This window comes from Blautia sp. RTP21359st1_E11_RTP21359_211015, assembly GCF_040910705.1.
In the GTDB taxonomy this organism is placed as follows: Bacteria; Bacillota; Clostridia; order Lachnospirales; family Lachnospiraceae; genus Blautia_A; species Blautia_A fusiformis.
Map to the genome: position 1 here is coordinate 1 of NZ_JBDGAB010000008.1, position 55,726 is coordinate 55,726.

Consider the following 55,726-nt stretch of genomic DNA (forward strand, 5'->3'; position numbering starts at 1 on the left):
CGAGGTAGATAGGGCAGAGGTGGAAGTGTGGTAACACATGGAGCTGACTGTTACTAATCGGGTGAGGGCTTGACCAACAAGCCGAGGAAGCGGGCAGGATGTAACAGAAATGGGGCGGAACAAGCTTGCTTGTGGAGAACCATTTATGGTACAGACTGAACATTTGCGAAGCAAATGACATCGAACGACGGAGTCGTGAGATGACCACCGCTGGAGTATCGGTACGCAGGTTAGAATTGATTCAAAGAGTTTGATTAACGATCAACAAGCATGTATGTAGTTTTTAAGGTACAAACCTTAATTAAATATTTAAGTAATCCTCCTTAGCTCAGTCGGTAGAGCATGCGGCTGTTAACCGCAGTGTCGTTGGTTCGAGTCCAACAGGGGGAGTTTTTTTATGCCTGTAAACAAGGAATTGTTTACAGGCACTTTTTATATGTTTGTATAAATATCCGTTATATATATCGTAATATTTGACCGAATCAAGTAATCCCCTATAGAATGTTTTCTGATAACAGACTGGAAACTATTTCGAAATCATGCTAGAATGAAATCGGTTTGGTTAAGAAAGAATAATTTATGAGAAAGAAGCAGAAAAATGGAATTATTTGATATCATAGATGAAAACGGAAATCCCACTGGAAAGATCGTAGAACGGAGTATTGCTCACGCAGAAGGAATCCCTCATCGTACTGCTCATATCTGGATCATCCGTCGGAGGAATGAAAAAACAGAGATCCTTCTTCAGAAAAGATCCAGAAACAAGGACTCCTTTCCTGGAAAATTTGATACTTCATCTGCAGGTCACATACAGGCGGGAGATGAACCAATGGAATCGGCATTACGGGAACTGGAAGAAGAACTGGGAATCCATGCAGAATCAGCTGATCTGCAGTTTGCAGGAAAATTCCCCATATCTTTTGCCAGAGAATTTCATGGAAAAATATTCCGGGATGAAGAAATCGCTTTTGTTTATATTTACGATCACCCGGTAGAGATCGATCATCTTACACTTCAAAAGGAAGAAGTAGAAGAGGTACAGTGGTTTGATCTGGAAGAAACGTATCAGCAATGTAGTCAGCACAGAGATAAATTCTGTGTTCCGCTGGGAGGTCTGCAGCTTGTACGTCAATTTATAAAAAGTAACGGCAATACAATAAAGGAGTGAAAGATCATGAGAAAAGATTTCGGAGCAAAGCCTTACACTTATCCACAGCCGGTATTAATGATCGCTACATATGGTGAGGATGGAAAACCGGATGTTATGAATGCAGCCTGGGGAGGAATCAGCGATGATAAGGAAATTTCCATCTGTGTCAGTGAAAATCATAAAACAACTGAAAACATCCTGAAAAAAGGCGCTTTTACAGTAAGTATGGCAGATGTGGAGCATATGACAGCCTGCGACTATGTAGGAATTGTTTCCGGAAACAAAGAGCCGGATAAATTTGTAAAAGCCGGATTTACAGCAGAAAAATCTGAAAAAGTAGATGCACCTATTATCAAAGAGCTTCCAATCTGTATAGAATGTAAGCTGAAAAGCTATGATAAAGACACCTGCCGGCTGATCGGTGAGATCGTAAATGTCAGCGTGGATGAGAGCGTTCTGGATGAAAATGGAAACGTAGATGTTGCAAAAGTAGCACCGATCACTTTTGATCCGTTCAACAATGCATATATCCGTCTTGGCGAAAAAGTCGGCGATGCTTTTAAAGCCGGAACGGCACTGAAATAAATAATATCTACTGAAATACAGAAAGTCTCTTTCACAGGTACAGATAAAAAATTATCTTCTGGAAGAGACTTTCTATTTGTTATAAATATTCTTTAATTCAGAACTCCCAATTCTTTAAAGGCCTGAAAAATCCCGTCCTGATCATTACTCTTTGTTACAAAAGAGAAATGTTTTTGCAGCTCAGAAGGTGCATTTCCCATCAAAACTCCACATCCTACTGCCTCCAGCATTTCCAGATCATTATAATTATCTCCGAATGCAATAGTACTGGTAAGAGGGATTTTTCGAAGATCACAAAGATATTTTACAGCTTCCGCTTTGTTTATGCCGCCAGCCATGATCTCCAGAAGAGAATCGGAAGATCTTGCAATAGATAATTCCGGAAAATATTTGCGAAGAAGTGTTTCTGACGGTGACATATATTCAGAATCGCACATACACAGGATTTTATCTACCATAAGCGTATCTGAGAGAGACTGAAGGGATCCCTCTATAGAGGTAGTTTCCACAACCGTTTCTTCATGGATCACATGAGGGTCTGTCCGGTCTTTTACGATCCAGTCTTCTGAGGTAAAAACATTCCAGGTCACGTGAGGACATTTTTTTTCGATCACATCAATGATTTTGGAAGCGTCGGAAATGCTTATTCCTTTTTCGTAAAGGATATTTTGATCTTCATCCAGGATTAGTGCACCACTGAATGCAATGGTACAACAATGGAAATCATTTTTTTTAATAATAGGACGGATGCCGGAAGGGCTTCGTGCTGAAGAAATAGTAAACAGAACGCCCTGATCTGTCAAAGTATGAATGGCGGAACTAGTCAGCGGAGATACCACATGTTCTGAGGTTAGTAAAGTGCCGTCAATATCGCTGAAAACAGCCTGTGGCTTAAATGAAGATAATGGTTTCATATTCGAGATCCTTTCTGTAAAAGATGAGTATAGGTGTTTCTGTATATAAAATAGCACATAAATAACAAAATAAAAATATATCCAGATTTCATTATGACAAAGCTTTTTTTGGAGCCAGTGCAGTAGATGCCTCTTTTGGAGCATCGGCCACTAGAGAGATCGAAGCAGCTGTGAAACGCTGCGTGTATGCCAATGCAGAGGAAAGCTATCTTCTGGCGGACCATACCAAGTTTGGCAAAAAAAATCTCATAAAATATAATGATGTCAGTGAGTACCAGTTGATCTTTACCGATGAAGAATTGGAAACAGAGCAGAAAAATAAAGTGATCCGACAGGGTGGAAGATTTTGTGAATAGCAAAAATACAGAAATCTGTTGACAGAAGATAAATCTGCAGATTATATATAAATATAACAGATTCACGAAAAAGCCTCGGATTATTCAGAAAATTCATGCTTGTAGGTGAATATAGGATATGATAACATAAAAAATATCATTTTTGTAAAAACGCAAAAAAAGGAGGTGCTGACATGCGCTCAATGAGAAAAAATGCATACAGGAGAGCTATATCTTCCTAATGATGATGAGATCATCCAGGATCAGATCAAAAAGCTGGATCGACTTTATGATTTCAATATGACACGTCCCACACAGTTGGATAAAAGAAATGCTGAAAGAGATACTACACTATGATATAAGAGTGGAAGGAATGTCCGGCTTTTGAAAAATCAAAAAGAAGCAGGTTGATAGGAACAGGAATGGATGAGGACCTGTCTGATGCTGAAAGAAAAGAGGATAAATTATGGGAATGAATGAAACACCGTCAGCAGACCGTGTACATATCGGTTTTTTTGGCAGAAGAAATGCAGGAAAATCCAGTATCGTAAATAAGGTGACAGGCCAGGAGCTGGCTGTGGTATCCGATGTAAAGGGAACTACTACAGATCCGGTAAGTAAGGCCATGGAACTACTTCCTATGGGCCCGGTGGTAATCATAGATACACCAGGTATTGATGATGAAGGACATCTTGGAGAACTTCGCGTCCGCAAGGCGAAACAGGTGCTGAACAGAGTGGATGTAGCAGTTCTTGTAGTAGATGCCACTGTGGGAAAAACCAGTGTGGATGAAGAATTGATCCATATTTTTAAAGAAAAGGAGATTCCATATCTGGTTGTTTATAACAAGGCAGATCTGCTGAAAACAAAAGATGGGAACCGGCTTTCTTCAGATAATAACTTAAACCAGAATACCCATGCGGGTGCGGTCAAAGAGAGCAGTGTCAGCCAGAAACAGGATCATGAAAACCAGAACACAGAGCAATCTATTTATGCCAGCGCCGCCACCGGTCAGAATATCTACGAATTGAAAGAAAAGATCGCTTCGCTGGCAGTAACGGATGAACTGAAATTGCGTCTGGTAGGGGATCTCCTTGAACCATCAGATTTTGCGATTCTTGTAGTTCCCATAGATAAAGCTGCACCAAAAGGGCGTCTGATCCTTCCGCAGCAGCAGACGATCCGTGATGTGCTGGAAGCCGGAGCAGTAGCCATCGTGATCAAAGAGGATGAGCTTTCCAATACACTGGAAACCCTGGGGAAAAAACCAAAGCTTGTGATCACAGACAGCCAGGTCTTTGCCAGAGTCAGTGAAGAAACTCCAGAAGACATCTGGCTTACTTCATTCTCTATTCTGTTTGCCAGATTTAAAGGAAATCTAAAGACAGCGGCAGCTGGGGCAGCAGCACTGGACCGGCTGAAAGACGGTGACAAGATCCTGATCTCAGAGGGATGTACCCACCACAGGCAGTGTGATGATATCGGAACAGTCAAGCTTCCACGCTGGATCCGTAATTATACGGGGAAAGAGCTGGAATTTGAGTATTCTTCCGGAAGAGATTTCCCGGAGGATGTGACGAAGTACAGTCTGATCGTGCATTGTGGCGGATGTATGCTTAATGAGAGAGAAATGCGTTACCGTCAGAAATGTGCATTGGATCAGGAGATTCCTATCACCAATTACGGAATTGCCATTGCGTACATGCAGGGAATCCTGAAACGTTGTGTGGAAATGTTCCCGGATGTGAGGAAAGAACTGGAACAGTAATTTTTTTCAGGTGTTTACATTTTTTCCGAAAAATGATATAGTAGCGATTGTTCATTTTATAAATTTGCAAAAGGTGACGATAAGGAGTTGCAGATACAATGATCGATCAGACACTTTCACAGGCCCTGCAGAAAGAAATTCCAATACTTACAGCTCAGATCCGAAGTCTCTATGCAGAATTCGATAAAAAATTTCATCTTAACGGAGCAAAGATCCCTATAACTTTTGGCATGGAGCCGGATCTGCTGGGATCTTATACAAGAGGCAGCTGCCACGAAAAAGAGCATTTCCATTTTTCTCTGCTGTTTATCGGCTATGCGGTAAAAAATCCTCTGAAAAAAGAAGACCGACTGGATCTTTACAAACATGAATATGCCCACTATATGCAATATAATTTTCACATTCCCTCAGAGTATCAGTGGCAGCACGGAACCCACGGAAGCGCCTGGAAATACTGCTGTTCCCTGACTGGTGCGGCACCAACGCCATATTATAAGGCAGGGGAAGCTCTGATGAAACACAACTATGAGAAAAAACTTCGAAGCCCGATCCATGACCGTACTGTAACGGTGCGGGATACTTACAGAAGAGAGCAGCAGCACAGGAATACTCAGAACAGTATTGTACGCTATGAGATCGGAGAGGATGTCAGTCATCCGAAATTCGGAACCGGAAATATTGAGCATGTAGAGCAGCTTCCGGGTTCTGTAAGGCTTCACATCCGTTTTGGAGAAGAGCTGAAAGTGATCGATCAGAAATGGCTTCTTCGGACAAAATATAAAAAGAGCTGAATATAGTTTTATAAAAATAGACATCATCCTGGATATCAAAATAGATATCATATGGAGATGTTTATTTTTTTTATATCATTGATACAGTATAAAAAAATTCTCCGGTACAGAAAATCTGTGTTCCGGAGAATTTTAAGTCAGGCGGATATTTGCGATCCGCATTTAGCCAGTTGCCTGATTCGGTTAAAATCAGCTTATATTACTCAGAAACCTTCACAAACTGGCTGTTATAAAGATTCTGATAGAATCCGCCTTTTGCCATAAGCTCTTCATGGCTTCCCTGTTCGATGATGCTTCCGTCTTTCATGACAAGAATCTCATCTGCATTGCGGATGGTAGAAAGACGGTGTGCAACGATAAAGCTTGTTCGTCCCTGCATCATCCGGTCAAAGGCCTCCTGGATCAGCATTTCTGTTCGGGTATCAATACTGGAGGTTGCCTCGTCAAGGATCAGCATCGGTGGCAGACACAGCATGACACGGGTGATGCAGAGAAGCTGCTTTTGTCCTTGACTTAAGCTGTCTTCATAAAGAATGGTATCCAGGCCATTTGGAAGACGGCGGATAAATTCCCAGCTGTGGGACATTTTAGCTGCCTGGATCACGTCCTCATCAGAAGAATCCGGCTTTCCGATACAGATGTTGTCACGGACAGTTCCATGCTTGATCCAGGTATCCTGGAGAACCATGCCATAGCTTCCGCGGAGGGCATGTCTGGAAACATCGGTGATGGGGGTTCCGTCCACGGAAATACTTCCACCGGTGACGTCATAGAACCGCATCAGCAAGTTGATAAAAGTTGTCTTGCCACAACCGGTAGGGCCTACGATGGCAATACGTCTGCCTGGTTCTGTATGAAGATTAAAGTTTTTAATGAGAGGTTTGTCCGCTTCGTAGCGGAAGGAAACATTCCGGATATCCACTGCACCTTTTACATCGACAAGAGTTCCGGATGGATCCGGGCTTTCCGGCTCTTCCTCCAGAAGATCAAAGATCCTGGTAGCGCAGGCCAGAGCGTTCTGAAGCTCTGTGATCACGGAGCTGATATCGTTGAAGGGCTTCATATACTGGTTTGCATAAGCCAGCAGTACGGAAAGTCCACCGACAGTCAGATGACCGCCCGGGATCAGAAAGGCACCTGCAAGAGCTACACCTGCGTAAATGATGTTGTTGACACATCGTGTGGACGGGTTGGTGAGGCTGCTGTAAAAAACAGCCTTCTGGCTGGCATCACGGAGTTCTTCATTGATCGCAGCAAAACGTTCGGAAGAACGATTTTCGTAACCAAAGGCCTGAACTACTTTTTGATTTCCGATCATTTCCTCGATCAGTGCAGTCTGACGTCCACGGGCATCACTCTGCGCACGGAACATCTGGAAGGAATGGGAGGAGATGAATTTCGCCACAAAAAAGCTTACAGGTGTCAGGACAATGATCATCAGAGTAATCCACACATTTTTGGAGAACATGAAGAGCAGGGTTCCGATGATGGTGATGACACCGGAAAACAGCTGTGTAAATCCAAGGAGCATACCATCGGAAAGAATATCCGTATCTGCGATGACACGGCTGATGATATCACCGGTGCTGTGTCCGTCCAGGTAGGACAGAGGAAGCTTCTGGATATGGCGGATGGATCTTGCACGGATATCCTGTACTGTGCGGTAGGTCATACGGTTGTTGATGACACTCATGATCCAGGTGGCAATGCCGGAAAATACGATCATGACAAGAATACGGGAAAGATAGAATCCCATTCTTGTAAAATCAACTTCGTGGGCAGCAACGACCTCATCAATGGCATAACCAAAAAGTACGGGGACATACAGCTGCAAAATTACAGTGACTGCTGCCAGGATCACACTTAATACGAGAAGAAAACGGTATTTTCCAATGAAACGTAGTACCTTGAAAAAGGTTGCCATGCTGTTTTTGCTTTTGGCGGTTGTATCTGTTTTACTCATGCCAGGACCTCCTTTCCAGTCGCTTTTTCATATTTGGTACGCTCTTCCGGGAACTGTGAGAAAAAGATCTCACGGTAGGTTTTACAAGTAGAGATCAGCTCCTGATGGGTTCCTTTTCCGGAAAGCTGACCGTCATCCAGTACCAGGATCAGATCGGCCTGGCGGATGCTGGCGGCTCTCTGGGATACCAGGAAGGTGGTTGTTTTTCCACCAAGCTGGTGAAGGGATTTCCGAAGTGCCGCATCTGTGGCAAAGTCAAGAGCACTGGCACTGTCATCCAAGATCAGGATTTCTGGCTTTTTCACAAGGGCGCGGGCAATGGTAAGTCTCTGACGCTGGCCACCGGAAAGATTCCGGCCGTTCTGTTCCAGACGGAAATCCAGCTGACCGTCCTTTTTCTCTACGATTTCACGAGCCTGAGCGGTGGTAAGTGCTTCCCACATTTCTTCGTCCGTGGCATCTTCACGTCCCCAGCTTAAGTTATCGCGGATGGTTCCCTGGAAAAGTGCTGCTTTTTGAGGAACTACGCCGATTTTTTCCCTGAGTTCCTGCCTGGAATAGGTCTGTACATTCTGACCGTTGAGGGTAATGACTCCGGAGGTTGCGTCGTAGAAACGGGCGATCAGATCCACAAGAGTGGATTTACCGCTTCCGGTACCGCCGATGATTCCGATCGTAGAGCCTTTTTTTGCGGAAAAAGTGATATCAGAAAGGCTAGGTGCGCCGGTTCCTGCATAGGAGAAACTCACATGGTCAAAAGCAACTGCATAGTCACTGCTTTCCAAAGTCGGTAAGGAAGCTTTGTCCGGGTAAGTCATGGTGGAATCGACCTTCAGGATTCCGGCAACGCGATCCGCACAGGCCATGGATTTGTTCAGGGTGATGATCAGGGACGCAAGCTTGATCAGTTCTACGATCATCTGTGCCATATAGTTGTAAAGAGCAACTATTTCACCCTGCTGCATGTTTCCGAGGTTTACCTGTACACCTGCAGTCTGGATCAGGATTACTGTTGCGATATTGATCAGTACATAAGTTGCAGGATTTAAAAGTGCAGAGATTTTTCCGACAAATTCGTTCAGTCTGGTAAGTGCAAGATTGCTTTCGTCAAACTCCGCAACGGCATCAGCTTCACGGCAAAATGCACGGATTACACGGACACCGGTCAGGTTTTCTCTGGTAAGACGGGTGACGGAATCCAGACGTCCCTGTACTTTTTTGAAAAGCGGGATACTTAAAAACATGATCACAAAGACAACCAGGAACAGTACCGGAATGGCAACTGCGAAGATCAGTGCACAGCGCACATTGATGGTAAAAGCCATTACCATAGAGCCTAGAACAATAAACGGGCTTCGAAGAAGAAGACGGAGTCCCATGTTTACTCCGTTCTGTACCTGATTGACATCGTCTGTAAGACGGGTGATCAGCGTGTCAGTGCCAAGGGTGTCCAGCTCCGTATAGGAAAGCTTCTGGATATGGTCAAATACAGCCTGACGCACTTCTGTGGCAAAGCCTACGCTGGCTTTTGCAGCAAAAAACTGTGCAGTAATGCTGACTGCAAGTCCTGCAGCAGCCATCAGTATCAGGATAAAAAACTTCTGAACGATATAGCCGTGGTCATTATTTGCAATTCCCACATCGATGATCTGGGCGATGACGACAGGCACCAGCAGATCAAATACAACTTCCAGAAACTTGAAAAAAGGAGCCAGAACGCTTTCTTTTTTGTAGTTTTGAAGATATTTTGCAAGTGTTCGCATTTCTTTTTCTTCCTCCGTTTCCTTATTTTTCTATAATAAACCTCTGTTATTATACTCCTATGGAGATAATACGTATAATATTGTTTTTAATGTATGATAATATAATTTTGCTATTGCCTGGGACGGAAATCTGTGGGATGATAGAAGTATGGTTTTTCGGATAATTGCGTGGGAAAGATATTCATAGTATTTACAAAGTATTGCAGATATAGTATTTCTTAACCGAATTAAGAAAGTACTTTGTGGGATAGCGAAAAGCAATAAGCAGTAGATGGGTTTTGCCTGTGTTATATACCAGATAAAGAAAGAAGGATTTATATATGGAAATCAGACAGCTGGAATATTTTCATGAGATCGCAGCAACAGGAAGCATCAATGAAGCCGCAAGGAGACTGAACATGTCCCAGCCGCCGCTGAGCTATCAGATCAAGCAGCTGGAAGCAGAGCTGAAGGTGAAGCTTTTTGAGCGGACCAGGGCAGGCGTGACACTGACAGAAGCCGGAAAGCTTCTTTATGACAGGACAGAGAACATTTTGAGCTACGTTCGTTCCACAGAACTGGAAGTATCCAAAGCAGGGAAAAAACAGGTTTTACGTATCGGGATCACGCCAACCACAGTGACCACCATTATGCCTTATATTTCCAGATTTTCCAGGGAAAATTGTGATGTAAACTTTGAGGTAAGGGATGCGATCACCTTTACACTTCTGAATTATCTGATGGATGGGATCATTGATGTTTCGGTAGTGCGTACACCTATCAAGCTGGAAGGTTTAAATTATCTGGAACTGGATGAGGAACCCATGATCGCGGTCCTTCCTCCGGAGATCCCGGAAAATGAGACAAAAAAAGAGGGCATCAGCCTTAAAGAGCTGACTGGATGCCCTCTCATTATTTACCGGCGGTACGAAGAATTTCTGATGAAAGCCTTTGGAGAAAAAAATCTCCAGCCGGATATTTTCTGTGTCTGCGATGATCCCAGAGACGCCATGCTCTGGGTGCAGGAAGGTCTTGCAACCGCCGTTTTTCCAAGATCCATGGAAGATCTCTGTACAGATCTTCCAATCCGCATCATTGAAGAAGAGAAGCTGAAGACCAGGATCCTTCTTGCCTGGAAAAAGGATCGCAGGCCTTCTGCCGTGATGCAGGATTTTATCAATATCTGTGAGAAATATGCAGGAAACCCTGCAATCTGATCATGGACCTGGAAAGGGGATGTATGCAGAAATCAGTCTTTGAGATGCTCTTCCTTCCAGTGCTTCCATTTCTGAACAGCTTCCGGATTCTGCTTTTCCAGCCGTTCTTCCAGCTTTTTCCGGCGCTGTTCCAGCCGTTCTAGGACTTCCGGATGCTCGGCAAGGATTTTTTCTTTCAGCTTGCCACGGCGCTTTTCTAGAAGATGAAGGATCAGTTTCCGGTCGGAAGTTAATTCCTCAGGCAGCTCATCCATATGTAATTCAATTCTTCGAAGCAGTTCATCCTCATCCAGAACACCCAGCCCATGCCAGTTATCCAGAAGCTCTTCCAGACCTTCTTCAGAGAGACGTTGGATATCCGGGATCTGATGCAGCTGTTCAATAATGTGATGGACAGATTCTTCGATCTCTTTTACTGCATCATCACCAAAAGCCCAGGCGAACTCTTCCAGGGTATTTTCTTCCTCTGCCGGAAGAAAAGCGATACTGCGGCGCAGAAGCTTTGTCTCGTCTTCCTTTGGAACATCCAGTTCATAAGGGGCTTCGATCCCTGCGTCATGCAGAGCAGCAAGAATGGTACGGCGGACCATACCGTCCTTGATCATATGACCGATGCCGAACTGACGCAGCTGGTCATTGATCTGGGTGGAATGCTCTGTGAGGTAAAAACGGATCCCACGTTTTTTCAGGCTTGCGGAGATGGCATCCAGACGGTCTGCTGCTGTGACATCAATGCTGTTGATAGCACTGGCATCTACGATCACTACCCTGGTGTCTTTTCGGATGCTGTTCTCAATATCTTCCTGAAAAATCTTTATATTTGCAAAAAACAGGTTTTCACTGAAACGGTAGATCACAACGCCCTTAATAGGGTAGGCGAAACGGTTTTTGGACAGATCAAAATAAGCATCTCTTCCAGGGATCATACCACGGAAGGAGCGCGGCGGGTTGGTGGCCTTCAGGATCACAGCTACGAAAGAGAGCAGGATACCAATGATAACCCCATAAATGGTTCCAAGACAGAGCACACTGAAACCGGCAGCCATGAAGATGTAGAATTCTGTACGGCTTACTTTGAAAAGACGTACAGCCAGATGGGTTTCCACCACATCCATCAGAGCAGAGATCACAATGGCTGTCAGTACAGGAACCGGAAGATATCCGATAAAACCGGTGCCGAAAAGAAGGATCAGAGCCATGGTGATCCCGGCAGTGATGGAAACCGCCTGAGATTTTCCACCGTACTGTTCATTGAGGGAGGTGCGGGAGATACTGCCGTTTACCGGGCAGCAGCCTACTGCGGCGGCAGCAATATTTCCGGCGGCACAGGCCAGGATTTCCTGACGGTCGTTCAGCTTATAATCATTGCGGAACGCAAAGGTATTCTCTGCAAGAAGAGTTTCTGCCATAATGACAACAGCAACCATAAGACCACGGCCTGCCGCCTGGGTCAGATCAACATTTCCGAAATCCGGGATCACCAGGGAGGGAAGCCCACGTTCTACAGACTGCAGGAGGACTACGCCTTTTTCGTCTACATGAAAAACAATGGTGGAAAGAACACCTAGAGCCATAATAACGATAGCCATGGGGAATCTCGGTGCCAGCTTTTTAAATGTGCGGATCAGCACCAGAGCACCAAGCCCCATGAAGAGGGAAAGCCAGCTGATATTTTTGGCAGCAGCAAAGATATGCTCTGCCAGTTCCAGGAGCTCTCCGGATCCTGCAGGACTTCCCATAAGTTTCGGGATCTGCATCAGGATGATGGTAACTGCGATACCGCTGATAAAACCGCCCATAACAGGTGTGGAGATAAAGTCCACGATCTTATCTGCGTGAAGCAGAAAGAAGATAAACAGCCACAGACCTGCAAAAAGTGCGATGGCAGGAACATAATCCATGGCAGCTTCTGACTCTGCAGCAATGCCAAGAGTAGACAGTGCACCACCTACAATGGCAGCAGGTGCCGCATCAACTCCGAAGATAAACTGTCTTGAAGTGGAAAATAGAGCAAACAAAAGGATCGGCAGAACAGAACCGTACAGTCCGTATACCGCCGGAATCCCGGAAATCTGGGCATATCCCATGGAGATAGGGATGGAAACAGCTGCTATGATGATGCCGGAGAAAATATCTTTGGGAAGGTATTCCTTCCGATATCCTCGCAGCGTGGAAAACAGGGAAAGCTTCATATAGTCACATCCTTTTCTGAAAAATATTTTCTATTATATACCAAAGAGAGCCTGCAGGAAAGAAGCAAAGCAAAGGTTCCGGGTGAAAAATCGTGGACAAAGAATAACTGCCATATTATAATAAATGCGAAATTGCAGTAACTGTAAGAGAATACAGGCTGCAAAGCTGAGAAATCATCAATCATCAGGAAAGGTTAAGATATAAATGAAAAAAGCGATCATAGCAATGAGCGGCGGTGTGGACAGCTCCGTAGCAGCTCTTTTGACAAAGGAATCCGGTGACGAGTGCATCGGTGCAACCATGAAACTTTATAACAACGAGGATATCGGTGTCCACAGGGAAAAGACCTGTTGTTCCCTGGACGATGTGGAGGATGCCAGAAGCGTGGCTTATCAGATGGATATGCCTTACTACGTATTTAATTTTACCGCAGATTTCCATACAGAGGTTATGGACAGGTTTGTAGATGCCTACGAAAACGGCTGCACCCCTAATCCATGTATCGACTGTAACCGATATCTGAAATTTGATAAAATGTTTCACCGCATGCAGGAGATCGGCTACGATTATATTGTAACCGGACATTATGCAAGAGTGGAGTACGATGAGAAACGGGACCGCTACCTTCTGAAAAAAGCAGTGGACGATACAAAGGATCAGTCATACGTTCTCTATATGCTGACCCAGGAACAGCTGGCACATGTAAAGCTTCCGCTTGGAGGTCTCCGGAAGGACCAGGTTCGTGTCATTGCCGAAAAACATGGCTTTATCAATGCCAGAAAGCATGACAGTCAGGATATCTGCTTTGTGCCGGACGGCGACTATGCGAAATTTATTGAGAAGTACACAGGCAAAAAAACACCGGAGGGTGATTTTGTAGATAAAGAGGGAAACTATATCGGACGCCATAAGGGAATCATCCATTACACGATCGGCCAGCGCCGCGGCCTTGGCATTCCGGCGGCCAGCCGTCTTTATGTCTGTGAGATCTCTCCGAAGACCAATACGGTAGTTCTCGGGGACAACGCAGATCTTTTCAGCAGTGAACTGGAGGCAGACAATGTAAATCTGATCTCTGTGGACAGCTTAGCTGAGCCGAAAAGAGTGACTGCCAAGATCCGTTACCGTCACAAAGAGCAGCCTGCCACTGCATGGCAGACACCGGATGGCATCCTTCATGTGAAATTTGATGAACCGCAGAGAGCTATCACAAAAGGCCAGGCTGTAGTGATGTATGACGGAGATGTGGTTGTAGGCGGTGGCGTTATAAATAAAATCTATAGCCAGTCATAAATAAAGGTGAGAACCTAAATAGATAAACCCCATTGACATACTAGGAAAAGGGTGATATGATTGCATCATCAAAAAACGGAGCACACAAAACAAGGTGAGCAACGTGATGATCAGGAGGAAATCATGAAGGTTTTACAGAAGTCAACAAGGGTGTTTATTGAAGAAAAGCGAATGTGTTGTTGTCGCTGATAAGCAGATGATCATAAGATAAGCAATTACTATTTTACCGAATATAAGAATAAAAGAAAAGAGGACAAACACATGAGCAAAATTACAAGGGATCAGAGAAAATTCAAATTTGAGACATTACAGCTTCACGTAGGACAGGAACAGCCGGATCCGGTTACAGATGCAAGAGCAGTACCAATCTACCAGACATCTTCCTATGTATTCCGCAACTGCGATCATGCAGCAGCACGTTTCGGACTTGCAGATGCCGGTAACATTTACGGACGTCTTACAAATCCGACAGAGGACGTATTCGAGAAGAGGATCGCAGCACTTGAGGGTGGTTCTGCAGCACTTGCAGTAGCATCCGGTGCAGCAGCTATCACATACACGATCGAGAATCTTGCACAGCAGGGAGATCACATTGTAGCAGCCAAAAATATTTACGGCGGTACAACAAACCTTCTGGAGCATACGCTTCCGGCATACGGAATCACAACAACATTTGTTGATGTATTCAATCTCGAGGAAGTGGAGAATGCGATCCAGGAGAACACAAAAGCTGTTTATATTGAGACTCTTGGAAACCCAAATTCTGATGTTGTAGATATTGAGGCTCTTGCAAAAATCGCTCACAAACATAAAATTCCGCTTGTTGTAGATAATACATTTGCAACACCATACCTCGTAAGACCAATTGAGTACGGCGCAGATATCGTTGTTCATTCCGCAACAAAATTCATCGGTGGCCACGGAACTACTATCGGTGGTGTGATCGTAGAGAGTGGTAAGTTTGACTGGGAGGCATCTGGCAAATTTGCATCTCTTACAGAGCCAAACCCAAGCTATCATGGCGTAAGCTTCACAAAAGCATGCGGACCGGCTGCATTTGTTACAAAGATCCGTGCGATCCTTCTTCGTGACACAGGAGCAACAATTTCTCCGGTGAGCTCCTTTATCTTCCTTCAGGGACTTGAGACACTGTCTCTCCGTGTAGAGCGTCATGTTGAGAACGCACTGAAGGTTGTACAGTATCTGAATGATCATCCGCAGGTAGAGAAGGTTCATCATCCGTCTGTATCCACAGATCCAAGCCAGCAGGAGCTTTATAAGAAATATTTCCCTAACGGCGGCGGTTCCATCTTTACATTTGAGATCAAGGGAGATGCACAGAAGGCAAAGGATTTCATTGATAACCTTGAGCTGTTCTCACTTCTTGCAAACGTTGCAGATGTGAAATCCCTTGTTATCCATCCGGCTACTACAACACATAGCCAGTGCACAGAGGAAGAGCTTCTTGATCAGGGAATCAAGCCAAACACGATCCGTCTTTCTATCGGAACTGAGAATATCGATGATATCATCCAGGATCTTGATGAGGCATTCAAGGCTGTCCAGTAAATAAGACAATTAAATAAGAAGAACACCTTCTGAAATCAATAGCACAGAAAAATCTGCTCCGGAACATATGAGAACATAGTCCCGGGGCAGATTTTTTGTGTGCTTATCTGGAGAATCCAAAAAGCGGGAAGAACCGTGTTGATGGCACTGAGGATGCATGGATCATGTGCGATTTTTTTCAGGCGGATCCCGATGCCACAAGTTCTTCTAATGTTCCGAAGGTATATCCCATCTCTTCCCATTTTGTCAGCAGCTCATCCAGAATGGAAGCATTGGTGGAAGAGGTGCTGTGCAACAGCACGATGGCACCCGGATGGATCCGTCCCAGAAGCTTTTCAAAAGCTTCTTCTTTCGAAGGCTGCTTATCCTGATACCAGTCCACATAAGCCAGACTCCAGAAAAAGGTGTGGTATCCCATCTCTTTTGCCATCTCTAAATTTTCCACGCTGTAAATGCCCTGGGGCGGGCGATAAAATTTTGTCATTTCTTTTCCGGTGGCTTCCTTATAAAGAACCTCCACATCCTCAAGCTGCTTCTGAAAGGCTTCCTTTGTGGAGATGCCGGACATATCCGGGTGTGTCATGGTGTGGTTGCCTATGGTATGGCCTGCATCTACGATCTCACGGATCAGTTCCGGTTTTTCACGGATCAGAGTCCCCACAACAAAAAATGTGGCATGTACCTGATGCTTATGTAAGGCGTTCAGAAGAGCAGGCATATTTCCATTGTCATAGCCTGCGTCAAAGGTAAGATAGATTTTTTTTTCATCGGTATCGGCTGCATACCAGGCATTGTAATTTTTTAATTCTTCCATAGAAGCATTTCCTGTGGGCCGTTTGCCTTCTTCCTGAAAACCGAGCCCCCAGTTTTCATTTTGGAATGTCATAGAAGCAGAAGAGGTCTGGCTGTTTTTGGCAGAATTCGGATCGGATCGTGGGTCGGAAGTAAAATGAGAATAGATCTTTCCTACAAGACTGCCAAGAGCAAAAGCCATGACAAAGAAAAAAATAAGACGGTAGATGTGTTTTTGTTTCATGGGAACCTCAGAGAAAGTGGAGTTATTAATATGTTTATGAACACAGAGAAGAAGATATGAAAGCAGAAGATCATGAGGCTATGTTTGTAAGAGAGGGATAAAAATAAGCAAAAAATAAGAGTCATCAGCGATTGATTTCTTCTGCCGATGACTCTTTTAATTTTCATTATCCAATGGAATATACCTCTCATTTCTTAGATTTAAAACTTATACGGAATTAAAATTTACGTTCTCGGTGGTCCGTACCTCCTTGTTTTAATTATGATGGAAAATCTTTAAATCTTCTGGTGGACTATACCTCTCTTTCTTAGATTATGGGAAGTAAGTTATGTTTTCGGTGGGTTCACGCTCCTTTTTGATTTAATTTTTTGTTTTCCGTTTGTTTTATTTGATGGTTAAACTATAACAGATAAAATGGAAAATGTCAACACTAAATTTTAAAAATAATAAAAATATATTTAAAAAGAAAAATAACAAAAATAAAACAACAAAAAAATCAGATAATATCGAAACCAGATAAAAGGTATAGACCCAACCCTTTTCGGACAAGCTACCCTCATAAACATAAGAAGAAAATCAGAAAGTGCAGGAGATCATAAACAGTATTATTATTTTCAAGGAGGGAAAAACTTATGCTACGTTATCTGCCTGTTCGAAAAGTTCATGCAAGACAGGTCCTTGATTCCAGGGGGAATCCTACAGTGGAAGCGGAAGTGACGGTAGGTGAAGGAATTGTGGGGATTAATGGATACACAGGAAGAGCCATGGTGCCGTCCGGAGCATCCACAGGTAAATTTGAGGCTGTGGAGCTGCGGGACGGAAACCGGGAGGAATATCTGGGACAGAGTGTGAAAAAAGCAGTGGAAAATATCAATACACGTCTAGCAGATGCCATTATCGGAGAGAATGCCCTGAACCAGGCATGGATCGATCATCTTCTGATCGAAACCGACGGAACGGAGAACAAAAGCAGCGCAGGAGCCAATGCCACGCTGGCAGTATCTCTGGCAGCAGCCCGTGCAGCAGCCGGGGCCCTTCGGCTTCCTCTTTATCAGTATCTGGGCGGCTGTCATACCCTGCAGCTCCCTGTGCCGATGATGAATATTTTAAACGGGGGAAAGCATGCGGACAATACGGTAGATCTTCAGGAGTTTATGATCATGCCAACAGGAGCTTGCTGTCTGGAAAAGGGTATCCGCATGTGTGCGGAAGTCTACCAGCACTTAAAGCTTCTTCTCCGGGAAAAAGGACTCTCCACAGCGGTTGGAGATGAAGGCGGCTTTGCTCCGGATCTTTCTGATTCGGAGGAAGTGCTTACCCTGATCGTTCATGCCATAGAAAAAGCAGGATATAAGCCAGGAGAGGAGATCACTATTGCCATTGATGCAGCCTCCAGCGAGCTTTATGATGAGGAAAAGGGTGTGTATTTTTTCCCTGGGGAGAGCCGCATGAAAGGAGAAAAGATCTACCGGGATGCCGGTGAGATGACAGAGTATTATGAAAAACTGGTGGAAAAATTTCCCATTGTTTCCATTGAAGACGGTCTCTGGGAGGATGACTGGGAAGGCTGGAAATATCTGACGGAACACCTGGGAAAAAAGATCCAGCTGGTAGGCGACGATCTGTTTGTCACCAATATCAAACGGCTGCACTGTGGCATCGGACTTGATGTTGCCAATGCTATCCTTATTAAAGTAAACCAGATCGGAACTCTCACGGAAACTCTGGATGCGGTGGAGATGGCTCAGCATGCCGGGTATCGTGCAGTGATCTCTCACAGATCCGGGGAAACAGAGGATTCCTTTATCGCAGATCTGGCAGTTGCCTGTGGGGCAGGACAGATCAAAACAGGCGCACCCTGCCGTTCGGACCGGAACGCCAAGTATAACCAGCTTCTGCGGATCCACGAACAGCTCGGAGCTCTTGGAAGATATAAAGATCCTTTTGCAAAAAAATCTCAGAAAAAGCCCTGCATAAAATAAACGGAAAATGGTTGAAATCCCGGTTTAGCTATGGTAAAATAACCTCTAGTTGATTAGGAGGTGTAACCGCGTGAACATTTTGAAGATTATTCTGACTGTAATTTATGCAATAGATTGTATCGCTCTGACTGTTGTCGTACTGATGCAGGAGGGCAAGCAGCAGGGTCTTGGCTCTATCGCCGGAGTAGCTGATACTTACTGGGGTAAGAATAAGGGCCGTTCCATGGAAGGTGGTCTTGTAAGAGGTACCATTATCATGGGAGTTATTTTCTTTGTACTGTCAATCGTACTGAACATTATCTGATCTGCCAGGGGCAGAACAGAAGTTGGTAACACTCTTGCTGCGTTAGCATGCAGAAGAAACTCGGATGGGGACTTCTTTTGTTAATCAGCAGGAGTGTTTTTGCGTTGATACAGGGGCACGGGTGAGCCTTCCTCCGGAATGATAACAGGGTAAAAATGAAATATAAATATGAAACAGGAGAAAATGTGAAAAGATCGAAAAATTTTGAAAAAAGAAAAAAGTTTATAATGGAGCTTCTGGGAGATCCGCTGTATAAGCCCATGCGCCTGCGTGAGATCGCATCTCTTCTTCAGCTGGATAAGAGTGAGAAAAAAGAGCTTTTTGACGTGCTGGACGAGCTTTGCGCCCAGGGCAAGGCTGAAGTAGATAATAAAGGAAGATACAGCAAGGTTTCCGGCAAGCGCAGAGACAGACGAAAGAATAAAGAAGCTCTGAAGGCAGAAAAGCCGGAGCGTGGCCGTAAGGGAAGAGAATGCAGAGAGAAGAATCATGAGGAATATCGTTTCTCCGAGAAGGACGGAACCATCATGGAGGGAACTTTTATTGGCCATTACAAGGGCTTTGGCTTTGTGGAAGTGGAGGGTCAGGAACAGGATATTTTTATTCCGGAAAATGACACGGGAAGCGCCATGCATCAGGATAAGGTGCAGATCCTTGTACGGAACGGACATAAAGAGGGAAAACGTCAGGAAGGCGTTGTGCTGAAGGTTCTGGAAAGGGGAATGCCTTCGATCGTGGGAACATACCAGAGCAGCCGTGATTATGGCTTTGTGATCAGTGATAACCCCAAATTTTCCAAAGATATCTTTATTTCCAGAAAAAACTCCATGGGAGCAAAGGACGGAGACAAGGTAGTTGCAGAGATCACAGATTACGGCTCCAGAAACCGGAAGCCGGAAGGAAAGATCACGGAGGTGCTGGGAAACTTACGTTCACCTGGAACAGATATCCTTGCTATTGTGAAGAGCTTTAACATACCAAGTGTATTTCCTGACAAAGTACTTCGTCAGGCTGACCGTGTGCCGGATCATGTACAGGAAGCGGATCTGGATGGAAGACTGGATCTCAGAAATCTTGTTACAGTTACCATTGACGGTGAGGATGCAAAGGATCTGGATGATGCCATTTCCCTGACAAAGGAGGATGGAATCTACCATCTGGGTGTGCACATCGCAGACGTGAGCAACTATGTTCAGGGCGGCAGTGCCCTTGACAGAGAGGCACTGAAGCGCGGAACCTCCGTCTATCTTGCAGACCGTGTCATTCCCATGCTCCCGGAGCGGCTTTCCAACGGTATCTGTTCTCTGAACCAGGGACAGGACCGTCTGACCTTAAGCTGTCTGATGGATGTTAATGAAAAAGGAAAGGTGATTTCCCATAAGATTGCAGAAACCGTGATCCGTGTAGATGAGCGTATGTGTTACACAGATGTGAAAAATATTCTGGAGGATACCGACGAGGTGGCGAAGAAACGCTATGAAGCTCTGATCCCCATGTTTTTCCTGATGAAAGAGCTTTCCGGGATCCTGCGCAGCCGCCGTCATACAAGAGGTTCCATTGATTTTGATTTTCCGGAGAGTAAGATCATCCTGAATGCGGCAGGAAGAGCTATTGATGTGCAGCCCTATGAGGCCAATGTGGCAACCAGGATCATTGAGGATTTTATGCTTCTTGCCAATGAAACTGTGGCACAGGAATACTGCACCGGAGATTATCCCTTTGTATACAGAACGCATGAAAATCCAGATCCGGAAAAGATTGAAAGTCTTCTGATGCTTCTTCATAATGAAGGAGTCAACATACAGAAATCCGGACAGGAGATCACGCCTGGTGAGATCCAGGAGATCCTGGAAAGTATTGAGGGAATGCCCAATGAGGCACAGATCAGCCGCCTGACCTTGCGTACCATGAAACAGGCAAAATATACTACGGAATGCAGCGGACATTTCGGACTTGCAGCGAAGTATTACTGCCACTTTACTTCTCCGATCCGAAGATATCCGGATCTTCAGATCCACAGGATCATCCATGACCGTCTGAGAGGCAGACTGGTAAGGGAAGGACGTACCGAGCATTACAAGGAGATCCTGGATGAAGTAGCACGCCAGTCCAGTGTGTGCGAACGGCGTGCAGACGAAGCAGAAAGAGAATCCGATAAGCTGAAGAAAGCAGAGTATATGTCCTATCATCTCGGAGAGGAGTATGAGGGGATCATCTCCGGCGTTACAGGATGGGGACTTTATGTGGAGCTTCCGAATACCGTGGAAGGACTGATCCATATCAATACATTACGAGATGACTATTATGTATTTGACCAGGATGCATATGAACTGCGGGGAGACATGACAGGAAAGATCTTCCGTCTTGGGCAGAAGGTCCGTGTCCGTGTGGCAGATGCGGATAAAATGCTGAAAACCGTGGATTTTGTCCTGGCTGAGGAAGACTGAGGGAGCGCGAAATGGCAAAAAAAACAGGAATGAAACTGATCGCAAATAATAAAAAGGCTTTTCATGATTATTTTATCGAGGATACTTATGAGGCCGGGATCGCACTTGCAGGAACCGAGGTGAAATCCTTACGTTCCGGTAAATGCAGCATCAAGGAGGCCTTTGTCCGTGTGGAAAACGGAGAAGTTTATGTATATGGAATGCATATCACTCCTTATGAGAAAGGAAACATTTTTAACAAAGATCCTCTTCGTGTGCGTAAGCTTTTGCTGCATCGCTACGAGATCAATAAGATCGAAGCTAAATTAAAGGAAAAAGGATTGACTTTGGTACCACTGAAGGTTTATTTCAAGGACAGCCTGGTAAAAATAGAGATTGGCATGGCACGTGGTAAAAAGCTTTATGACAAGCGCCAGGATATTGCAAAGAAGGATCAGAGAAGAGAAGCGGAGCGAGACTTTAAAGTAAAAAATCTTTATTGATCGGCTGGTTTCAACTGAAAAAGTAAAAGTATGATAAAATGCGGGGAATGAGAAATGACAGAGGTACAGGAAAGACGTAAAAAAACGGTAGAAGCATCGATGACGGAGCAGGTTCATCTGATCATGCAGCAGCATCTGAACGGAGGCGGAAGACTTTTTGGCGGAGCACTGATGCAGTGGCTGGATGAGGTTGCCGGAGTGGTAGCTATGCGTCATGCGGAGACATATCGGGTGGTAACTGCGGCAGTGGACAATCTTCAGTTCAAGCATGCGATCTATGAGGGAGAGATCGTAGTACTTAAGGGATATGTGACTTATGTGGGAAGAACTTCCATGGAGGTCGAGATCGATACGTATGTGGAACAGCCGGATGGCATGCGTCATACTGTAAACCGGGCATTTTTTGTGATGGTGGCTGTAGATGAAGACCAGAAACCGATCCAGGTGCCGGAACTGATCATTACCACAGAAGCGGAAAAAGCCCGGAATGAAGCTGCGAAAATGCGCCGTGATATGCGCAGACAGCGAAGGGAAAACGGGTTCTGACCTCAGCTGTTCCAATTTTTGACATAGTTTAAAATATCTAAAGATTCTGTGAAATTCAGAACGGTCAGGTTGACAAGAAAGTGATACTCTGTAATAATAGAAAAGGAAAACCTGACAGCGAATAGGACCATTTTATATGGAGGAGATATAATGAAAAAACGTTATTTGATTCTTGCCGGAATTCTTGCAGCGAGCATGCTTGCAGCCGGTTGCGGAAAGAAGAACTCTGTGGCACCGGAGCAGAAGGTGGAGGCAACGGCAACCCCGACGGTAACGGAAGCTGCGAAAACGGATGTGGTGGAGATGCAGACCTCTACGGATGAAACAGCAAATATCAAGAACGTAATGGGAACCAAGAGTGAGACCACTACCAGTATTGTATTTACCAATAAGATGAATTCCACGATTTCTGCAATTTATGTCCGTCCTACCAGAGATGATGGCGATGACAGTGATGAGACCTGGGGAAGCGATCTTGTAAATGGTAAATTCACACTGGCTTCCAACGACAAGGCTGTTTATTATATGGAGAAGAGCCAGAAGGACGATAACGGAGATACAGCAACAAGCTTTGATGTAAGGATCACATTTTCTGACGAAGAGCAGAATGAATGTTTCTTCCGCCAGCTGCCGCTTCTGACGATCTCACAGCTGAGTCTTTGTATGGATGGTGAGGGTGAAGACGGAATCCCATATGCTACATATCTGGCGAGCGGAAGCACCAAGGAGGTGTCTACCCTGAAGGATGTAAAGGCAAGGCTTGGCATTGAGGATGACAGTGAAAGTGACAGTGACAGTACAGATTCTTCAGACAGTACGGCTGTGACTCCGACTCCGGAGAGTTCTGATGATAATGGAGACAGTACAGACAGCAGTTCGTCCGGCAGTTCGGACTCCACATCCACACCGGATCCAACATCTGCACCAGCTTCCTCTGATTCTTCCGATGCGGATCCTACGGAAGCACCATCCGGCGAGGATGATCCGGCATCTGTAGCAGCAAGATATATCGGTCAGTCCATGTCTGAGCTTGAGAATGCATGCGGCAGCCCAAATGGCAGTGATTATGAGGACGAGCCGGAGTCCGGTAAGACAGGTTATTATTATTATGATACGTTTACGGTATCCACAACTTTTGACAATGACGGCAATGAAGTTGTATCCGGCGTATGGTAAAGGAGAATAAACATATGAAAAGAGTGTTACTGAAATTAAGCGGAGAGGCTCTTGCAGGAGAGCAGAAGAGAGGCTTTGATGAAGCAACTGTTACAGAGGTTGCCAAACAGATCAAGACGATCGTGGATGAAGGACTTCAGGTTGGTATCGTGATCGGAGGTGGAAACTTCTGGAGAGGACGTACCAGCGGAGCCATGGACAGAAGCAAGGCGGATCAGATCGGCATGCTTGCTACTATCATGAACTGTATCTATGTGTCTGACATCTGCAGATATGTGGGACTTAAGACAGAGGTGTTTACCCCGTTTGTATGTGGTGCATTTACCACACTTTATTCCAAGGATGCTGTAGAAGAGAGCTTCGCAGAAGGAAAGGTTGTATTCTTTGCAGGTGGTACCGGCCATCCGTATTTCTCTACAGATACAGCTACTGTACTTCGTGCTGTTGAGATCGGCGCAGATGCCATTCTTCTTGCCAAGGCTGTTGATGGAATCTATGACAGTGATCCGAAGGTAAATCCGGATGCCAAGAAGTATGATGAGATTTCCATCGATGAAGTAGTTGCAAAGAAGCTGGCAGCTATGGATCTTACCGCTTCCATCATGTGTATGGAGCAGAAGATGCCGATGCTGGTATTCGGTCTTGATGAAAAGGACAGCATCGTCAATACCGTACATGGCAAGTTCTCCGGAACAAAGGTGACCGTGTGATCAAAAGGGAATAATAAAAAAAACCATACAGGGAGATATGTGAAATGGATGAGAGAATTCAGGTATACGAAACAAAAATGGGAAAAACACTGAATGCTTTGGAGAGTGAGCTGACAACCATCAGAGCCGGCCGTGCAAACCCGCATATTCTTGACAAACTTACCGTAGATTATTATGGAGCACCGACTCCGCTCCAGCAGGTTGCAAACATTTCTGTACCGGAGGCACGTATGATCCAGATCCAGCCGTGGGAATCCAGCATGATCAAAGCGATCGAGAAAGCGATCCTTTGCTCTGATCTGGGATTAAACCCGAGCAACGATGGAAAAATGATCCGTCTTGTTTTCCCGGAGCTTACCGAGGAGCGTCGTAAAGAGCTGGTGAAGGACGTTAAGAAAAAAGGCGAGGGTGCCAAGGTTGCAGTAAGAAATATCCGTCGTGATGCCAACGATGCATTTAAGAAACTTGCAAAACAGGATGTTTCTGAGGATGAGATCAAAGAGCTTGAGGATCAGATCCAGAAACTTACAGATAAGTACATCAAGGAAGTTGACAAGGCGATCGAGAACAAGTCTAAAGAGATTCTGACTGTATAATTGTAAGAAATACGAGGATAGAGAGGGCTTCTTTGAAGAAGCTCTCTTTCTGTATGGAGGAGATTTATGAACGTACCAAATCATATCGCGATCATTCTGGACGGAAACGGACGTTGGGCAAAGGAACGAGGAATGCCGAGAACCTACGGACATGTAAAGGGATGCGCCAATCTTGAAAACATTTGTTATGATATCAAAGACCTTGGGGTGAAATATCTTACGGTTTACGCTTTTTCCACAGAAAACTGGAAACGATCCAGAGAAGAAGTGGAAGCACTGATGAAACTGTTCCGCGGTTATCTTAAGAAATGTATCAAGATTTCCAAGAAAAATAATATGAAGATGAAAGTCATCGGAGATGTTACTGCCTTTGCACCGGATATCCAGCAGAGTGTCCGGGAACTGGAGGAATATTCCAAAGATTTTGACGGTATTTATTTTCAGCTGGCATTAAATTACGGAAGCCGTGATGAGATCCGCCGTGGAATGCAGAAGATGGCACAGGATGTAAAAGACGGAAAAGTTGAGCCGGATGGCATTACAGAAGATACGATTGAGAGCTATCTGGATACTGCAGGTGTACCGGATCCGGATCTTTTGATCCGCACAAGCGGTGAGCAGCGGCTTTCCAATTTCCTGCTTTGGCAGCTTGCCTATTCCGAGTTTTATTTTACACCGGTTGCATGGCCGGATTTCAATAAAGAAGAGCTGATCAAAGCCATCGAGAAATACAATCAGAGAGACAGACGCTACGGTGGCGTCAAGGAGGAGTAGATCATGTTTAAGACAAGACTGATAAGTGGTATCGTCCTTGTCATTATTGCCCTGGCAACTATCATTTCCGGAAGCTGGATCTTATTTTTTACACTTCTGGCTGTTTCACTGATCGGAATGAGAGAGCTTTACAAGGTAATGAAGGTAAGCGATGAGCATGTTACTGTGCTGGAACTTGTAGGATATCTTGGAGCAGTGCTTTATTATATTGCCATGAAAGCTGATTTTGGAAATTACGGAACAATGGCGATCATCATCAGTATGATCCTGATCCTGTTTGTTTATGTATTCGGTTATCCGAAATACCATGCAGAACAGGTGATGGCAGCATTTTTTGGAGTTGTATATGTTGCTGTGATGCTTTCCTTTATCTATCTTACCAGAAGCCTTCCGGACGGAAAATTCCTGGTATGGCTGATATTCCTGTGCTCCTGGGGATGTGACACCTGTGCTTACTGTGTGGGAATGCTTATCGGAAAGCATAAAATGGCGCCGGTTTTAAGCCCGAAGAAATCCATCGAGGGAGCTGTAGGAGGCGTTGCGGGAGCGGCGCTTCTTGGAGTGATTTATGCAGCAGCAACACAGGGAAAAATGGCTGAGTATGCCTTGATCTGCGCAGTTGGAGCTCTGATCTCCATGGTGGGTGATCTGGCTGCATCTGCGATCAAAAGAAACCAGAACATCAAGGACTATGGAAAGCTGATCCCGGGCCATGGAGGAATCCTGGACCGTTTTGACAGTGTGATCATCACAGCCCCTGTTATTTACTATCTTGCAAAAATGATTCTTGGAATTTAGGAGACATTAAAATGAAGAATATTGCAATCTTAGGTTCTACCGGCTCCATCGGGACCCAGACACTGGATGTGGCAAGAAAAAACGAAGACCTTCGGGTTGTTGCAGTCAGTGCAGGCAAAAGTGTGGAGAAGCTGGAAGAGCAGATCCGTGAGTTTCATCCGCTTCTGGCAGCAGTCTGGGATGAAGAAGCAGCCCGGGATCTGAAAACGCGTATTGCGGACACGGATACAAAGGTAGTCAGCGGAATGGAGGGACTTCTGGAGCTTGCGTCCATGCCGGAATCAGAAATTCTTGTCACTGCGATCGTGGGAATGATCGGGATCCGTCCTACCATGGAGGGAATCCGTGCCGGAAAGGACATTGCCCTGGCAAATAAGGAAACCCTTGTCACAGCCGGTCATCTGATCATGCCCATGGCAAAGAAATATGGCGTATCTATCCTTCCGGTAGACAGTGAACACAGCGCTATTTTCCAGGCTATCCACGGAGAAGAAAACAAAGAGATCCACAAGCTTCTGATCACGGCATCCGGTGGTCCCTTCCGCGGACGTACCACAGAAGAGCTGCGAAGGGTCACTGTTGCAGATACTCTGAAGCATCCAAACTGGGTAATGGGACGAAAGATCACCGTAGATTCCGCAACCCTGGTAAACAAAGGGCTGGAAGTTATGGAAGCCAAATGGCTGTTTGACATGGATCTGGATCATATTCAGGTGGTGGTGCAGCCGCAGAGTATCATCCATTCCATGGTGGAGTTTAAGGATGGTGCGATCATGGCACAGCTTGGAACTCCGGATATGAGACTTCCGATCCAGTACGCTCTGTACTATCCGCACAGACGATATCTGGACGGAGACCGCCTTGATTTCACGAAGCTTCATGAGATCACATTTGAGGTTCCGGATATGGAGACATTCCGGGGACTTCCTATGGCGATCCAGGCATCCCGGGAGAGCGGAAGTATGCCGACTGTCTTTAATGCAGCCAATGAGCTTGCAGTAAAGAAATTCCTGGAGGAAAAGATCGGCTTTCTGGATATTTATGAGATTATTGCACAGTCTATGGAAAGACATAAAAAAATCGCACATCCGGATCTGGATGAGATCCTTTCTGTAGAGCAGGATACTTATCAGTGGATCGAAAGCAGGTGGTAAATTGAAATTTGTGATTGCTGTAATTATTTTCAGTGTTGTGATACTGATCCATGAGCTGGGACATTTTCTTCTGGCAAAAAAGAACCATATCGAGGTATTGGAATTTTCTCTTGGTATGGGACCCAGGATCATAAGTACGGTAAAGGGCGGCACACGTTATTCCGTGAAACTGTTTCCTCTTGGAGGTTCCTGCGCCATGGCCGGAGAGGATGCGGAAGATGACAGTCCGGGAACCTTTAATTCGGCTCCTGTGTGGGGCAGGATCGCAGTGGTTGCTGCAGGTCCGATATTTAATTTTCTGCTGGCATTTGTTTTGTCTGTGATCATTGTAGGCTGTATGGGCTATGATCCGGCAACCGTATTGGAAGTAACCCAAAATTCTGCTGCGGAAAAGGCAGGATTGAAAAAGGGTGATGTGATCACGGAATATCAGGGCTATCATATTGATCTGGGGAAAGATCTTTATGTATATTCGTATCTCAACGAACTGAAAGAGGGAGATACCATCCGGCTGAAAGTAAAACGTGATGGAAAGGAACAGGAGATTTCCTATAAACCAGATGTAAATGTGCGGTATCTTCTTGGCTTTAACCGTTCCGATGTAAATTCCATGACAGTGGAATCACTGATCAAGGGAATGCCACTGGAAGAGGCAGGTCTGGAAGCCGGCGATGTGATCACGAAGATCAATGGTGTGGAGGTCCCGGATGGAAATGCATATGAAAAATACATCGAGGAGCATCCGTTATCCAAGAAACCTGTGACAATCACCTATGAGCGTAACGGACTGGAATATGAGGCAGAGATAACACCAAGGGAATACAGAACACCGGTTTCCGGTTTCGGATATAACACATACAGTGAAAAAACTTCCGGCTTTAATGTTCTGAAATATGGTGCTGTGGAAGTGAAATACATGATCCGTACTACGATCTTAAGCCTGAAAGAGCTTGTGACCGGTCACCTTGGAATGAAAGACTTAAGTGGTCCTGTGGGTATTGCGGATGCCATTGGCGACACTTACGAACAGTCCAAGAGTGAGGGAACGCTGATGATCTGGATGAATTTGTTGAATATGGCAGTTCTTCTTTCTGCAAACCTGGGAGTGATGAACCTTCTTCCTCTTCCTGCGCTGGATGGAGGAAGGCTGGTATTTCTGGTGGCAGAAGCGATCCGGAGAAAACCGGTAAACCGTCAGGTAGAAGGCATGATCCATTTTGCAGGGCTGATGCTTTTGATGGCGTTGATGGTTATCGTTATGTATAATGATATTCTGAAGATATTCTGATGAGGATTATGAAGTAAAGATATATAAAAGATGGAATGGTCAGGAAGATGTCCGGATTGTTCCATCTTTTTTTAATGAAACATATGAAACCAAGATGAAACACATGAAACAAGATTGACATTCTATTTGTAACTTTGTACAATCAAAAATGTAGATAGCGATATTAAATCGTGCAAAATACTAAAAGAAATAAGGAATAAATCTCAAATAATAAGAAAAAATCACATAAGGAGATGAGACAATGGCAGGTACAATCAGAAAGGTTGCACAAATGGCACATGTGTCTCCAGCAACTGTTTCAAGATATTTTTCAGGACAGAATGTAGTGAGTGATGAATTATCCAGAAGAATTGAGGAGGCAGCTAATACGGTTGGTTATGTGCCAAATCATCCAACACGTAAGTCAGATGGTGTGATCGTAGTTCTGATTCCTAATCTGGAATTTGGATATTTCAGTGAATCTATAAAGGAGATTATCCGGCAGATGCCAAAATACAAATGTAGAGTGATATTTCTTCCTACATTTCCGGGAGATGATAGTTATAAGAGTATCCTGAAGGAATTGTATGTGATGGGAGTTATTTATCTGGAGGAGGAGATTGACCGTGAGGTGATACGATATATCCGGGCAAAGAATATCAAAGTGGTTATGCTGGGAGGCGCAGCTTTTGACAGCAGATGCGATATGGTACACATTAACGATATGATGGCTGCTTACGAGGGAATGAAATATCTTCTTGAAATGGGACACAGGGAGATACTGATTCTGACTGATCTTTCTACAAGCATCAGTTCAGGATTCCAGCGGTTAGTTGGCTGTAAGAAGGCAATGGAGGAATATGGACTTATGTTCAGTGATGACATGGCAGAATACGGTCAGCTTACCTTCGAAAAAGGCTATCGATCTATGAACAGTGCATTGCGAAAGAAAAAGAAGTTCACTGCAGTGTTTGCTTTTTCCGATGAGACTGCGGTAGGAGCAATTACAGCGCTAAATGAACATGGTTTGAAGGTTCCGGAAGATGTATCCGTTTTGGGATTTGATGGATTAAGTATATCAGAGCGGGTGGTTCCTAAACTTACTACGATTTATCAGCCACTGGATAAGATGGTGGAATGGACTCTTGAGATTTTGTGTAACAAAAGTAGAAACAGAGAAGAAAATATAGAGTATACACTACCCTATAAATTATTGGAAAGAGGAACTGTACTCAGAAGGGAGGAAATATAAAATGGGGGGGAAGAGCTTTAAAGATATTCTTTGGAAAATATTTAGATTTGTTTTCCTGGGATTTATGGCACTGATTTCAGTAGGACCATTAGTATGGATCGTGATGTCATCCTTTAAATCCAATAAGGAGATCCTATCATCTGCATTTGCACTGCCTACATCATTAAGCTTTAATGGGTATAAGGCTGCATTGGATTTGGCTCCAATTTTTAAGTTTTATGGAAACAGTGTTGTGATTTCTTTCACAAGTACCCTGCTAAATATCCTGATTGTTTCCATGGCTGCCTATGTGTTGGCCAGATATACGTTTAAGGGAAGTACCTTTATCACATTGCTTTTATCTGCGTCTCTTCTTGTACCTACTTCAGCACTTCTGATGCCAATCTATAAGATCATGATGGGAATCGGAATGTTTGATACAAGGTCAGGGCTTGTACTTGTGTATGCGGCACTGGGACTTCCTACTTCACTTTTCGTATTCAAAAGCTATTTTCAGGGTATCCCCAAGGAACTGGAAGAAGCTGCCTATATTGACGGAGCCGGGTTTTATCGGACATTCTTTGTAATTGTATTTCCATTGGCTAAATCAGGACTTGCAACAGGGGCAATTTTACAGTTCCTGACGTCATGGAATGAGTTCATGTTCGGACTCGTTCTTACCAAAAGCACAGAAGTAAGGACCCTTCCTCTTGCTCTGAATTATTTTACATCTCAGTTTTCGTTTAACTATACAGCGATGTTTGCGGCATTGACTATGGTAATTCTACCAAGTATCGTAATCTATGTATTGCTGCAGGAACAGGTTACTACCAGTATGGTAGCAGGATCTGTCAAAGGTTGAAGATGAAAATTTATAAATTATATAAAAGGAGGCAATTAATATGAAAACAAAAAAGGTGATGGCCACAGTATTGTCAGCAGTGACAGCATTATCCATGGCAGGAGGCATGGCCACAACAGTAAAAGCGGATGATGTGACAGAAATCACATTTCCTACATCCTGGGTTGGTGTCAGTGTTAATACAGAATGGTTCCAGGATCGTCTGGAAGCTTTTAATGAGGAGTACGGTGACAGTATCAAGGTCAATGTGGAAGAAATCGCAGGTGATCAGAACTATGTGGATAAGCTGAAAGTTCTGTATTCTTCCAATTCTCTTCCGGATACATTCAGTACAGGTGGATATAATCTGATTGATTCAATGAAGGATCAACTTGTCGACCTTACTGATTATGTAGATGATGACTGGAAAAAACTTGCAACTGATGCATGCTGGGATGTAAACTCCCGCGATGGTAAGATTTATGGAATTCCTTATACCAGACAGGTAATAGGATACTTCTACAACAAAGATCTCTTTGCTCAGGCAGGAATTGAGAAACCGGCAAAGACATGGGACGAGTTCTTTGAGCAGTGTGACAAGCTTCTGGATGCAGGCATTACACCGCTTTCCATGGATACTGCAGATTCCGGTTGGGTAACTTCACTGATGCTTGGTGCTATGATTGGTGAGAGCGATGAGGGAGAACAGTTTATGAATACCATGCTCCCGACAGATTATAATACAAAAGAATTTATCGATGCAGCAACCAGGATTCAGACCATGTTTCAGAAATATACAACTCCGGATGCAGTTGGTGGAAAATATGAGAATGCTGCAAGCAACTTCTTTATGGGACAGACAGCTATCATTGCAAATGGTCCTTGGATGATTAGCGATTTCTATGATACTTCTATGGTTGAAGATGGATTTGCAGATAAAGTCGGTACTGCAATGTATCCTGGTGATGTTATGTATAACAGTGGAAAAATTGGCTTTAATGTTGCTTCCAAGGATGAGAAAACACTGGATGCAACTCTTACATTTGTAAAATTCCTCACAAATGAGGAGAGCCAGCTTAAAATGCTTGAAATTACAGGCGATATTCCGGCTATGGAGGGTCTTACATCTGATAATGTAAAGCCACTTGTAAATGAAGTCATCGCAAACGGCGATAAAGCAGCGCACAGTATTAATGATTTCCAGAGCCTTTGGTATGCAAATGTAGTGGATGAGATCAGTATTCAGTATCCGCTTCTTGCGCAGGGTGAAATTACTCCGGAAGAGTTCGCACAGGCTCTTACAGACGCTGCACAGAAAAACTGATAATTATATGATTTCCGCGGCTTCGGCAGGACATACCTTCTTCTGAAGTCGCCGGAGGCTAAGAACAGACTGAAACAGGAGAGATGAGAAATGAAAGTTAAAAAATGGAAACTGGCAAGCTTTCTTTTGCCGTGTCTGCTCCTTTTTGCATTGATTTACCTGGCTCCGATGTGTATGGTGTTTGGAAGTTCATTTTTTGAATGGAAAGCAGGCGGTGTATTTAAATTTATTGGACTGGATAATTATATCAATGCTTTCCGGAACGACGCACGAATGCTTACAGCACTGAAGAATACGGGAATCTGGGTTGTGCTTCAGTCTGTTGTGCATGTGATGCTAGGAACTGTGATCGCGTTTATGCTTTCAAAAAGAAAAAAAGGTTGGAAAGTCCTCAGAACTATCTATATGATCCCGAATGTGGTATCTGCAGCGGCACTGGCTGTTATTTTCCTGAATGTATTTAATGCGCAGTATGGTATTATCAATTCTTTTGTAAAAACAGTAACCGGGAAACCATTTATGAAAAACTGGTTCTTTGATCAGAACAGTGCCTTTATCACAGTTACATGGAGCTGGCTTCTGTATACAGGAATGATCATCATTCTTGTGCTTGCAGGTGTTCTGTCCATTCCCGAGGATGTTGTGGAAGCGGCCAAGATCGATGGTGCTACAGACATGCAGATCAATATGAAGATTCGTCTCCCACTGATCCGTACTATTATTGGAACCTGTGAGATTCTGGCGGCAACCAGTATGCTGAGAGAATTTGAACTCATTTATCTGACAACCAACGGAGGGCCGGGAGATACAACACTGAATCTTCCACTATACCTGTACAAAACATCTATGACAGATAATAATTATGGTTATGCCAACATGATGGGAGTAATTCTTATTATTGCAGGGGTAATTGTAGTAAGTGCCATTAATCGGTTGTTTAAGATGAATGAGGCAGACTACTAAAAAGACAGAAAGAGGAGGAATTACAGATGAAAATAGCAGTAATCGGCGGTGGTGGAGTACGTTCCATGTTTTTGGCAAAAAGCCTTGCTCAGAGCAGTTTGGAATTGGGGATCAACCAAGTGATTTTTATGGATAATGATCCAAAGAAGCTTAATATCTATGGTAAAATGGCACAGCAGGTTGCAAAACGTCTGCAGCCAGACTTGCAGCTGGAACTTACCGGCGACCCTGTAGAAGCCATTAAAGATGCAGATTATATCATAACAACGATTCGTGTTGGAGAGGATGATATGCGTATCCAGGATGAACGAGTAGCTCTGAATCTGGGGGTTCTGGGGCAGGAAACTACCGGTGCGGCAGGGTTTTCTTTTGCTATGCGTTCTGTGCCGGCTCTGGTAAAATATTGTGAGCTTGCAAAAAAATACGCTTCTCCGGATGTAAAGATCTTTAACTTTACCAACCCAGCGGGAGTAGTATCTCAGACTCTGCGTGATATGGGATATGATTTTACCTATGGTATCTGCGATGCTCCAAGTAGTCTTCTCCATTCCTTTGCAAAAATGTATAAGGTTCCGCAAAATTCTGTGACGGGAGACTGCTATGGATTGAATCATCTTTCTTTTTTTGACAGTATTAAGCTGGATGGAAAAGAGATTTTGCCGGAGCTTTTAAAAGATGAAAGATTGTATACGGATACAGATATGCGTTTCTTTAAAAAAGATCTGGTAGAGCATATGGGATGTATTCTTAATGAATATTTGTATTATTTTTATTACAGAGAAGAAGCAGTTCAGCATATTTTGGATGCGGGTATCACCAGGGGAGAAGTGATCCGTGATGTGAATATCCATATGACGGAGGAACTGTCACACATGGATGTCGAAAATGATTTTGAAAACTGCCTGAAGGTTTATGATAAGTGGTATGGCAAACGTGAAGATGCTTATATGGCAAATGAGACCGGCGTATCCAGAGCAAAAGAACCCTATCATTTTGATGTTTATGCAAAGGATGATGGAGGCTATGCAGGTGTTGCCCTGAAATATATCCGTTCCAAATTAAGTGGAAAAGACAGTGAGATGATCCTTTGTGTACCGAATAACGGAGCAATTCCGGGACTCCTTAATACAGACATTGTGGAAGTTACATGTGATCTTAAAGATGGTGAGATGATTCCGCATAAAGTCCCAAATCCCGGGGAATTGCAGATGGAACTTATTCGCAGGGTGAAGATTTACGAAAGGCTGGCTTCTGAAGCAATCCGTACAAGAAGCATTAGTAAAGCAATTGACTGCCTTATGGTGCATCCTCTTGTCAATTCCTACTCACTGGCCAAGAAACTGGTGGAAACATATTTAGCCACAAATAAAGACTATATGGAGGAATGGAACTGATATGAGTTTTGTAGGTGGCGTAGGCTATTCCAATATTGATCTGATCTATTCTGGTCTTGATAGACTGCCTGATAAGGGAGAGGAGATTTTCGCCAGAGGATTTTCCATGCAGTTTGGTGGTGGGATTCCGGCTACCATGATCAATCTTTCAAGGCTTGGAGTTGAGTCCAGAATTATTACTTTTGCAGGGCATGATCTTTTTTCGGAATTTGTGAAAAAAACACTGAATAGCTATCCGGTAAAAACTGTGAATCTTTATAAAGGAAACAAGATGCCGGTGGTGCTGTCTTCCACCTTGCTATATTGTGGTGACAGAAGTTTTATTTCATATACAGACGGAATGGATCTTAATGATGCTGTTATGGATGAAGTTTATGAAAATCTGAAAGGTGCATATGTGGTAGATATGCATGTTGGATTTTTAGATGTGTATAAAAGACTGAAAAAAGATGGTTGTATCCAGATTTTTGATACGGGATGGGAAGATGATCTGACATTGGAAAAATACAAGGATTATCTGGAAATTGCAGATTATTATATTCCCAACCAGAAAGAGGCCATGAAGATTACAGGAACGTCCAGTGTGGAAGAGGCTGCTGACATTCTGTCGGAATTTTTTTCTGACGTGACGATCAAAATGGACAAGGAAGGGTGCCTGCTTAAAAATAAGGATGGAATAAAAATCATATCTTCTGTACAAAATGTAAAAGCTATTGATGCAACAGGAGCAGGAGATGCATTTATGAGTGGCTTTATTTATGGACTTTATCATCATTATCCAATTGAACAGTGCATTAAGTTTGGAAATGTAACAGGAAGTGCGTGTGTTCAGGGAATGGGCTGTATCAGCAATTTTGTCAATGAAGAACAGCTCTTGGAAATTGCGGGAACGCTAGAAGTCAGAGAACTTTGAAGAGGTGGAAAAAATTTATAATCTGTAACTGAAAAAGGTGTCTCTTATTTGTATATCAGGTAAGAGACATTTTTTTTATGCAAACATATACTAGCAGAGAACCAGTGTGCTTTCAGGCACAAAAAGGAGCCTCTGTTTATGAAAAATCATTCTTATATTTCCATGCAGCAGGATATGCCGGATCAGGGACAGCTGCAGGTGACGGTGCTGGACAGTGCCAGTAACCGTCCTGTGGAAAATGCTACAGTGCGGATCTCGTACACAGGAGTCCCGGATAATGTGATCGAAGAAATCCGTACGGATTCCTCCGGAAAAACGCCCATGCTGGAGCTGGCAGCTCCTCCACTGGAATACAGCATGAAACCGGTGGAGCAGCAGCCTTATGCAGAATATACAGTTCGGATCAGTGCAGAGGGTTTTACACCAAAAGAAGTTGCCGGGACAGAAGTTCTTCCCCATTCCATTGCCAGGCAGGGAGCATCCCTTAGCAGACAGCAGGGTAGTGGAGAGGACTATCAGCGGATCGTCATCGGACCCCATACGCTTTTTGGGGAATATCCTCCCAAAAATCCGGAAGCAGAGATCAAGCCGATAAATGAAACCGGAGAGATCGTATTAAACAAAGTGGTGATCCCGGAGTATATCGTAGTCCACGACGGGCCAATAGGGGATACCTCTGCACAGGATTATTATGTAAGATATAAGGATTATATCAAAAACGTGGCCAGCAGTGAGATCTACGCAACTTGGCCGGAGGACACGATACGTGCCAATGTTCTGGCAATCATGTCGTTTACTCTGAACAGAGTTTATACAGAGTGGTACCGAAATAAGGGTTATGATTTCACCATTACATCCTCCACAGCATACGACCACAAATGGATCCATGGCAGGAATATTTTTGAGAGTATCGACCGGATCGTGGATGAACTTTTTGAAAACTACCTTTCCAGACCGGATGTACGTCAGCCGATCCTGACCCAGTACTGTGACGGACGCCAGGTGCAGTGCAGGAATCGGGGATGGATGACCCAGTGGGGAAGCAAAGCTCTGGGAGATCAGGGATATTCCGCCATTGAGATCCTGCGGAGCTTCTATGGAAACGATATGTATATCAATGTGGCGGAAGCAGTTTCCGGGATTCCCGCATCCTGGCCGGGATATGACCTGACTATCGGTGTTACCGGAGAAAAGGTACAGCAGATCCAGGAACAGCTTAATGCCATAGCAAAAGCCTATCCTGCCATCCCGTCAGTGACTGTGGATGGTATTTATGGTCCGGCTACCGCTGCATCTGTAAAAAAATTCCAGAATATATTCGGGCTTCCTGCATCCGGAGTGGTGGATTATCCAACCTGGTATAAGATACAGGACATTTATGTAGCAGTGACCAGGATAGCGGAGCTGCAGTAAATATAAAAATAATAAAAATGTTCCTGGCCATTTTCGGAGTGATCTGATCGGGGCTGAGGTGTAATGCGTGAACATGATTTCAGAAAAAATATTTGACGTTTTAGAATAAACCAAGTATAATGGCTGTTTGTATCTTTGAACGTAAATTGTAAAGAGATTGCGTTTATGAGCATGTGAAAAAAGCGAAATGAGAATGTCTGCTTTACAAAAGGAGTGATGAAAATGACATTTTATCAGGAACTGCAGTTAAGCTCAACCGGATCAAAACAGCTGATCAGAAATACCACAGACAAAAAGGAGAAAAGAAGGCATATTCTGATCTATAATTTTAAAGTGTATCTTGTCATGGCATTTTGTGTGGCGGTTGTGACATTGTACAGTAAGATAACCGGCAATGACAACAGTGTTGTAGGAGTAACCGTACTACTGGCAGTGCTGGTTTTAAGACAGGCGGATTTCGGAATCCGGACGTCTCACGGATTGTTGTCCATTGCCGGGATTTTCTGTATTCTGATCGCAGGACCGAGATTATCCAATATGGTTTCACCGGTACCGGCATTTTTTGTTAATGCGATAAGCATCCTGTTACTGATGATCCTGGGATGCCATAATGTAATTATGTATAACCATTCCACATTTGTTCTCGGATATCTGCTTCTGATGGGATATGACGTAACCGGAAAGGCGTATCTGCTTCGTGTAGAGGGGCTTTTGGCCGGAATGGTTCTCTGCATGGTAGTTTTTTATAAGAATCAGAAAAACCGCCCGTATCGCAGGACGTTTCTGGACCTGTTCCGGGAATTTGACCTGCATTCCGCAAGAGGCAGGTGGTATTTAAGACTGACGCTGATCGTTTCCAGCGCTATGCTGATCATGTCTCTTCTAGGACTCCCAAGAGCAATGTGGGCCGGAATTGCTTGTATGTCCGTGTGCTTGCCGTTTACCGAGGACTGCAAGGGAAGAGCCGGAAAAAGGGGGATGTTCAATATCGTTGGATGTATTTTGTTTGCAGTGCTTTATCTGATACTTCCGGAATCTATGTATCCCTATATTGGAATGATCGGAGGAATCGGTGTGGGATATTCCGCAGGTTATGCGTGGCAGACTGCATTTAATACATTTGGAGCACTGTCCATTGCATCAGGACTGTTTGGAATGCCGGCAGCAGTGCTGCTCCGTATTGGAGCCAATGTATTTAGTTCAATTTATACTATGCTCGCAAATAAGCTTGGGGATAAGCTTGTGCAGCATATGTGGGTACGAAAGAGTGCAGAAATCTGAGATATTGCCCTGAAAAAAGTTTTGCCGTATAATGGGTAATAGCATAACAGCCTGGATATTACCGGGCCGACAGAGGAGAAGATTATGTACGAAGAAACAACAGAAAAACTGCTGGAATTTATCAGTAAAAGTCCTACAGCCTTTCAGGCGGCAGAGGAAACAAGAAGACGTTTTTTGGAGGAAGGCTTTACAGAATTGAAGGAAGAGGAGCGCTGGGAGCTGGAAAAGGGCGGAAAATATTTTGTCATGAGAAATCATTCTGCGATCATCGGATTTTCCATTCCTGTCAATGACTGCAGGAGATATCATATCATTGCAAGTCACAGTGACTCCCCGTCTTTTAAAATAAAAGAAAATCCGGAGATGTCTGTAAACGGAGCTTATGTGAAGCTGAATGTGGAGCGGTACGGAGGAATGATCCTTTCTACCTGGTTTGACCGTCCCCTTTCTGTGGCAGGCCGCATGATCGTCCACAAAAACGGAAAAATTCTGGAAAAGCTTGTAGATATTGATAGAGATCTGGTCATGATCCCGAGCCTTGCGATCCATATGAACCGGGATATTAATGGAGGCTATCATTATAATGTCCAGAAGGATATGCTTCCATTGTACAGTGGCAGTGGCGAAAAAGGAAACTTCATGCGGATGCTGGCAGAAGAGGCAGAGATCCGTCCGGAGGATATCCTGGGCCATGATCTGTTTCTCTATAACCGGATGCCCGGAACGATCTGGGGATCCAGGAATGAATTTGTTTCCAGTCCAAGATTAGATGATCTGCAGTGTGCTTTCGCTTCAATGGAAGGCTTTCTTCAGGCAGATAAGAAGAAGGGCATTGCAGTCCACTGTGTACTGGATAATGAAGAAGTGGGAAGCACTACCAGGCAGGGAGCTGCATCCACATTTCTTAAAGATGTACTGTTTCGTATCAATCTGGCCCTTGGCGGAGATCAGGAAAGTTATCTGATGGCCCTTGCAGAGAGCTTTATGATCTCTGCGGACAATGCACATGCATTACATCCGAATTATACAGACAAGGCAGATCCTGTAAACCGTCCGGTGATGAATGGTGGAATTGTGATCAAATATAATGCCAATCAGAAATATTGTACCGATGGGATTTCCACAGCAATCTTTAAGGAACTCTGCAGAGAAGCAGATGTGCCATATCAGACATTTGTGAACCGTTCTGATATTGCCGGTGGTTCCACTCTGGGAAATATTTCCAATACCCAGGCAGCCATAAATACGGTCGATATCGGTTTGCCGCAGCTGGCGATGCATTCCGCTTATGAAACAGCCGGAGTGAAAGATACGGAAAGTCTGATCCGTGCGGCAAAGGTATTTTACAGGTGATATCGGAGGACAGGAAAATGAGCAGAAAAGCAGTATTTTTTGATGCGGACGGAACAGTCTGTGATATGAAAAAAGGAGTGCCGGACAGTGCCATAGAAGCCATCCGTGCGCTGGTAGATAACGGACATGAAGCGTGGCTCTGCACAGGAAGAAGTCGTGCGTTTGTATCCTGGTATCTGGAGCAGATCCCTTTTACGGGAATGATCAGTGCCTGCGGATCCACCATTGAGAAGGACGGGAAGAGGCTTTTTAATAAAGAGATGACGCCGGAGGTTGCAAAGCTTTCTGTGGAGGTTCTCAGAAAATACGGACTGATCCCGGTAATGGAAGGCGCGGATTTTATGTATTATGACAAAGAGGAGTATACCGATGAAGTGAACTGGTATGCCAGTCTGATCACAGAATCCCTGGGCGATAAATGGAGGCCTATCCGTGGAAATGAGGATTGTATGCGGATCAATAAGATCAGTGCAAAAATGACGGAGGGATGTGATGCGGAGGCAGCGTTATCCATTTTATCAGAATACTATGATATCATCCGCCATGAAGGCAGCAGTTCGTTTGTGGGAAATACCATTGAACTGGTGCCAAAGGACTTTAACAAGGCTGTTGGGATCGCAGCTGTGATCCGCCTGTTTGATATTCCGTGGGAGAATACCGTTGTTTTTGGAGACAGCAACAATGATCTTGCCATGTTTGAATACGCTGCAACAAAGGTTGCTATGGGAAATGCTTCTCCGAAGATCAAAGAACTGGCAGATTATGTTACGTCTGATATGTTCCACTACGGCATTCGGGATGGCTTGAAATATCTGAAGCTGATCTGAGAGAATGCTTCGTTTGTTTTGTAGGCTATGAGATTGTAAGAACAGAAACATCCACATCAGAAATGATAGCTTTATGTGAATATGCTTTTATAAAAAAATGCTGTAAGAACCAGAAATCATAGTTCTTACAGCATTTTATGTTACAGATTTTTCCGGGTAGATAATATGCAGAAGCTGCAATATCAGATCAGTCCCAGACCTTTGCAGATAAACAGCCAGAGTGTCAGGGTAAAGGCACTGAATAATGTGGTAAGAAGCACGACTCCCGAAGAAAAAGAGCCCTCATGTCCCATGTTTTTTGCCATGACAAAGCAGGTAACGGTGCTGGCAGACCCCAGCATGATAATGATGGAAACCAGCTTGTCCTTTGTAAAACCGCAACGGAGGGCAAGAGGAAGAAAAAGTGCTTCATAACCGACAAGTTTCATAAATGTACAGGCAACAGATGCTTTCAGCCGGGAAAAGGCTTTTCCGAAGTGCAGAGATCCGCCCATAGCCATGAGGCCAAGAGGAGTGGCGATTTTTGCAAGATTGCCTGCCGTAGAGTCCAGGATCTTCGGAAATGGAAGACGAAGAAGGGACCAGAGTGTACCGGCTGCAATGCCGAGAATGATGGGATTGGTGACAATTCCCTTTAAAGTGCGCTTCAGAACGGTACCATCTATTTTTCCCTGACCTGGTTTAAAGACAGAGAGAACTACAACAGCCATTACATTGTAAAGAGGGACGCTGGCAATGATCATCAGTGGTGCCATACCTGCATTTCCGTAAAGGTTCTGGATAATGGCGATACCAAGGATCGCTGCGCTGCTGCGGTAGGATGCTTGGATAAACTCGCCCCGGATATCGGAAGGGTGGAGAAAACGGGACAGGAGCACGGAGATCATAATACTGAGCGATGTGATCGCAAAACAGAAAAGAACCATCTTGGGATCCCAGGCCTCATAGATATCGATTTTAGCGATGTCCTGAAACAGAAGCACAGGCAGGGGGATGACAAACACAAATTTGTTCATACGATTGACAAATGTTTCATCAAACAGTCCGATCCTCCGGAAAAAATATCCCAGGAGCAGCGTAAGAAAGATGGGCACGGTAACATTCAGACAGAAAATAAGATTGTCCATAAAAGAAAGCCTCCCTGTGGTAAAATTTCTCTGTTTATTATATCCAAACTACGAAAATTGTCAAACGAGGTATACGGGACTGGAGATTTCTGGTATGATAAAAAGTGTTGCGAAGAAAGCAGCACAGGGGTTGAGAAGGAGAAAGGAAAGAAAATGAGATACGGAAAAATACGGATCGAAGATGGCTTTTTTGTGTTTACCAGACATATGATGCTCAACAGTCTTCCGTGTAAAGATATTCTCTGGGCGTACATGCGCCGTGAGGGAACCGATAAAACCGGTGAAAAGCAGCTGATCATCAATTATCTGGTGATCATAACCAGACGTCAGAAGCGTTATAAATTTGATATGACGGAGCAGGAGGTACAGGATTGCCTTCAGCTTCTTAAAGTACTGAATCCGGATCTTGCGGTTGGTTTTCCAAAAGGAAGCAGGCTTCCGCTTCAGAATCTTCCGAATACAAGAGATCTGGGTGCATTGATGACAGTAGACGGTTCGCATATTCTTCCCAGAAAGCTTTTGCGCAGCGGAGAAATCTATCATGCTTCTGCTGCAGACAACCGGATCCTTTCAGAAGAATATAATGTAAAAACAGTGATTGATTTCCGGTCAGCCGCAGAAGTAAAGAAAAAACCGGACGATATCATGGCAGGAGTGGAATATTATCATATTCCAATCCGGGATGAGGACAGCAGTGGAAACAGCTTTTTTGAACATGTGATGTCCTGCTATGGTGATGTAGACCAGTATATGCAGGACTGGTACCGGAATTTCGTTACGGATGAGTATTCTCTGAAGCAGTATGCACGTTTTCTGGATGTCCTGCTTCATGTAAAGAATGGAGCTGTTGTTTTTCACAGTGCCACAGGAGAAGACCGGACAGGAGTCGGAACAGCACTTTTGCTCTTTGCTTTGGGTGTACCTAAGGAAACGATACGAAGGGATTATATGCGGTCAAATCCATGTCTGGAAGATGAACTGAAATATATGTGCAGGCTTTACCGGGCAGACCGGCCGGAAAACAGCCGGAAGCTTGCAGATCTGAAAGCCTTCTATCAGGTGAAGGAGTCTTATATCAATACAGTTTTTGATGTCATCGAAAAAGAAAACGGAGGAATTGAAAGATTCCTTCGGAAAAAACTCTATCTGACACCAAAGGCATCCGAGGAGCTTAAGAAAAAATATCTGATCTGAGGATAAAAACATTTCTTATCATCCTGAAGGAATTTTGCAGGAAATTTTGATTGACAAAATTTTCGAAGTTGTTATAATGGTAAGAAAGCAAGGGTTTATTAGATTAAAGCGTTAACTGACGAAGTCGGTTTTCTATACATAAAAGTGTTGAAAGCAGGTGTATTATGGAAAAGAGAATACTATCCATCCTTGTGGATAATACCTCCGGAGTCCTTAGCCGTGTGGCTGGTCTTTTCAGCCGCCGTGGATATAATATTGACAGCATTACCGCAGGAGTGACTGCAGATCAGAGATATTCCCGTATGACAGTTGTATGTGAGGGAGATGATCAGATGCTCCAGCAGATCACTAAGCAGCTGGCGAAGCAGGAAGATGTACGGGATGTTAAGGTCCTTGAACAGGACGACAGCGTTGCCCGTGAGCTGATGCTCGTCAAGGTTGCTGTGAAGCCGGAACAGAGACAGGGAGCTCTTTCTGTTGCAGATATCTTCCGTGCCAAGGTGGTGGATGTAAGTAAGGATTCTCTTATTATGGAGATGACCGGAAGCCAGAACAAGCTGCAGGCGTTTGTGGAGCTGATGGCTGACTATGAGATCCTTGAGCTTGCAAGAACAGGAATCACAGGTCTGTCACGAGGCAGTGACGATGTCCGTTACCTGTAAATTTTTTACATATGTTTGCTAGGAGAGCAGCTACTCTCTTAACGATAAATAATTTTTATGAAGAAGATGTTGTAAACATCAGAGGAGGAAAGTAAAATGGCAAATAAGATTTTTTACCAGGAAGACTGTAATCTTGGATTATTAGATGGTAAGACAATTGCGATTATTGGATACGGAAGCCAGGGACATGCACATGCACTGAACCTTAAAGAGTCCGGATGTAATGTAATCATCGGTCTTTACAAAGGAAGCAAATCCTGGAAAAAAGCTGAGGAGCAGGGCTTCGAGGTATATACATCTGCTGAAGCAGCTAAGAAAGCAGATATCATCATGATCCTGATCAACGATGAGAAACAGGCTGCACTTTACAAGAAGGATATCGAGCCGAACCTTGAGGAAGGCAACATGCTTATGTTCGCTCATGGCTTCAACATTCATTTCGGATGCATCAAACCACCAGCATATGTTGATGTTACAATGATCGCGCCGAAAGGACCTGGACATACAGTAAGAAGCGAGTATCAGGCTGGTAAAGGTGTTCCTTGTCTGATCGCTGTAGAGCAGGATGCTACAGGTAAAGCTCAGGATATCGCACTTGCATATGCACTTGGAATCGGCGGAGCAAGAGCTGGTGTTCTTGAGACAACATTCCGTACAGAGACAGAGACAGACCTCTTCGGTGAGCAGGCTGTACTTTGCGGTGGTGTTTGCGCACTTATGCAGGCTGGTTTCGAGACACTTGTTGAAGCTGGTTATGACCCAAGAAACGCATACTTTGAGTGTATCCATGAGATGAAACTGATCGTTGACCTGATCTACCAGTCAGGATTCGCCGGAATGAGATATTCTATCTCCAATACAGCTGAGTATGGCGATTACATCACAGGACCGAAGATCATCACAGAGGATACAAAGAAAGCAATGAAGAAAGTTCTTTCCGATATCCAGGATGGTACATTCGCAAAAGAGTTCTTACTCGACATGTCCGATGCAGGTGCACAGGTACACTTCAAGGCTATGAGAAAATTAGCTTCTGAGCATCAGTCTGAGAAAGTCGGCGAAGAGATCCGTAAACTCTACAGCTGGAACGGCGAGGATAAGCTTATTAATAACTAAGCAAAATTTATTGCAGGTGCAATAAATTTTGCGCTACTCGAACGAAGCGCAGCGAAGTTTGAGTCAAAGAAGTCACACACGTAATACAGTGGTAGGAAACTTTTTTGAAATTTAAAAATCCCATCTGGTCGCAATGATCAGATGGGATTTTTTTTCATTCCTTTATTTATCCGGATGCCCTGTTTCATCATCAAAAAATGGCGCGATCAAAGCCGAATCAGTATCTTTCTGTCTGCATACAAACCCGATCTCACGCAGCGGAAAAGAAAATCCTACCGGTACTTCCACCAGAGTTCCTTCTTCGAGCTCTTTTTTTACAAAATCACGGATCACACATGCAATCCCAAGACCAATTTCCGCAAACTGGATCAGAAGATCCATAGTTGTTACTTCCAGAATATGACTTAATTCCACATGATGTTCTTTCAGCTGAGTGTTCACGGTCTGACGTGTAATATTGTCCTCATCCAGCATCATGAAAGTTGCTGCCTGGATCAGAGGTTCATCCGGATAGAGCTTTTTCTGATTTTCCAGATACTGCTGTGTACAGACAAAGGTATCCTGGATTTTCAAAAGAGGCTGAAAATAATATCCCCGAAGCTTCTGCGGCCGTCCGATGAGTCCCAGATCGATTTTTTCCTCATCCAGAAGCTGCAGCGTCTGATAAGTAGACTGGCAGGAAATTGTGATACGTACATGAGGAAAACGTGCAATATAGTTTTCCAGGTGGGAGAGCAGTACATATCTGGTAAGAGTAGAACTGGCGCCCAGACGCAGCTTTGGAATGTCCCGGGAACGGTTATGGCGAATGGAATTTTCTCCTTCATCCAGAAGTGAAAGAGCTTCTTTTACTTTTTCAAAAAGAAGCTCACCGTCCGGGGTCAGAGTGACACCCCGGGAACTGCGTTTAAAAAGAACGGTATCCAGATTCTGCTCCAGCTTCTGGATCGCCTTGCTGATAGCAGGCTGGCTGATATAAAGGTCCCGGGAACTGTGGGAGATACTGCCGGTACGTGCTACCGTATAAAAAATATGATAAAGAGACAGATTATCTTGCATGCAAAACCTTCCTTTCGAAAAATAGTAAGGTAATAAAGGTAATAAAAAAATCCGAAGTCATCAGACCTCGGAAACCTTAGCTGTTATAATATTTATGATGTTCAATCGGGGCAACAGGATTTGAACCTGCGACCTCACGGCCCCCAGCCGTGCGCGCTACCAAGCTACGCCATACCCCGCAACGCATATAACTATAACATAAACGAATTGTAAATGCAACCATTTTTTGAGGAGAAAGATGGTTGTATGGATGATAATAAAGAGTGTGATCCCTTGATACTTTCATAGGCTTCACACTCTTTACATGATATGATCAGGCTGTCTGTATTGTGTTACCTGGGTCAGGTAAAATACCTCTTCCCTGAAGTACAACGACAAGAGTTTCTGTTGTGTCCTGTAAATTTTTGATATCTTTTCGGATATCCCGTTCTGCAAGCTTAACATCCAGTGAAAGGTCGTCCAGGCGTTTTCTGTTGGTATCACATTTCAGATCGATCATTTCAAGTCTGTTTTCTACCCGGTTGAAGCGGGCATCTATTTCATCAAAACGAACATCCATAGCATCAAGACGAGCGTCGATACCGTCAAAACGAACATCCATAGCATCGAGACGAGCGTCGATACCGTCAAGACGAACATCCATAGCATCGAGACGAGCGTCGATACCGTCGAGACGAGTATCCACTGCATCCAGTCTGGCGTCGATACCATCTAATCGGTTATTTATATTGCCCAGCTGGACATTGATCGGGTTTATCATACCGGCTAATAATTCCAAATCTTTCTGATCTAGCATATGCGCATCCTCCCACAAAAATTGTACCGCATATTTCTCTGTGCGGATATTGTATCATGTTTCGAGTGTGAAGTCTATGAAATTATCAAAGAACAGAATGGACGGGAACAATAAGTTCTTGACTAGTATAATATATATAATAAGAAAAAACAAGATATATTTTTATATCTTTAATAATAATAGAAAATGCAGGCGAACTACCTGAAGAATAAAAAAAGGAGGCCGGGAGTTGTGCTGACTCCCGGCAAAAAGTATGAAAAAGAAAAAGATTGTTTAGCATTTGCTATCTACAGTTAATAATATAGTAAAAAAATGTGTGCATTGTGTGAAAGGAAAATGAAGAGAATGTGAAAACTGCCGCTTAATGTTAGATTAAGCGACAGTAATTTTTTTGGATTATTCTGTTGTTTGATTCAAGATTTTGAACCATATGTAATGATAACATCCGCTTTAATGCTTGTCAAGCGATCTGAAACTGCCATAGCTGTCCAATTATGTCGCTTTTTGTGCCGTTTTATGCAGTTTTTTATATATCAGAGAAAGAAAAATACATATCAATATATAAAAGTGGTCATGATAAGTGGTCAGATGTATAGTCCCAGGGACCTGTATTTTGCGGGAAATATCAGGCTTCTTGTTATAAGATTCATGGTCATAAGTGGTCAGCTTTTGTGGTCAGAAAAATGGCGAATTCCCTTATATACAGTTTTTTTCAGGTCCTGTCGCTTAATCTAACATTAAGCGACAAGATAATAATATTGGATAAGTTATATAAATAAACGGAAGGAAGAGAACATGCCGTCCAATATAGGCTACAGCATAACAACCAGAAGACTCCGACTTTGCTGCGGACATCCGGAATGGCTCAGGAAAACCCAGGATTTCTATAATGAAATTGAAAGCTTTTATTATGATCTTCTGCTGGCTCATGAGGAACTGGGAGAACTGGGGAGCCAGAAAACTCTTCGGGCCCTGGAGGTTCTGACTATTATGGGAAGAGACAAGCAGGTTCCTCAGAATCCCCTTCCCTGGGAAAAAGTCCCATTGTATTTCAGGCGGGCTGCGATAAACAGTGCTATAGCCGCAGCAAAGAGTCACATATCCAGGCAAAAGTCTATTCCGGGGAGGAAAGCAGAAAAGCTTCATTCAGCAGTTACCTATTATAAAGGAATGTACAGAGATTTTTCTCATAAGGAGATTACACTGAAGGTATGGACAGGAGAACAATGGAAATGGATGAGATGCAGACTGTATGGCAGAGAATTTCCCGCAGAAGCAGAGCTAATGTCACCCTCAGTAACCTTTGAGAAGAAATATCTCATGTTGCATGTTCCCGTGAAGGAATTTACAGCAGACACTGCAACAGTAAAGCAGCGTATCCAGGAAGGGCGGAAGATCTGTGCCATCCAGTTTACAAACGGAGATGTTTTTGCTGTGGGGACAGTATGTGACGGCACAGGGAAGGAAACAGATGTGAAATTCTGGGGCGGCGGAAAAGAATATACGCATCGCTGCGATCAGATCAGGAAGAAAATCGAGAAAGCCCGGAAATCTCTCGGCGGGGAAAAACAGCCCGGAGAAAACAGGAAATACTGGATGCATCTGAAACACCTGTCGGAGCATTATGCCCATGAGATTAGTTCACAGATCATAGGCTTCTGCCTGGAAAAGCAGGTTTCGCTGATCGTCCTTCCAAAATACAAAAAAGAATACACAGATTATGTGATGATCGGATCAGGAAACTGGAGCACTATGCATCTAAGCTCCGGGATCAGGAGCAATCTGCCCTATAAAGCATGGAAAAACGGCATTCTGGTCATTGAAACCTATGCAAAAGGGATATCCGAAACCTGTTCTGTCTGCGGTGCGCCAGTTAAGACAGCAAACCGCAAAACAGATGAATATACCTGTGAGAACGGGCACAGAGGAAGTCGAAGCCTGAACAGTGCCAGAAATCTGAGCCATAAATGTATTCTTCAGTTTGGGAAACAAGTGGTATGACCACTGTTTTATAGAGCGAGAGCACAACTCAGCTTCTGCTACAGGCAGATGCTGACAGGTTGAATACCGCCTGTCGTGTCTCCCTTATCATAAGGAAGAGTCGGCCAAGAATTTCCGCCAGAAGCTCCGGCACAGCCGAGACAGCGGATAAGAGTATTCGAAGTTATGTAAAAAAAGAAAGTATGAAAAAGCAAAGGATAAGGAAAGCAATGAACACAGAATACAGGAAACTGAAAAATCTTTTTCTGCGGCAAAGCTGCCAGGATGCATGGGAAGACTATGCACGAAGCATCCGCAAAGTAAATTTTCCCAGATGGGACTATGTGATCCTGACCTCATCAAATGAAGAACAGGCCAGATCCTTCCGCAGCCAGATCGCAGACAGATTGGAACAGGGCGTACTGCCGGGATGGACAAAATATTTCGTGCTCCCGGATCCGGAAGGCAAGAGAGTAGGATCCGGCGGAGCAACTCTGAATGTACTCCGATTTCTTTCGGAGGAAGAAGGACTCTGGGGAGATTTCCATAACAAAAGAATCCTTGTGATCCATTCCGGCGGAGACAGCAAAAGAGTCCCACAGTATTCTGTGTGCGGAAAGCTTTTTTCACCTGTACCAAGAGAACTTCCGGATGGAAGAGGCTCCACATTGTTTGATGAATTTCTCATCAGCATGGCAGGCGTTCCGGCTAGGTTCAAAGAAGGAATGCTGGTACTTTCCGGAGATGTGCTCCTCCTTTTTAATCCTTTACAGATAGATGCCCAGTTCCGCGGAGCTGCGGCGATCTCCATGAAATCTCCGGTAGAAGTGGGAGTCGATCATGGAGTGTTTTTAAACGATGGAAGCGACCATGTAAAAATGTTTCTTCACAAACAGCCGGCAGAAACACTTCGCAGGCTGGGAGCCGTGAATGGACAGGACTGCGTGGATCTTGACACAGGCGCCGTACTTTTGGACGCCGAAATACTGGAAACACTTTTTAGTCTGATCGCAGATGCATCAGGAAAAAAAGCAGATCCGGATAAATACGAAAGCTTTGTAAATGAAAAAGCAAGAGTCAGCTTTTACGGAGATTTTCTGTATCCGCTGGCGGCAGATTCCACCTTTGAACAATATCAGAAAGAAAAACCGGAAGGCGAATTCTGCACAGAGCTTTTTACCTGCAGAGAAAAAATATGGAAGGCATTAAGTCCTTTTCAGATGAAGCTGATCTGTCTTTCTCCTGCAGAATTTATCCATTTCGGAACAACGAGAGAGCTGCGTGCTCTGATGACAGAAGAAGTAACCGATTATGAGTTCCTTGACTGGAAAAAACACGTATTCACCAATGACTTAAATTGCCAGGGAGCTTTGCACACAGCACTGATCGGACCGGAAGCTGACATCGAGGAAGGAACATATATTGAAGACACCTGCCTTGAGGGAAGAACCCACGTCGGAAAGGGCGCTGTAGTATCCGGCCTTTCCCTGAAGGATGTACATATACCGGCGAACACAGTATTTCACGGTGTGAAGCTGAAGGACGAGATCACAGAACTTTACGGCGGTCAGACAGGACGATGCGTGATCCGTACATATGGAGTCATGGATAATCCGAAGAAAATGCTGGAAGAAAGAGGAAGCTTTCTGCGGGGAAACCTGGCAGATTTTCTTTCAGCCAATGGACTGGCGCCGGAAGATATCTGGACAGGCGAAACCCACGCACTCTGGAATGCAAAACTGTATCCGGTCTGCAAAACATTCCAGGAAGCAGCACAGGCAGGAAACCTTCTTGTAAAAATGAGCGAAGGACTTGCTGAACCCCAGCAGATCGAGAGCTGGAAAAAACAGCCGAGACTGAGTCTGGAAGAATCCTTCCGGTATGGAAATACAGAAAATATCCTTTCCTGGAAAAAAGATCTGGAAGCAAGGATCCTGGTGGCAGTATTTCTGGGAGAACTGAAAAAAGGCGGACATTACATTCCTGCACTTAAGATCTTTGGTGAAAAAGAAATCCAGGAACGACATTACCATCTGCTGATGAAAGAAGCTGAAAAAGCAGATTTTTCACAGAAAATACGGATCCTGTATGCAGTATCACGCTCCATGAAATTCACTAAAAAATGCTTTGACGGAAAAACATACGATGTGCTAGAGCAGGAGTGCTTTTCCCAGATCCAGAAAGAAATCGCATCTCAGACACAGCTGACAGGAAACAGCGGCTATACGATCGCAAAAGAACAGGTAAAGGTAAATCTGCCGGTACGTGTGAACTGGGGCGGCGGCTGGTCAGACACACCGCCATACTGCAACGAACACGGAGGAACTGTTCTTAACGCAGCAATCCTGCTGAGAGGCTGTGAACCCATCGAGGTAGAGATTCGGAAGATACCGGAATTACATATTGAGCTGGCAAGTACAGACACAGGTGCTTACGGAACAGCAGAAAGTGCAGAAGAGATCCAGGACTGCCATAATCCATACGATCCTTTTGCCCTGCACAAGGCAGCCATTATCGCCTGCGGGATCCTTCCGCTGGAGGAAAAGGCCGATCTGAAAAAGGTCCTGGAAAAAATGGGCAGCGGATTCTACCTTTCCACCTGCGTCAAAGGCGTTCCCAAAGGATCCGGCCTTGGAACAAGCAGTATCCTTGCAGGAGCCTGCGTTAAAGCTTTTGCAGAGTTTCTTGGGGAGAACTGGGATGACAGCCAGATCTATGATACAGTCCTCAACCTGGAGCAGATCATGAGCACAGGCGGTGGCTGGCAGGATCAGGTTGGCGGCCTGACACCCGGAATCAAATTTATCACATCAAGACCCGGAATCCGGCAGCAGCTGAAGGTAGAAAAGGTAGAAATCTCGGAAAAAACGAAACAGGAGCTTCAGGAACGATTCGCTCTGATCTATACAGGCCAGCGGCGCCTTGCCCGAAACCTTCTCAGAGAAGTCGTAGGAAATTACATCGGCGGCCGAAAAGAATCTCTGGAGGCGCTGGATGAGATGCAGAAAGTAGCAGCACTCATGAAATTCGCCCTGGAAAAAGAAGACATCGACGAATTCGCGAGCCTTCTCAACCAGCACTGGGAAATCTCCAAAAAGCTGGATGCCGGCTCAACCAACACCTGCATAGACCAGATCTTCAGTGTATGTGAAGACATGATCGACGGAAAATTCATCTCCGGAGCCGGAGGCGGCGGCTTCCTGCAGGTAATACTGAAGAAAGGCGTCACACAGGAGATGCTGCATCAGAGGTTGAGAGAGGTGTTCCAGGATTCCGGGGTGGATGTCTGGAGCGTGGAGTTTGTGTGAAGATAAGTTTTGAAAAACTTCATTTCGTAATAAGGAATGAAGTAAATTTGGAGGAATATAGCAGATGAAGAAAGAGAGAGCAGGTAAGAAAAATCTTCTGATTTATGCTCATTACTATATTCCAGATACTGCGTCAACGGGGCAGATCCTCCGTGAACTGGCGGAGGGTATGCTGGATAAATTTAATATTACAGTGATTTGTGTGGTTCCGAGTTACCTTGGAACGATTGAAGATAAATATAAGACACAGAAGTATTATGAAGAAGAAATCAACGGCGTGAACGTGCTGAGAATCCGGGTTCCGGAGTTCAGCAAGACCAATAAGGTGAGCCGTGTAAGGAATATTTTGTCCTACTTCTTTGGGGCAATGAGTGCGACCTTCAAGGTCGGAAAACAGGACTATGTGTTTTCCATTTCTCAGCCGCCAATCCTTGGCGGTCTGTTGGGTGTCTGGGGCAAGTGGGTAAAACACGCTAAGTACATTTACAACATTCAGGACTTCAACCCGGAGCAGGTGCTGGCTGTTGGTTATACCAAGAGTAAATTTGTCACTGATGCCATGATGTGGTTTGACAAGTTCAGCTGCAAGAGAAGTGACTTGATCATCACAGTTGGGCGGGATCTGGTCGAGACGGTAGAAGGCAGATTCAAGGGCAAGAAAGTCCCGAAGACTGTCATGATCAATAACTGGATCGATGAAAATGAAATCTATCCGTTGGAAGCAGGCAACGAGAGAGTAGTTGCTTTTAAGAAGAAGTACGGCCTAGATAGCAAGTTTGTCATCATGTACTCCGGCAATATCGGTTTGTACTATGACCTTGAGAACCTGATCAAAGTGGTTGAGAAGTTTGGTGCTGATACCAAGACGGCAGATGGCCGAGAGGTTGTCTTTGCCTTTGTCGGTGCTGGTTCTGTGTTGAAAACACTGGAAGACTATGTGACCGAGCATCAAATGGAGAATGTAGTTTTTATCCCATATCAGGACAAGGCAGACTTGATTTACAGTCTGAATGCTGGAGATGTCCACTGGTGTGTGAATGCGAAAGGCATTAAAGGAGTGAGCTGCCCGTCAAAATATTACGGGTTGGCTTCTGCTGCAAAGCCAGTAATTGGAGTGCTGGAATCTGGATCTGAGATTCGCTGCATTATTGAGGACACAAAGGGTGGCCTGTGTTGCGAGCCGGGCGAGTATGACCAGGTGGAAGAAAACATCCGCTGGTTTATTGAGAATGCTGGAAGTGAAAAGCTGAAGGCCATGGGAGCCAGAAGCCGGGAAAAACTTGAAAAAAATCTGACCAGAAACGTAAGTGTACAGAAGTATGCAGAAGAAATTCTGAAGCTGTAAAGGAGGCGAGAGGGAATGAATAGTAACTGGTTCAAGCTGGTTATGAAGATGACGAAAATTGAATATGGAAAGAACCTCTTGCTGAAAGGCGTACCAATCATCTTCAACAAAGGTGGTGCCAAGCTGAAGATCGGTGAGAACACCACGATTAAGAGCAGCTTCCTCAGTAATCTGGTTGGACTTTACAGCCGGACAATCATCGTTACCCGTGCACCTGGTGCAGAGATTGAAATCGGAGATAATGTGGGAATTTCAGGTGCTACGATTTACGCCCGCAAGAAGATCACGATTGGTGAGAATACCTGCATTGGTGGTAACTGCAAGATTCTGGATAATGACTTCCATCCTATTGAAACAGAAACCAGAAACAAACTGCTCCGGGATGAAAATGGTGGTGACAGTGATCTGGTGCCAAGCAGAGAAATCAAGATCGGTAAGAACTGTTTCATTGGGTGCAACAGTATAATTCTGAAAGGCACAGTGCTGGGGGATGGCTGCGTTGTCGGTGCCGGTGCTGTGGTATGCGGAAAATTCGAAGATAACTGTGTGATTGCTGGTAATCCGGCAAGAGTTATTAAGAGGTTGGAGGGCAATAGCTGATGAAGAAAATATGTTTTATTGCTCAGTTTCCTCCTCCAATGCATGGCTTATCCAAGGCAGTTGAGACTCTTTATAATTCAAATTTGAATTTTGAGATTGATTCGCAAGGGGAGTTTGAATTTGAAAAGGTGGATATTACCAATAACAAGAACTTTATTAAGAATCTCCTGAAGATAAGCCGTAGCAAGGCTGATTTGTTTTATTTTACAATCAGCCAAACGAAAGGCGGAAATCTTCGGGACTTGGTCATTTTTAAGCTATTGGAATTGCAGCACAAGAAATGTTTGATTCATCTCCATGGCGGATATTATCGTCAGTTAGTCGATAACGATATGGCTGGCTGGCAACGCAAAGCAAATTATAAAGCCATCAAGAAACTCTCAGGTGCAATTGTCTTGTCAAAGTCTCTGAAGAAGATTTTTGAAGGGATGATTGATGATGACAGGATTTTTGTCGTAGAAAACTGCGTTGATGATCAATATCTGCTCACAGACCAAGAAATTGAAGAAAAGCTGAAATCATTGGAAAGTAAAAAAGTTCTTCATGTCCTTTGGTTGAGCAATTTTATCAGAAGCAAGGGATATCCATTCGTTCTTGAAATGGCAAAAGCAGAAAAAGAACGTGTGGATGCCGGCGGAGAAAAAAGATTCCATTTTGATTTTGCAGGCAAGTTTTTTGAAGACAGTGAAAAAGATTACTTTAAAAGCTATATAAAGGAAAATGGGCTGGAAGAGTACGTTACATATCATGGAATTGTGGGTGGCGAACAGAAGAGAGAACTTCTGAAAAAATGCTATCTTTTTGCACTTCCAACTCGATATCCCAACGAGGGCCAGCCTATTAGTATTCTGGAAGCAATGGGCAATGGAATGTTTATTATTACAACAGATCATGCTGGTATTCCAGATATTGTGGAAGACGGTGTGAATGGAATTGTGATGAAAAATAAAGAAAACGCGTATAGCAAAGTTGCTTCTTTTAAAGCGAATGAATTAAAAACTGTATGTAAAAGAAATAGGGAATACTGCAAGGAAATGTACACAGAAAAAAGATACTTACATATGATGGAGACGCGTTTTAAGGAAAATTGAGAGTTGAGGAAAATTGTGGTGAAAAAATATCTAATAAAGAGAAGCCAAGTGGTAGCAATATTGATTTTTCTTGTAGAAATTATAGGTTCTTTCGCTTTGGTACAAATAGATGCATCAGAGAATATTCTGGGAAAAATAGGTTATGTGGCCATTATATACGGAGTTCTTTCTACCATAGCGCTATATCAAGTCAAGAAAGAGTGGGACGTTTTTCTCATATTCATGATCATGTGCTACTTGTTCTCTTTCGGACAATGTATATTAACTGCATTTGGATATAAGTTGGGAGTCTTTGCATTTTCGATGGACAGAGGCTTTTTCTCTAACCAGGAAATATTAAATGCAAGTGTTTTTTGCTTTATCGCTATTGCGTTAACTGGAATAGGCTTTTGTTTTCATAGGAGCTCTATCAAATATGAAAAGCTCTCAAATAAACCTGTATTAACAGATAATGTATTGTGTAGAGTGGCGTGGGGACTTTTACTCATATCAGTTGTTCCAACATTTTATGAACTGTATAAAGATGTAACAACTGTTTTTTTTAATGGATATAGTGATACTTTGGGAAATGCAACAGGTATTGATAAAATTTTTGTATTAATTTCAGGATTTTATCCAAGTGCGATTTTGATTTTATATTGCTTTGAGGAAAAAAGACGAAGAACGGTATATTTCGCTTTGGGTAGCTATGTGTTGTTACAATTATTAGGTGGAAGTAGAATAGCTGTTTTCCGTTTGGCTATTGTTCTTCTTGTTATTAGTAATTTGTATAGAAAAGAAATTAGCAAAAAACGAGCTGTCATGATTTGCATTTTTGGATTAGTAGGAGTCTTTGTATTTTCGTTTGTGTCAAGTGCTAGAAATTATATTTATCTTGCAAGTAATGTGCAGCTTTTTTTGAAAGAAACAGCGACAGATTTATTAGAAAACAATTTTATTTTTGCTGCGATTAAAGAAATGGGAAACACACAAGTTATTAACACGCTGGTATATGCTTTGTGTCCGAAAAAAGTGGATTATAGGTACGGAATGTCCTTTGTTAGAAGTATATACAGCGTTTTGCCAAACTTTTTGAACTTAGAGTATATAAGTATCGATGAAGTGTTTTCTCCATAC

Annotated in this window: 48 protein-coding genes and 2 tRNA genes; 41 read left to right on the forward strand and 9 right to left on the reverse strand. The window is 44.0% G+C overall.

All coding sequences use genetic code 11. From position 1 onward, the window contains the following. Positions 1–317: 317 nt before the first annotated feature. The 3 genes from AB5026_RS04360 (at position 318) to AB5026_RS04370 (ending at position 1,735) form a co-directional block, all read left to right on the forward strand. Positions 318–390, forward strand: a tRNA-Asn gene (locus AB5026_RS04360). Between the two features lie 208 nt (positions 391–598). Next, positions 599–1,168 carry an NUDIX domain-containing protein gene (locus AB5026_RS04365; protein WP_021652971.1) on the forward strand — a complete coding sequence of 190 codons (570 nt, stop codon included), beginning with the start codon at positions 599–601 and terminating at the stop codon, positions 1,166–1,168. A gap of 6 nt (positions 1,169–1,174) precedes the next feature. Continuing rightward, entirely contained in the window at positions 1,175–1,735 is a 561-nt protein-coding gene (locus tag AB5026_RS04370; protein ID WP_173722674.1) for a flavin reductase family protein, read from the forward strand. Between the two features lie 92 nt (positions 1,736–1,827). Here the strand turns inward: AB5026_RS04370 and AB5026_RS04375 are convergent, their stop codons facing one another. After that, positions 1,828–2,649, reverse strand: a complete 822-nt coding sequence (locus AB5026_RS04375; RefSeq protein WP_015526816.1) for a Cof-type HAD-IIB family hydrolase — start codon at positions 2,647–2,649, stop codon at positions 1,828–1,830. 77 nt (positions 2,650–2,726) lie between these two features. Between AB5026_RS04375 and AB5026_RS04380 the strand changes: the two genes are divergently transcribed. From AB5026_RS04380 to AB5026_RS04395, 4 genes are all read left to right on the forward strand, one after another. Further along, on the forward strand, positions 2,727–3,005 hold the full coding sequence (locus AB5026_RS04380) for a hypothetical protein (protein ID WP_092070922.1): 279 nt from the start codon (positions 2,727–2,729) through the stop codon (positions 3,003–3,005). A gap of 192 nt (positions 3,006–3,197) precedes the next feature. Further along, a complete protein-coding gene (locus AB5026_RS04385; protein ID WP_015526815.1) occupies positions 3,198–3,341 on the forward strand; it encodes a maltose acetyltransferase domain-containing protein in 144 nt (47 codons plus the stop codon). Positions 3,342–3,450: 109 nt separating this feature from the next. Then, positions 3,451–4,752, forward strand: a complete 1,302-nt coding sequence (gene hydF, locus AB5026_RS04390) for a [FeFe] hydrogenase H-cluster maturation GTPase HydF (RefSeq protein WP_129975359.1) — start codon at positions 3,451–3,453, stop codon at positions 4,750–4,752. Between the two features lie 98 nt (positions 4,753–4,850). Continuing rightward, the gene (locus AB5026_RS04395; RefSeq protein ID WP_021652967.1) at positions 4,851–5,543 is read left to right on the forward strand and encodes a hypothetical protein; all 693 of its coding nucleotides are present in this window, start codon (positions 4,851–4,853) and stop codon (positions 5,541–5,543) included. A gap of 199 nt (positions 5,544–5,742) precedes the next feature. On the opposite strand, the gene AB5026_RS04400 is transcribed toward AB5026_RS04395, so the two are convergent. Together AB5026_RS04400 and AB5026_RS04405 are read right to left on the reverse strand one after the other, a co-directional pair. Next, positions 5,743–7,506: an ABC transporter ATP-binding protein gene (locus AB5026_RS04400; protein ID WP_368212831.1), complete on the reverse strand. Its 1,764-nt coding sequence runs from the start codon at positions 7,504–7,506 to the stop codon at positions 5,743–5,745. Next, a complete protein-coding gene (locus AB5026_RS04405) occupies positions 7,503–9,269 on the reverse strand; it encodes an ABC transporter ATP-binding protein (RefSeq protein ID WP_368212832.1) in 1,767 nt (588 codons plus the stop codon). Before AB5026_RS04405 ends, AB5026_RS04400 begins: the two co-directional genes overlap by 4 nt. A gap of 320 nt (positions 9,270–9,589) precedes the next feature. Here AB5026_RS04405 and AB5026_RS04410 point away from each other — a divergent pair, with 320 nt between their 5' ends. Then, positions 9,590–10,465, forward strand: coding sequence for a LysR family transcriptional regulator (locus AB5026_RS04410; protein ID WP_021652963.1), 876 nt, complete (start codon positions 9,590–9,592; stop codon positions 10,463–10,465). A 32-nt stretch (positions 10,466–10,497) separates the two neighbouring features. Here AB5026_RS04410 and AB5026_RS04415 read toward each other — a convergent pair whose 3' ends face one another. Continuing rightward, on the reverse strand, positions 10,498–12,657 hold the full coding sequence (locus tag AB5026_RS04415; protein WP_368212834.1) for a SulP family inorganic anion transporter: 2,160 nt from the start codon (positions 12,655–12,657) through the stop codon (positions 10,498–10,500). Between the two features lie 205 nt (positions 12,658–12,862). Here AB5026_RS04415 and mnmA point away from each other — a divergent pair, with 205 nt between their 5' ends. Then, a complete protein-coding gene (gene mnmA / locus AB5026_RS04420) occupies positions 12,863–13,951 on the forward strand; it encodes a tRNA 2-thiouridine(34) synthase MnmA (protein ID WP_368212835.1) in 1,089 nt (362 codons plus the stop codon). A gap of 261 nt (positions 13,952–14,212) precedes the next feature. Continuing rightward, positions 14,213–15,520 carry an O-acetylhomoserine aminocarboxypropyltransferase/cysteine synthase family protein gene (locus tag AB5026_RS04425; RefSeq protein WP_015526804.1) on the forward strand — a complete coding sequence of 436 codons (1,308 nt, stop codon included), beginning with the start codon at positions 14,213–14,215 and terminating at the stop codon, positions 15,518–15,520. A gap of 178 nt (positions 15,521–15,698) precedes the next feature. Here AB5026_RS04425 and AB5026_RS04430 read toward each other — a convergent pair whose 3' ends face one another. Beyond that, entirely contained in the window at positions 15,699–16,556 is an 858-nt protein-coding gene (locus AB5026_RS04430) for a polysaccharide deacetylase family protein (protein WP_368212837.1), read from the reverse strand. Positions 16,557–17,188: 632 nt separating this feature from the next. On the opposite strand from AB5026_RS04430, the gene eno reads away from it, so the two are divergent. The 22 genes from eno to AB5026_RS04540 all read left to right on the forward strand — a co-directional run bounded on the left by eno (position 17,189) and on the right by AB5026_RS04540 (position 40,332). Beyond that, complete coding sequence (gene eno / locus AB5026_RS04435; protein ID WP_022426540.1) at positions 17,189–18,538, forward strand: phosphopyruvate hydratase; 1,350 nt, start codon at positions 17,189–17,191, stop codon at positions 18,536–18,538. A gap of 70 nt (positions 18,539–18,608) precedes the next feature. Further along, on the forward strand, positions 18,609–18,842 hold the full coding sequence (gene secG, locus AB5026_RS04440; RefSeq protein ID WP_021652956.1) for a preprotein translocase subunit SecG: 234 nt from the start codon (positions 18,609–18,611) through the stop codon (positions 18,840–18,842). A gap of 155 nt (positions 18,843–18,997) precedes the next feature. After that, on the forward strand, positions 18,998–21,289 hold the full coding sequence (gene rnr / locus AB5026_RS04445) for a ribonuclease R (protein WP_173722712.1): 2,292 nt from the start codon (positions 18,998–19,000) through the stop codon (positions 21,287–21,289). An 11-nt stretch (positions 21,290–21,300) separates the two neighbouring features. Continuing rightward, on the forward strand, positions 21,301–21,771 hold the full coding sequence (gene smpB / locus AB5026_RS04450; protein WP_021652954.1) for an SsrA-binding protein SmpB: 471 nt from the start codon (positions 21,301–21,303) through the stop codon (positions 21,769–21,771). 54 nt (positions 21,772–21,825) lie between these two features. Then, entirely contained in the window at positions 21,826–22,317 is a 492-nt protein-coding gene (locus AB5026_RS04455) for an acyl-CoA thioesterase (protein ID WP_021652953.1), read from the forward strand. Positions 22,318–22,467: 150 nt separating this feature from the next. After that, positions 22,468–23,493: a hypothetical protein gene (locus AB5026_RS04460; RefSeq protein WP_022426542.1), complete on the forward strand. Its 1,026-nt coding sequence runs from the start codon at positions 22,468–22,470 to the stop codon at positions 23,491–23,493. A gap of 14 nt (positions 23,494–23,507) precedes the next feature. After that, positions 23,508–24,203 carry a UMP kinase gene (gene pyrH / locus AB5026_RS04465; protein WP_021976283.1) on the forward strand — a complete coding sequence of 232 codons (696 nt, stop codon included), beginning with the start codon at positions 23,508–23,510 and terminating at the stop codon, positions 24,201–24,203. 44 nt (positions 24,204–24,247) lie between these two features. Continuing rightward, positions 24,248–24,799: a ribosome recycling factor gene (gene frr, locus AB5026_RS04470; protein ID WP_015526785.1), complete on the forward strand. Its 552-nt coding sequence runs from the start codon at positions 24,248–24,250 to the stop codon at positions 24,797–24,799. A gap of 66 nt (positions 24,800–24,865) precedes the next feature. After that, the gene (locus tag AB5026_RS04475; RefSeq protein WP_015526784.1) at positions 24,866–25,573 is read left to right on the forward strand and encodes an isoprenyl transferase; all 708 of its coding nucleotides are present in this window, start codon (positions 24,866–24,868) and stop codon (positions 25,571–25,573) included. Between the two features lie 3 nt (positions 25,574–25,576). Beyond that, complete coding sequence (locus AB5026_RS04480) at positions 25,577–26,371, forward strand: phosphatidate cytidylyltransferase (RefSeq protein ID WP_015526783.1); 795 nt, start codon at positions 25,577–25,579, stop codon at positions 26,369–26,371. 11 nt (positions 26,372–26,382) lie between these two features. After that, the gene (gene dxr / locus AB5026_RS04485) at positions 26,383–27,525 is read left to right on the forward strand and encodes a 1-deoxy-D-xylulose-5-phosphate reductoisomerase (RefSeq protein WP_118609084.1); all 1,143 of its coding nucleotides are present in this window, start codon (positions 26,383–26,385) and stop codon (positions 27,523–27,525) included. 10 nt (positions 27,526–27,535) lie between these two features. Continuing rightward, positions 27,536–28,813, forward strand: a complete 1,278-nt coding sequence (rseP, locus tag AB5026_RS04490; RefSeq protein ID WP_286188030.1) for an RIP metalloprotease RseP — start codon at positions 27,536–27,538, stop codon at positions 28,811–28,813. 241 nt (positions 28,814–29,054) lie between these two features. After that, on the forward strand, positions 29,055–30,044 hold the full coding sequence (locus AB5026_RS04495; RefSeq protein WP_021652946.1) for a LacI family DNA-binding transcriptional regulator: 990 nt from the start codon (positions 29,055–29,057) through the stop codon (positions 30,042–30,044). Position 30,045: 1 nt separating this feature from the next. Beyond that, positions 30,046–30,885 carry a carbohydrate ABC transporter permease gene (locus AB5026_RS04500; protein ID WP_021652945.1) on the forward strand — a complete coding sequence of 280 codons (840 nt, stop codon included), beginning with the start codon at positions 30,046–30,048 and terminating at the stop codon, positions 30,883–30,885. 40 nt (positions 30,886–30,925) lie between these two features. After that, positions 30,926–32,188: an ABC transporter substrate-binding protein gene (locus AB5026_RS04505; protein WP_021652944.1), complete on the forward strand. Its 1,263-nt coding sequence runs from the start codon at positions 30,926–30,928 to the stop codon at positions 32,186–32,188. A gap of 90 nt (positions 32,189–32,278) precedes the next feature. After that, positions 32,279–33,151 (forward strand): carbohydrate ABC transporter permease, encoded by an 873-nt coding sequence (locus tag AB5026_RS04510; protein WP_110103627.1) that lies wholly within the window; start codon positions 32,279–32,281, stop codon positions 33,149–33,151. A gap of 26 nt (positions 33,152–33,177) precedes the next feature. Then, positions 33,178–34,545 (forward strand): family 4 glycosyl hydrolase, encoded by a 1,368-nt coding sequence (locus AB5026_RS04515; RefSeq protein ID WP_021652942.1) that lies wholly within the window; start codon positions 33,178–33,180, stop codon positions 34,543–34,545. A 1-nt stretch (position 34,546) separates the two neighbouring features. Then, on the forward strand, positions 34,547–35,458 hold the full coding sequence (locus tag AB5026_RS04520; RefSeq protein WP_021652941.1) for a carbohydrate kinase family protein: 912 nt from the start codon (positions 34,547–34,549) through the stop codon (positions 35,456–35,458). A gap of 138 nt (positions 35,459–35,596) precedes the next feature. Continuing rightward, positions 35,597–36,871, forward strand: a complete 1,275-nt coding sequence (locus AB5026_RS04525) for a peptidoglycan-binding protein (RefSeq protein ID WP_022426515.1) — start codon at positions 35,597–35,599, stop codon at positions 36,869–36,871. Between the two features lie 222 nt (positions 36,872–37,093). Next, positions 37,094–38,152: an FUSC family protein gene (locus tag AB5026_RS04530; RefSeq protein ID WP_022426516.1), complete on the forward strand. Its 1,059-nt coding sequence runs from the start codon at positions 37,094–37,096 to the stop codon at positions 38,150–38,152. Positions 38,153–38,236: 84 nt separating this feature from the next. Continuing rightward, the gene (locus AB5026_RS04535) at positions 38,237–39,505 is read left to right on the forward strand and encodes a M18 family aminopeptidase (RefSeq protein ID WP_015526779.1); all 1,269 of its coding nucleotides are present in this window, start codon (positions 38,237–38,239) and stop codon (positions 39,503–39,505) included. Between the two features lie 17 nt (positions 39,506–39,522). Then, positions 39,523–40,332, forward strand: coding sequence for a Cof-type HAD-IIB family hydrolase (locus AB5026_RS04540; RefSeq protein WP_173740878.1), 810 nt, complete (start codon positions 39,523–39,525; stop codon positions 40,330–40,332). A 182-nt stretch (positions 40,333–40,514) separates the two neighbouring features. Here AB5026_RS04540 and AB5026_RS04545 read toward each other — a convergent pair whose 3' ends face one another. Next, positions 40,515–41,459: an AEC family transporter gene (locus AB5026_RS04545; RefSeq protein WP_173740879.1), complete on the reverse strand. Its 945-nt coding sequence runs from the start codon at positions 41,457–41,459 to the stop codon at positions 40,515–40,517. A gap of 153 nt (positions 41,460–41,612) precedes the next feature. Between AB5026_RS04545 and AB5026_RS04550 the strand changes: the two genes are divergently transcribed. The 3 genes from AB5026_RS04550 to ilvC all read left to right on the forward strand — a co-directional run bounded on the left by AB5026_RS04550 (position 41,613) and on the right by ilvC (position 44,431). Beyond that, positions 41,613–42,653 (forward strand): tyrosine-protein phosphatase, encoded by a 1,041-nt coding sequence (locus tag AB5026_RS04550; RefSeq protein ID WP_092070937.1) that lies wholly within the window; start codon positions 41,613–41,615, stop codon positions 42,651–42,653. Between the two features lie 164 nt (positions 42,654–42,817). Next, positions 42,818–43,315, forward strand: coding sequence for an acetolactate synthase small subunit (ilvN, locus tag AB5026_RS04555; RefSeq protein ID WP_021652933.1), 498 nt, complete (start codon positions 42,818–42,820; stop codon positions 43,313–43,315). A gap of 96 nt (positions 43,316–43,411) precedes the next feature. Further along, positions 43,412–44,431 carry a ketol-acid reductoisomerase gene (ilvC, locus tag AB5026_RS04560; protein ID WP_059086364.1) on the forward strand — a complete coding sequence of 340 codons (1,020 nt, stop codon included), beginning with the start codon at positions 43,412–43,414 and terminating at the stop codon, positions 44,429–44,431. A 162-nt stretch (positions 44,432–44,593) separates the two neighbouring features. On the opposite strand, the gene AB5026_RS04565 is transcribed toward ilvC, so the two are convergent. From AB5026_RS04565 to AB5026_RS04575, 3 genes are all read right to left on the reverse strand, one after another. Further along, positions 44,594–45,490: a LysR family transcriptional regulator gene (locus AB5026_RS04565; RefSeq protein ID WP_118609077.1), complete on the reverse strand. Its 897-nt coding sequence runs from the start codon at positions 45,488–45,490 to the stop codon at positions 44,594–44,596. Positions 45,491–45,595: 105 nt separating this feature from the next. Next, positions 45,596–45,669: transfer RNA gene (locus AB5026_RS04570), tRNA-Pro, on the reverse strand. Positions 45,670–45,803: 134 nt separating this feature from the next. Continuing rightward, positions 45,804–46,286, reverse strand: coding sequence for a hypothetical protein (locus tag AB5026_RS04575; protein ID WP_092070733.1), 483 nt, complete (start codon positions 46,284–46,286; stop codon positions 45,804–45,806). Positions 46,287–47,081: 795 nt separating this feature from the next. Between AB5026_RS04575 and AB5026_RS04580 the strand changes: the two genes are divergently transcribed. The 6 genes from AB5026_RS04580 to wzy all read left to right on the forward strand — a co-directional run. Then, positions 47,082–48,287, forward strand: a complete 1,206-nt coding sequence (locus AB5026_RS04580) for a zinc ribbon domain-containing protein (RefSeq protein ID WP_368212843.1) — start codon at positions 47,082–47,084, stop codon at positions 48,285–48,287. Between the two features lie 209 nt (positions 48,288–48,496). Continuing rightward, the gene (locus AB5026_RS04585; protein WP_368212844.1) at positions 48,497–51,574 is read left to right on the forward strand and encodes an L-fucokinase; all 3,078 of its coding nucleotides are present in this window, start codon (positions 48,497–48,499) and stop codon (positions 51,572–51,574) included. 64 nt (positions 51,575–51,638) lie between these two features. Beyond that, positions 51,639–52,919, forward strand: coding sequence for a glycosyltransferase family 4 protein (locus AB5026_RS04590; protein ID WP_368212846.1), 1,281 nt, complete (start codon positions 51,639–51,641; stop codon positions 52,917–52,919). Positions 52,920–52,934: 15 nt separating this feature from the next. Then, entirely contained in the window at positions 52,935–53,519 is a 585-nt protein-coding gene (locus AB5026_RS04595) for a DapH/DapD/GlmU-related protein (protein WP_138277617.1), read from the forward strand. Beyond that, complete coding sequence (locus AB5026_RS04600) at positions 53,519–54,610, forward strand: glycosyltransferase family 4 protein (protein WP_138277616.1); 1,092 nt, start codon at positions 53,519–53,521, stop codon at positions 54,608–54,610. Before AB5026_RS04595 ends, AB5026_RS04600 begins: the two co-directional genes overlap by 1 nt. A gap of 18 nt (positions 54,611–54,628) precedes the next feature. After that, a partial coding sequence (gene wzy / locus AB5026_RS04605; protein WP_368212848.1) for an O-antigen polysaccharide polymerase Wzy occupies positions 54,629–55,726 on the forward strand: 1,098 nt, incomplete at its 3' end.

What these genes read in the sequence shown, in the direction of transcription:
- AB5026_RS04385 (WP_015526815.1), top strand. Translation starts at nt 3,198, where the DNA reads ATGCATACAGGAGAGCTATATCTTCCTAATGATGATGAGATCATCCAG.
- AB5026_RS04400 (WP_368212831.1), bottom strand. Translation starts at nt 7,506, where the DNA reads ATGAGTAAAACAGATACAACCGCCAAAAGCAAAAACAGCATGGCAACC.
- dxr (WP_118609084.1), top strand. Translation starts at nt 26,383, where the DNA reads ATGAAGAATATTGCAATCTTAGGTTCTACCGGCTCCATCGGGACCCAG.
- frr (WP_015526785.1), top strand. Translation starts at nt 24,248, where the DNA reads ATGGATGAGAGAATTCAGGTATACGAAACAAAAATGGGAAAAACACTG.
- AB5026_RS04590 (WP_368212846.1), top strand. Translation starts at nt 51,639, where the DNA reads ATGAAGAAAGAGAGAGCAGGTAAGAAAAATCTTCTGATTTATGCTCAT.
- AB5026_RS04475 (WP_015526784.1), top strand. Translation starts at nt 24,866, where the DNA reads ATGAACGTACCAAATCATATCGCGATCATTCTGGACGGAAACGGACGT.
- AB5026_RS04425 (WP_015526804.1), top strand. Translation starts at nt 14,213, where the DNA reads ATGAGCAAAATTACAAGGGATCAGAGAAAATTCAAATTTGAGACATTA.
- AB5026_RS04455 (WP_021652953.1), top strand. Translation starts at nt 21,826, where the DNA reads ATGACAGAGGTACAGGAAAGACGTAAAAAAACGGTAGAAGCATCGATG.
- AB5026_RS04365 (WP_021652971.1), top strand. Translation starts at nt 599, where the DNA reads ATGGAATTATTTGATATCATAGATGAAAACGGAAATCCCACTGGAAAG.
- AB5026_RS04375 (WP_015526816.1), bottom strand. Translation starts at nt 2,649, where the DNA reads ATGAAACCATTATCTTCATTTAAGCCACAGGCTGTTTTCAGCGATATT.
- ilvC (WP_059086364.1), top strand. Translation starts at nt 43,412, where the DNA reads ATGGCAAATAAGATTTTTTACCAGGAAGACTGTAATCTTGGATTATTA.
- AB5026_RS04535 (WP_015526779.1), top strand. Translation starts at nt 38,237, where the DNA reads ATGTACGAAGAAACAACAGAAAAACTGCTGGAATTTATCAGTAAAAGT.
- AB5026_RS04515 (WP_021652942.1), top strand. Translation starts at nt 33,178, where the DNA reads ATGAAAATAGCAGTAATCGGCGGTGGTGGAGTACGTTCCATGTTTTTG.
- AB5026_RS04415 (WP_368212834.1), bottom strand. Translation starts at nt 12,657, where the DNA reads ATGAAGCTTTCCCTGTTTTCCACGCTGCGAGGATATCGGAAGGAATAC.
- AB5026_RS04600 (WP_138277616.1), top strand. Translation starts at nt 53,519, where the DNA reads ATGAAGAAAATATGTTTTATTGCTCAGTTTCCTCCTCCAATGCATGGC.
- AB5026_RS04505 (WP_021652944.1), top strand. Translation starts at nt 30,926, where the DNA reads ATGAAAACAAAAAAGGTGATGGCCACAGTATTGTCAGCAGTGACAGCA.
- smpB (WP_021652954.1), top strand. Translation starts at nt 21,301, where the DNA reads ATGGCAAAAAAAACAGGAATGAAACTGATCGCAAATAATAAAAAGGCT.
- AB5026_RS04500 (WP_021652945.1), top strand. Translation starts at nt 30,046, where the DNA reads ATGGGGGGGAAGAGCTTTAAAGATATTCTTTGGAAAATATTTAGATTT.
- mnmA (WP_368212835.1), top strand. Translation starts at nt 12,863, where the DNA reads ATGAAAAAAGCGATCATAGCAATGAGCGGCGGTGTGGACAGCTCCGTA.
- AB5026_RS04525 (WP_022426515.1), top strand. Translation starts at nt 35,597, where the DNA reads ATGAAAAATCATTCTTATATTTCCATGCAGCAGGATATGCCGGATCAG.
- AB5026_RS04410 (WP_021652963.1), top strand. Translation starts at nt 9,590, where the DNA reads ATGGAAATCAGACAGCTGGAATATTTTCATGAGATCGCAGCAACAGGA.
- AB5026_RS04480 (WP_015526783.1), top strand. Translation starts at nt 25,577, where the DNA reads ATGTTTAAGACAAGACTGATAAGTGGTATCGTCCTTGTCATTATTGCC.
- pyrH (WP_021976283.1), top strand. Translation starts at nt 23,508, where the DNA reads ATGAAAAGAGTGTTACTGAAATTAAGCGGAGAGGCTCTTGCAGGAGAG.
- AB5026_RS04370 (WP_173722674.1), top strand. Translation starts at nt 1,175, where the DNA reads ATGAGAAAAGATTTCGGAGCAAAGCCTTACACTTATCCACAGCCGGTA.
- ilvN (WP_021652933.1), top strand. Translation starts at nt 42,818, where the DNA reads ATGGAAAAGAGAATACTATCCATCCTTGTGGATAATACCTCCGGAGTC.
- rnr (WP_173722712.1), top strand. Translation starts at nt 18,998, where the DNA reads ATGAAATATAAATATGAAACAGGAGAAAATGTGAAAAGATCGAAAAAT.
- hydF (WP_129975359.1), top strand. Translation starts at nt 3,451, where the DNA reads ATGGGAATGAATGAAACACCGTCAGCAGACCGTGTACATATCGGTTTT.
- AB5026_RS04550 (WP_092070937.1), top strand. Translation starts at nt 41,613, where the DNA reads ATGAGATACGGAAAAATACGGATCGAAGATGGCTTTTTTGTGTTTACC.
- AB5026_RS04565 (WP_118609077.1), bottom strand. Translation starts at nt 45,490, where the DNA reads ATGCAAGATAATCTGTCTCTTTATCATATTTTTTATACGGTAGCACGT.
- AB5026_RS04430 (WP_368212837.1), bottom strand. Translation starts at nt 16,556, where the DNA reads ATGAAACAAAAACACATCTACCGTCTTATTTTTTTCTTTGTCATGGCT.
- AB5026_RS04540 (WP_173740878.1), top strand. Translation starts at nt 39,523, where the DNA reads ATGAGCAGAAAAGCAGTATTTTTTGATGCGGACGGAACAGTCTGTGAT.
- AB5026_RS04405 (WP_368212832.1), bottom strand. Translation starts at nt 9,269, where the DNA reads ATGCGAACACTTGCAAAATATCTTCAAAACTACAAAAAAGAAAGCGTT.
- AB5026_RS04595 (WP_138277617.1), top strand. Translation starts at nt 52,935, where the DNA reads ATGAATAGTAACTGGTTCAAGCTGGTTATGAAGATGACGAAAATTGAA.
- AB5026_RS04520 (WP_021652941.1), top strand. Translation starts at nt 34,547, where the DNA reads ATGAGTTTTGTAGGTGGCGTAGGCTATTCCAATATTGATCTGATCTAT.
- AB5026_RS04510 (WP_110103627.1), top strand. Translation starts at nt 32,279, where the DNA reads ATGAAAGTTAAAAAATGGAAACTGGCAAGCTTTCTTTTGCCGTGTCTG.
- AB5026_RS04395 (WP_021652967.1), top strand. Translation starts at nt 4,851, where the DNA reads ATGATCGATCAGACACTTTCACAGGCCCTGCAGAAAGAAATTCCAATA.
- eno (WP_022426540.1), top strand. Translation starts at nt 17,189, where the DNA reads ATGCTACGTTATCTGCCTGTTCGAAAAGTTCATGCAAGACAGGTCCTT.
- AB5026_RS04460 (WP_022426542.1), top strand. Translation starts at nt 22,468, where the DNA reads ATGAAAAAACGTTATTTGATTCTTGCCGGAATTCTTGCAGCGAGCATG.
- AB5026_RS04495 (WP_021652946.1), top strand. Translation starts at nt 29,055, where the DNA reads ATGGCAGGTACAATCAGAAAGGTTGCACAAATGGCACATGTGTCTCCA.
- AB5026_RS04580 (WP_368212843.1), top strand. Translation starts at nt 47,082, where the DNA reads ATGCCGTCCAATATAGGCTACAGCATAACAACCAGAAGACTCCGACTT.
- AB5026_RS04530 (WP_022426516.1), top strand. Translation starts at nt 37,094, where the DNA reads ATGACATTTTATCAGGAACTGCAGTTAAGCTCAACCGGATCAAAACAG.
- AB5026_RS04585 (WP_368212844.1), top strand. Translation starts at nt 48,497, where the DNA reads ATGAACACAGAATACAGGAAACTGAAAAATCTTTTTCTGCGGCAAAGC.
- AB5026_RS04575 (WP_092070733.1), bottom strand. Translation starts at nt 46,286, where the DNA reads ATGCTAGATCAGAAAGATTTGGAATTATTAGCCGGTATGATAAACCCG.
- AB5026_RS04545 (WP_173740879.1), bottom strand. Translation starts at nt 41,459, where the DNA reads ATGGACAATCTTATTTTCTGTCTGAATGTTACCGTGCCCATCTTTCTT.